This window comes from Planktothricoides sp. SR001 (assembly GCF_001276715.1).
In the GTDB taxonomy this organism is placed as follows: domain Bacteria; phylum Cyanobacteriota; class Cyanobacteriia; order Cyanobacteriales; family Laspinemataceae; genus Planktothricoides; species Planktothricoides raciborskii.
This window is the reverse complement of the sequence record NZ_LIUQ01000020.1, coordinates 1-57,671: the sequence shown is the minus strand read 5'-3', so window position 1 is coordinate 57,671 and position 57,671 is coordinate 1. Positions and strand designations below refer to the sequence as shown.

General features: G+C 42.7%; 47 protein-coding genes (1 of these 47 running past the window's edge). 25 read left to right on the top strand and 22 right to left on the bottom strand.

The features are described from left to right. Positions 1–141: the final stretch of a phytoene desaturase gene (locus AM228_RS13700; RefSeq protein ID WP_054466667.1), read on the top strand. The gene continues 1,359 nt to the left of window position 1, outside the view; the window shows 141 of its 1,500 coding nt (coding positions 1,360–1,500); the start codon falls outside the window, past its left edge; it ends in the stop codon at positions 139–141. A 547-nt stretch (positions 142–688) separates the two neighbouring features. Here AM228_RS13700 and AM228_RS13695 read toward each other — a convergent pair. Continuing rightward, the gene (locus tag AM228_RS13695) at positions 689–1,132 is read right to left on the bottom strand and encodes a hypothetical protein (protein ID WP_054466666.1); all 444 of its coding nucleotides are present in this window, start codon (positions 1,130–1,132) and stop codon (positions 689–691) included. Positions 1,133–1,431: 299 nt separating this feature from the next. Next, positions 1,432–1,590, bottom strand: a complete 159-nt coding sequence (locus AM228_RS32595; protein ID WP_156331764.1) for a hypothetical protein — start codon at positions 1,588–1,590, stop codon at positions 1,432–1,434. Between the two features lie 8 nt (positions 1,591–1,598). Between AM228_RS32595 and AM228_RS13690 the strand changes: the two genes are divergently transcribed. Further along, positions 1,599–2,627, top strand: a complete 1,029-nt coding sequence (locus AM228_RS13690) for an endonuclease/exonuclease/phosphatase family protein (RefSeq protein WP_054466665.1) — start codon at positions 1,599–1,601, stop codon at positions 2,625–2,627. A 162-nt stretch (positions 2,628–2,789) separates the two neighbouring features. On the opposite strand, the gene AM228_RS13685 is transcribed toward AM228_RS13690, so the two are convergent. Next, positions 2,790–3,542 (bottom strand): DUF928 domain-containing protein, encoded by a 753-nt coding sequence (locus tag AM228_RS13685; RefSeq protein ID WP_054466664.1) that lies wholly within the window; start codon positions 3,540–3,542, stop codon positions 2,790–2,792. A 589-nt stretch (positions 3,543–4,131) separates the two neighbouring features. On the opposite strand from AM228_RS13685, the gene AM228_RS13680 reads away from it, so the two are divergent. Beyond that, positions 4,132–5,826, top strand: a complete 1,695-nt coding sequence (locus AM228_RS13680) for a transglutaminase family protein (RefSeq protein WP_054466663.1) — start codon at positions 4,132–4,134, stop codon at positions 5,824–5,826. Between the two features lie 256 nt (positions 5,827–6,082). Then, complete coding sequence (locus tag AM228_RS35250) at positions 6,083–6,220, top strand: hypothetical protein (protein WP_190880523.1); 138 nt, start codon at positions 6,083–6,085, stop codon at positions 6,218–6,220. Positions 6,221–6,448: 228 nt separating this feature from the next. On the opposite strand, the gene AM228_RS13675 is transcribed toward AM228_RS35250, so the two are convergent. The 8 genes from AM228_RS13675 to AM228_RS13660 all read right to left on the bottom strand — a co-directional run bounded on the left by AM228_RS13675 (position 6,449) and on the right by AM228_RS13660 (position 14,197). After that, complete coding sequence (locus AM228_RS13675; RefSeq protein ID WP_054466662.1) at positions 6,449–7,084, bottom strand: hypothetical protein; 636 nt, start codon at positions 7,082–7,084, stop codon at positions 6,449–6,451. A gap of 222 nt (positions 7,085–7,306) precedes the next feature. Next, on the bottom strand, positions 7,307–7,447 hold the full coding sequence (locus AM228_RS32585; RefSeq protein WP_156331762.1) for a hypothetical protein: 141 nt from the start codon (positions 7,445–7,447) through the stop codon (positions 7,307–7,309). After that, a complete protein-coding gene (locus tag AM228_RS32580; RefSeq protein ID WP_156331761.1) occupies positions 7,435–7,590 on the bottom strand; it encodes a hypothetical protein in 156 nt (51 codons plus the stop codon). Before AM228_RS32580 ends, AM228_RS32585 begins: the two co-directional genes overlap by 13 nt. A gap of 939 nt (positions 7,591–8,529) precedes the next feature. Next, positions 8,530–8,673, bottom strand: coding sequence for a hypothetical protein (locus tag AM228_RS32575; RefSeq protein ID WP_197285302.1), 144 nt, complete (start codon positions 8,671–8,673; stop codon positions 8,530–8,532). A 27-nt stretch (positions 8,674–8,700) separates the two neighbouring features. Further along, positions 8,701–8,859 carry a hypothetical protein gene (locus AM228_RS32570; protein WP_156331759.1) on the bottom strand — a complete coding sequence of 53 codons (159 nt, stop codon included), beginning with the start codon at positions 8,857–8,859 and terminating at the stop codon, positions 8,701–8,703. Beyond that, complete coding sequence (locus AM228_RS13670; protein WP_054466661.1) at positions 8,834–9,250, bottom strand: GAF domain-containing protein; 417 nt, start codon at positions 9,248–9,250, stop codon at positions 8,834–8,836. Before AM228_RS13670 ends, AM228_RS32570 begins: the two co-directional genes overlap by 26 nt. A gap of 479 nt (positions 9,251–9,729) precedes the next feature. Then, the gene (locus AM228_RS13665) at positions 9,730–12,798 is read right to left on the bottom strand and encodes an AAA family ATPase (RefSeq protein WP_054466660.1); all 3,069 of its coding nucleotides are present in this window, start codon (positions 12,796–12,798) and stop codon (positions 9,730–9,732) included. Between the two features lie 208 nt (positions 12,799–13,006). After that, on the bottom strand, positions 13,007–14,197 hold the full coding sequence (locus AM228_RS13660) for an exonuclease SbcCD subunit D (RefSeq protein ID WP_054466659.1): 1,191 nt from the start codon (positions 14,195–14,197) through the stop codon (positions 13,007–13,009). 203 nt (positions 14,198–14,400) lie between these two features. Between AM228_RS13660 and AM228_RS13655 the strand changes: the two genes are divergently transcribed. Beyond that, on the top strand, positions 14,401–14,706 hold the full coding sequence (locus AM228_RS13655; RefSeq protein WP_054466658.1) for a hypothetical protein: 306 nt from the start codon (positions 14,401–14,403) through the stop codon (positions 14,704–14,706). Between the two features lie 104 nt (positions 14,707–14,810). On the opposite strand, the gene AM228_RS13650 is transcribed toward AM228_RS13655, so the two are convergent. Further along, the gene (locus tag AM228_RS13650) at positions 14,811–15,266 is read right to left on the bottom strand and encodes a hypothetical protein (RefSeq protein ID WP_054466657.1); all 456 of its coding nucleotides are present in this window, start codon (positions 15,264–15,266) and stop codon (positions 14,811–14,813) included. A 141-nt stretch (positions 15,267–15,407) separates the two neighbouring features. Further along, on the bottom strand, positions 15,408–15,812 hold the full coding sequence (locus AM228_RS13645; RefSeq protein ID WP_054466656.1) for an NIL domain-containing protein: 405 nt from the start codon (positions 15,810–15,812) through the stop codon (positions 15,408–15,410). A 158-nt stretch (positions 15,813–15,970) separates the two neighbouring features. Here AM228_RS13645 and AM228_RS13640 point away from each other — a divergent pair, with 158 nt between their 5' ends. The 6 genes from AM228_RS13640 to AM228_RS32565 all read left to right on the top strand — a co-directional run bounded on the left by AM228_RS13640 (position 15,971) and on the right by AM228_RS32565 (position 28,793). Continuing rightward, positions 15,971–16,588, top strand: a complete 618-nt coding sequence (locus AM228_RS13640; protein ID WP_082348877.1) for a thioredoxin family protein — start codon at positions 15,971–15,973, stop codon at positions 16,586–16,588. Positions 16,589–16,749: 161 nt separating this feature from the next. Beyond that, on the top strand, positions 16,750–20,082 hold the full coding sequence (locus tag AM228_RS13635; RefSeq protein WP_054466655.1) for an ATP-binding protein: 3,333 nt from the start codon (positions 16,750–16,752) through the stop codon (positions 20,080–20,082). Positions 20,083–20,978: 896 nt separating this feature from the next. After that, the gene (locus AM228_RS13625) at positions 20,979–21,404 is read left to right on the top strand and encodes a hypothetical protein (protein ID WP_054466653.1); all 426 of its coding nucleotides are present in this window, start codon (positions 20,979–20,981) and stop codon (positions 21,402–21,404) included. 321 nt (positions 21,405–21,725) lie between these two features. Next, positions 21,726–24,524, top strand: a complete 2,799-nt coding sequence (locus tag AM228_RS13620; protein ID WP_231636791.1) for a DUF1156 domain-containing protein — start codon at positions 21,726–21,728, stop codon at positions 24,522–24,524. A gap of 655 nt (positions 24,525–25,179) precedes the next feature. Then, positions 25,180–28,455, top strand: coding sequence for a helicase-related protein (locus AM228_RS13615; RefSeq protein WP_054466705.1), 3,276 nt, complete (start codon positions 25,180–25,182; stop codon positions 28,453–28,455). Further along, entirely contained in the window at positions 28,449–28,793 is a 345-nt protein-coding gene (locus AM228_RS32565) for a hypothetical protein (protein ID WP_156331757.1), read from the top strand. Before AM228_RS13615 ends, AM228_RS32565 begins: the two co-directional genes overlap by 7 nt. Here AM228_RS32565 and AM228_RS13610 read toward each other — a convergent pair. Next, positions 28,731–30,707 carry a DICT sensory domain-containing protein gene (locus AM228_RS13610; protein ID WP_054466652.1) on the bottom strand — a complete coding sequence of 659 codons (1,977 nt, stop codon included), beginning with the start codon at positions 30,705–30,707 and terminating at the stop codon, positions 28,731–28,733. The genes AM228_RS32565 and AM228_RS13610 overlap by 63 nt on opposite strands. 742 nt (positions 30,708–31,449) lie before the next feature. Here AM228_RS13610 and AM228_RS13605 point away from each other — a divergent pair. Further along, positions 31,450–33,714, top strand: coding sequence for an ATP-binding protein (locus AM228_RS13605; RefSeq protein ID WP_072160768.1), 2,265 nt, complete (start codon positions 31,450–31,452; stop codon positions 33,712–33,714). 262 nt (positions 33,715–33,976) lie between these two features. On the opposite strand, the gene AM228_RS13600 is transcribed toward AM228_RS13605, so the two are convergent. Beyond that, the gene (locus tag AM228_RS13600; RefSeq protein ID WP_054466650.1) at positions 33,977–34,354 is read right to left on the bottom strand and encodes a VOC family protein; all 378 of its coding nucleotides are present in this window, start codon (positions 34,352–34,354) and stop codon (positions 33,977–33,979) included. 115 nt (positions 34,355–34,469) lie between these two features. On the opposite strand from AM228_RS13600, the gene AM228_RS13595 reads away from it, so the two are divergent. From AM228_RS13595 to AM228_RS13585, 3 genes are all read left to right on the top strand, one after another. Next, positions 34,470–36,407, top strand: coding sequence for an McrB family protein (locus AM228_RS13595; protein WP_054466649.1), 1,938 nt, complete (start codon positions 34,470–34,472; stop codon positions 36,405–36,407). Between the two features lie 98 nt (positions 36,408–36,505). After that, positions 36,506–37,084, top strand: coding sequence for a COP23 domain-containing protein (locus AM228_RS13590; protein WP_054466648.1), 579 nt, complete (start codon positions 36,506–36,508; stop codon positions 37,082–37,084). Between the two features lie 326 nt (positions 37,085–37,410). After that, positions 37,411–37,794: a DUF433 domain-containing protein gene (locus tag AM228_RS13585; protein ID WP_054466647.1), complete on the top strand. Its 384-nt coding sequence runs from the start codon at positions 37,411–37,413 to the stop codon at positions 37,792–37,794. Positions 37,795–37,896: 102 nt separating this feature from the next. Here AM228_RS13585 and pheS read toward each other — a convergent pair whose 3' ends face one another. Further along, on the bottom strand, positions 37,897–38,895 hold the full coding sequence (gene pheS / locus AM228_RS13580; protein WP_199317365.1) for a phenylalanine--tRNA ligase subunit alpha: 999 nt from the start codon (positions 38,893–38,895) through the stop codon (positions 37,897–37,899). Between the two features lie 325 nt (positions 38,896–39,220). On the opposite strand from pheS, the gene AM228_RS13575 reads away from it, so the two are divergent. From AM228_RS13575 to AM228_RS13565, 3 genes are all read left to right on the top strand, one after another. Further along, positions 39,221–39,625 (top strand): hypothetical protein, encoded by a 405-nt coding sequence (locus AM228_RS13575; RefSeq protein ID WP_054466645.1) that lies wholly within the window; start codon positions 39,221–39,223, stop codon positions 39,623–39,625. 2 nt (positions 39,626–39,627) lie between these two features. Continuing rightward, positions 39,628–40,431 carry a 5'/3'-nucleotidase SurE gene (surE, locus tag AM228_RS13570; protein ID WP_054466704.1) on the top strand — a complete coding sequence of 268 codons (804 nt, stop codon included), beginning with the start codon at positions 39,628–39,630 and terminating at the stop codon, positions 40,429–40,431. Positions 40,432–41,164: 733 nt separating this feature from the next. After that, the gene (locus AM228_RS13565; protein WP_054466644.1) at positions 41,165–41,563 is read left to right on the top strand and encodes a hypothetical protein; all 399 of its coding nucleotides are present in this window, start codon (positions 41,165–41,167) and stop codon (positions 41,561–41,563) included. A gap of 111 nt (positions 41,564–41,674) precedes the next feature. On the opposite strand, the gene AM228_RS13560 is transcribed toward AM228_RS13565, so the two are convergent. Further along, positions 41,675–43,339 (bottom strand): glycosyltransferase family 39 protein, encoded by a 1,665-nt coding sequence (locus AM228_RS13560; protein ID WP_054466643.1) that lies wholly within the window; start codon positions 43,337–43,339, stop codon positions 41,675–41,677. Between the two features lie 464 nt (positions 43,340–43,803). Between AM228_RS13560 and AM228_RS13555 the strand changes: the two genes are divergently transcribed. Next, positions 43,804–45,327: a hypothetical protein gene (locus tag AM228_RS13555; RefSeq protein WP_054466642.1), complete on the top strand. Its 1,524-nt coding sequence runs from the start codon at positions 43,804–43,806 to the stop codon at positions 45,325–45,327. Positions 45,328–45,474: 147 nt separating this feature from the next. Beyond that, positions 45,475–46,503, top strand: a complete 1,029-nt coding sequence (locus tag AM228_RS13550; protein WP_231636790.1) for a sensor histidine kinase — start codon at positions 45,475–45,477, stop codon at positions 46,501–46,503. Between the two features lie 237 nt (positions 46,504–46,740). Here the strand turns inward: AM228_RS13550 and AM228_RS13545 are convergent, their stop codons facing one another. The 5 genes from AM228_RS13545 to AM228_RS13525 form a co-directional block, all read right to left on the bottom strand. Beyond that, on the bottom strand, positions 46,741–48,057 hold the full coding sequence (locus AM228_RS13545; RefSeq protein WP_054466641.1) for a recombinase family protein: 1,317 nt from the start codon (positions 48,055–48,057) through the stop codon (positions 46,741–46,743). 127 nt (positions 48,058–48,184) lie between these two features. After that, positions 48,185–49,597: a DNA cytosine methyltransferase gene (locus AM228_RS13540; RefSeq protein ID WP_054466640.1), complete on the bottom strand. Its 1,413-nt coding sequence runs from the start codon at positions 49,595–49,597 to the stop codon at positions 48,185–48,187. Between the two features lie 537 nt (positions 49,598–50,134). After that, a complete protein-coding gene (locus AM228_RS13535; protein WP_054466639.1) occupies positions 50,135–50,335 on the bottom strand; it encodes a hypothetical protein in 201 nt (66 codons plus the stop codon). 235 nt (positions 50,336–50,570) lie between these two features. Further along, a complete protein-coding gene (locus tag AM228_RS13530) occupies positions 50,571–51,227 on the bottom strand; it encodes a M23 family metallopeptidase (protein ID WP_369817728.1) in 657 nt (218 codons plus the stop codon). A gap of 467 nt (positions 51,228–51,694) precedes the next feature. Then, complete coding sequence (locus AM228_RS13525) at positions 51,695–51,880, bottom strand: hypothetical protein (protein ID WP_054466638.1); 186 nt, start codon at positions 51,878–51,880, stop codon at positions 51,695–51,697. Positions 51,881–51,939: 59 nt separating this feature from the next. On the opposite strand from AM228_RS13525, the gene AM228_RS13520 reads away from it, so the two are divergent. From AM228_RS13520 to AM228_RS13495, 5 genes are all read left to right on the top strand, one after another. Continuing rightward, on the top strand, positions 51,940–52,323 hold the full coding sequence (locus tag AM228_RS13520; protein WP_054466637.1) for a hypothetical protein: 384 nt from the start codon (positions 51,940–51,942) through the stop codon (positions 52,321–52,323). A gap of 352 nt (positions 52,324–52,675) precedes the next feature. Beyond that, on the top strand, positions 52,676–53,500 hold the full coding sequence (locus AM228_RS13515) for a DUF1838 domain-containing protein (protein ID WP_054466636.1): 825 nt from the start codon (positions 52,676–52,678) through the stop codon (positions 53,498–53,500). Positions 53,501–53,994: 494 nt separating this feature from the next. After that, positions 53,995–54,684 carry a dephospho-CoA kinase gene (gene coaE / locus AM228_RS13510; RefSeq protein WP_054466635.1) on the top strand — a complete coding sequence of 230 codons (690 nt, stop codon included), beginning with the start codon at positions 53,995–53,997 and terminating at the stop codon, positions 54,682–54,684. Positions 54,685–54,860: 176 nt separating this feature from the next. Further along, the gene (crtD, locus tag AM228_RS13505; protein WP_054466634.1) at positions 54,861–56,465 is read left to right on the top strand and encodes a C-3',4' desaturase CrtD; all 1,605 of its coding nucleotides are present in this window, start codon (positions 54,861–54,863) and stop codon (positions 56,463–56,465) included. A gap of 433 nt (positions 56,466–56,898) precedes the next feature. After that, positions 56,899–57,606, top strand: a complete 708-nt coding sequence (locus AM228_RS13495; RefSeq protein ID WP_054466632.1) for a carbonic anhydrase — start codon at positions 56,899–56,901, stop codon at positions 57,604–57,606. The last annotated feature ends 65 nt before the right edge of the window (positions 57,607–57,671 follow it).

The following is a 57,671-nucleotide window of genomic DNA, read 5'->3' as shown; positions in this document are numbered from 1 at the left end:
GAAGATGTGGAAAATCTTTACTTGGTGGGGGCTGGAACTCATCCAGGGGCAGGAATTCCCGGAACGATCTGTTCTGGCAAAATCGTCGCCGAAGCGATCGCCTCTCGGTCATCCTCACCCCCCTCAAACCCCTTTAATTAATCCCTTTAATTAATAATTTTCCCTTCTCCCCCCGGCTTTGACGTCGTTTCCCGTCGGTTTGGGATGTGACCCCCGATCCGTAAATCCTCGGAGAATAGCCGATTTTTCGGTAAGCAAAAAGTAGATCGACTATTGTTGACAAAATAGAAAAACTGGAGTTATAATCTATTCATGTAAAAAGTTTGTGGCGGTTTTATAGCATCCACAAATTATCTCCCCCTTATGGGCGATCGCACTTCTCAAATTTCTTTTCAAGACATAGTTGAGGCGATCGCCTTTTTATTTTGATTATTTTTATCCACAAACTGAATTTCTCCGGGTCTAATCATCATCGATTCACCCCGATCTAATCCGATATACCCTGGGCGTTGGTAATTTCATCACCTTTAACCCAGGAAAACGTGAAAGAACATGATAGTTAAGACAAGCGGTGGGCTGGTTTAACTATCATGCTGTGTTTTACCATAAAAACTAAAAAGCTGTCAAAATTTTTGTAGATCATCCCTGATGTTCTGAAAAAATTGGTTTTTAAGTGACCAATTATTGATTAATAAGTCGGTTCAGAAAAAATCAAATCACCGTTCTTATAAACATCCAAAGATGGCCCAACCATGTAAGTGTATTCATTCCCGGAATCATCGGTGGTATACGCTATGTAGTATCCACTATCTGTGGATTCGACTCCGTAGACGTTGACCGAACTTCCGTTGCCTTTGTGTTGGCCATAATAAAACCGCTCCCCATTGCGATCCTCACAAATTGAGGCATAGTAGGTATCGGTTTCATAAGCCTCGATGACCTTCGCTCTTGGGCACCCCCCTTGAGAGATCAGAAATTGCTCAGAATTTGTCACACTAGAATGCTCTACAGGGTTGATATTGTTGACTTCAGAAGTGACGGCTAAGGCAGGCAAAACCGGCATCAATAAGCCTAATCCAGCGCTAATTAAAGCCGAACAACTCAAGGGTGCAAGCAAAGATTGTGTTCTCATATACGGTCTTTTGATTGATACTGATTATTTACGCATCAAAGATTAACTTATGCTGGGTATTTATCACCAAAATCGCATATGCAGATATTTAATGTAAATCTAGAGCCTGCTTAAGTTATGATACTCTTCCTTTATAACTAATATTGAACAGAAGTGTCAAGGATTTTATTGATTTATTTTTTTAGTTATTAGCTGATATTTTTTTCTCGATCATCCAGTGATATTTGTTATTTCTTCTTGAGAATCTTCCCTTAATTATTAAGTTTTATTTATTATTGATTGTTTAATCAATCATCGATTTAAGGCGATCGCGTGAATGTAGGTAGTGCTTTCGGGGCTTTCGGGGCTTTCGGTCGGAGAAAAGTCGCCGGATCCGACCGGGGGCCACTCTGCCTATTCCGATGAGGCGATCGCCAGTTATAGTAAAAAGGATTAATTTTGCGATCTGCGAGAAACATCTTTGCTTATGACGGTTTTCCAAGGGCGATCGAATTCGGCGCTAAACCAATGGATTTTCTATGCTTTTGTGGCACTCATCCTGATGACGATGTGCTTATCCTTAGCGGGATACTTGGGCTTATACCATCAATATTTGGATGTTACCAACTCTTTTAAAGCCCAATACTTAGCGATCGGAATATCTGCTTTAGTTTACTTTTTCTTAACTCAGCGGCAACAATGGGTCGTGGTGAGTTTAGTGAGTATTTTTATCAATGGTATGGAAATTTTGCCTTGGTATATTCCCCAAGGAATTGCTGCCAGTAATCCCCCGCAAACTCTGCGAGTTTTGGCGTTTAATGTATTAGCTAGTAACTCTGAATACGATCAGGTAATTTCTTGGGTGAAAACCGAAAAACCTGATATTGCCATTTTTATGGAGGCGAGTAATCAATGGATCCAAGAACTGAAAAAATTAGATGATACTTTTAACTATCATGTGAGTGCAGAAAAGATTGATATCCAAATTTATAGCACTCTGCCCCTAGAAAATCCTAAGCTAAACATTCATGGTAAAAATCGTGGCTATGTGATTACTGATATTAATCAAGGGGCTGATTTTTCCCTGATTGCCAGTCATGCTTATCCGCCATTTGTATTTGGTCAGGATGGATTTAATTGGCGCAATGAACAGTTAAAAGAAATGGCTGAAACTGTTGCGGCACTAAAAAAACCTGTGGTGGTGGCGGGAGATTTAAACGTGACGATGTGGTCGCCATATTACGAAAATACCTTAAAAAATTCCCGGTTAATAAATACTCGTCAAGGTTTCGGCATCTTGCCCACTTATCAAGCAAAAAATTTCTTCAAAGCTATTCCCGTTGACCATTGCTTAGTTAGTGAGGAAATTCAAGTGGCGGATCTGCGCCTTGGGCCTAGTTTAGGTTCAGATCATGTGCCGATTATTGCCGATTTAGTGATGCCTAATTTGGTGAAAAATCAGCAATTCTTTAACCCAGAGGTTCAGCCAGAGTTGAAGCCAGCGATTAAATTGTAAGCAAGCAGAAGACCAAAAAAACCAGGTTTATTCAAGCAACTCAAAAAACCCGGTTTTTTAAAAAAACCGGGTTTCTACCCCCACCCCAGAGGACCCAAAAAACCAGGTTTCTACAGAAAACGCCTGTTTCTAGCGATCGCTTTTAGGCTTCAATTTACTTGTTTAATTTAACGGTTCAGTTGCCAAGTCATTTAGACCGACCTCATTTAGTAAATTTTCCCATCTATTTTCAAAGGTGGGATTGTTAGGTTCTGACTGACGCAGATCCGCTAAACTGGCCATTAAATCATACCAGAGGAGTTCTTTGGTGTATTCTGCTGGGCGATCGCCTGGAGGGGCGGATTGAATTTGTCTTTGAACCAATTGACTATCTTCGATCCGGTTAATCCAGCCACCCACCACAGAACTTGCCGCTAAGTCGGTTTCACTACAAATTAAGCTAAATGACCAAAGGTAACTTTTACCTTCTTGCAAAGGATTGACATAAGTGGGAATATCAATGCGGTAAATGCCATCTTGTCCGTTACCCAAGAACTCTTGCTTGTAAAGCAAATTTTCGTTTTCATCCCGAAGTTCAAACTCCATTTTGGTTTTTTCGGGAGTTGAAGGCACATATAAAAAAATACTGGGATATGGTGAGACAGTTCGACCGATTTCGGATTCAGGAATGATGGCGGTCAAAGGTTTTCGCCCGCTTGGGCAACTGCCTCTGGTTGCCCCACCGACTCTTCGACCGGGTGCATTTCCCGTGTTCTCTGTCTCAAAGGCATTCCAATCACTGCCTAATCCTTGACTGATTTCCCTGGACTGGATAGGGCTTTGGGCTTGGGTTCGGGCGATCGGGGTACTAAAGAGTCCCAGAAAGAGAAGCAGAGAAATTGACAATATATTTAGAGGATGCTTTTTCCCAGACATAATAAACCTGCTTGCTTGAAATTACCTACCGGGGATTTTACCCGGACAAATGATTAATTTACCAAATGTCTCAAAAGCACGATATTTATGATATTTTCTCATTTGGTAGATGGATTGTTCGGTAGATGCACGTCATTTAATCCGGGCCAGATTTAGGGGATGTGAAACGTTTACTAAATACCAGAGACTTTTAAAACCGATTGGTTCCCTAGATCACAGCCGGGTAATTGCATTGATCTCCGGTGGGTAAAGAAACGCTCTCTCTGAACAGATAGAATTCAGTACCCGTTGGTAGAGTACCCTGGTAGAGTAAAAGTTATCCTCTGGGGAAACGAGGCGATCGCCTTTATGCTGCTTCCTTGATGCTGTATTGTGCGTTTGGATCCTTGCGTTTAGAGCAGTTTAACCAGGAGCGAGCCTAGCAACCCAACAGAAAAACTTTTATTCTATGATAACTGCTAATTTCCGTTCCGCCTAGTGGCCAGGGTTAAAAATTTAAGCATAATTTAATCTTGGCTAGAGTCAGGAAAGGAAAAGGCAAGGGTATGATTCAGGCACCCGGTTTAATTTTAGCAATCTCACATTCCGTATGACTCTAGAAAAACTCATTGTTTCCGCTGAAACAAATCAATGGTTAAGAACAGTTAGACCTCATGGGGTCTATAAACTTCACGGCATGGCATTTATTGGCGATCGCTTAATAACTATTGACTCAATTCGAGGGTATTTACTTGAAATAGACTGCACTAATGATAATACTAAGGTTCTCAATCCTGAACAAGCTGAGGAATTTATTGATAGTACCGGGTTAGGGATTTGGGACAAGAGCTTATGGTTAACTCGTGATAACAGTGTGTATTTTTGTGAGAATGTCACCGATACCCTGGGAAGTAAACGGTTAAATCCTCAACATTTTGTCACCTTAGCGTATCCCGCCAATAGTGTGGCGGTTTGGCAATCGACGGTATATGTTAGCTGTCAAAGAACCGGCTTAATTTTCGTTTTTAATCGCTATAATGGTCAACAAATTACTCAGTTTTATGCTCCGGGCATTGGAGTGGAAAATATAACGGTTCGGGAAGAAGAATTATGGGTTTGTGATAGTACCGAACAAACGGTTTATTGCATGGATCGCGCCACAGGTGAGATTAAATTTAGCGTGTTAACTCCCTTTGCAAATCCGACGGGTTTGGCGTTTCACCGAGATCCCACCACCGGCAAAGATATTTTATATGTGGTTTATTCTAATGAGGAACCTTATATTAGAGATGACCCGAATTCCAGCGATCCTTATCAGTTAACTTTCCGCGATCGCGTGTTAATTCATCCCCTAGATTTTTATTATAACCCAGACCAGGGTTTTACCTTGTCTAATGGCTATTTAGTGGAAATGTCTTATGTGGAAGAGTTGGCTTGTCTTGATGAGGTTCATTTAGAAAATTTAGAATGGCGCATTGCTTTGCCAGCGGAAACCGATCGCCAGCATCTTAGGTCGGTGGAAGCGATCGGAATGCCTTTTACGGAAGAAATTGAAGAAGGACAACGCATTGCTCTGTTTAAATTCGATCACTTAAAAGGTCATCAATCGGGAATTTTTGGCTGGAAAGCTTTGATCGAAGTGCGGGGGATTAAGTATCAATTAAAACCACTAGATGTGGAAAATTTACCCCCACTGCCCCCAGAGTTTCAAGAGCGTTATTTAGTGGATAACGATCATCTGGCAATGGATACGGAAATTGTCCGCCAAGCTGCCCAAGAAGCGATCGGCACTGAAACTAATTTGCTGCGGAAAATTCTCAGCATTCGGGATTATGTCTATGACAAACTCTCTTACGGAATTCAACCGAAAATCGATCCCCCGGATCAAGTTTTGCAACGAGGGGTTGGGTCTTGTGGCGAATATGTTGGCGTCCTTTTAGCCTTGTTGCGTCTCAATGGGATTGCTTGTCGAACTGTGGGTCGCTATAAATGTCCGCCCCATCCTGACCGGCAAAATATTCCCCTGCACCCTGACTACAATCATGTCTGGTTGGAATTTTATATTCCCGGTGTCGGTTGGGTGCCAATGGAATCCAACCCCGATGATTTGATCGAACGTGGCACTTATCCCCTGCGATTTTTTATGGGTTTGGCTTGGTATCATGTGGAATTGGGCAAAGGCATCCGCTTTGAAAGTCTCAATCTGGATGGGGTGCGCGTCCATAAGCGGCAAATCCCCATTGGTGAATTGGCCTTGAATCATATTCAATTCAAAATTTTGGGCGAATTGCCCGCAATGCCCTAGAGGGTTTTTTTCAGAGGAGCCGCCATCGAGCGGGGGAGCGGGGGAGCCGCCATCGAGCGGGGGAAGAGGTGCAGGGGAGCCGCCATCGAGCGGGGGAACAGGGGAGAATTTTGTCCCTCATCTCCTCTGCCCCTCATCCCCTCATCCGACGGCGGGCTCCTCATCTCCTCTGCCCCTCTTGCCTCTTGCCTGTTGCCTGGATTTACAATGGAAAATCGACAATTATGATTCAACATTATGATCCAATGGAGGAGTAGTGGAAACTTCGACCTTGACTATACTGGCTTCGGTCGCTTTTCTGTTGCTAATTACAATTAGCGGTGGCGTAATCTATTTAACCCTAGCGGAGTGGCGCGATCGCCGTCGTCAAGACCAAGAAAAGCGATCGCGCTAATCGCCATTCTCTATTTTCAGAAACCGGGTTTCTGCTGCGGGTATCCCAGTTATCGGTGGTCAGCAAAACAGAAACCCGGTTTCTTTTGGCGAAATCAAAAAAATTGCTCTGGAAAAATACCCTGGAAAAAAATCACGTTAAAATCGTCTTGCATTAAACTGGAAAGTAACTCAGATAATTCCATTTGACTGGAAAGGGCTTGGGAAGCTTTGATCGCCGATGCCAAATCTAAAATTCCTGAGAAACTACTGGAATGAGAAGTGTGAGTAATAGCAGGCAAGTGAGCAATAGTTGCGGATAAATTAATCGGGTTTTTTCTCGGTTGAGAATCGGCGCCAGCATTTGGGGATAACGAGTTTCTAAATCGGCGATTTTCGCCTGTGTTCCCCAACGAGCATAAGCATAGTAAGCTTCTTGGAGATAGCCAGTCGCCACTTTTTCTTTTCCCCAGTCTAAATAAAATTTGGCGGCCAGTTCATTGGCTAATGCTTCTTCTTGGAGATACTGATTTTTTTGCGCCCCGGCGATCGCGCGATCGTAGATTTCAATGGCTTCTGCTTTATTCCCCAATACGCGATCGCGTTCCGCTGCCACTAAATCAAACTTATGGCGATAATTCATCGGCGCATTCTGGGCAAACAGTTGCATTTTTGTTTGATTATTCGTCACTTTTGTCAAAATTTGTTCCTGTTCTGCCGCTGTTTTTTGGGGATAAACAGCCAAGTTGACCAGAGAATCGTAGAAATAAAACAGTGGCACAATCACTAACCCAGTAGCGGTGGCTAAATATTGTTGAGTATTGCCTAAATGGGTTAAAGCCTGGGAAAAATCTTGAAATAGATAATTCAGGATGACTTTATTCATCTCATAATAATACCATTTATAATTAAAGATGCAACATTAAATTAACCTCAAAATCGTAGCAATAAGTTTGGAAATTGGTATAAAAAATTACCAAAAATCTGTGAGATTCGTCATGCAGTGGCACCGTCTCTGATTCGTTGTAATGGCTGCCAATTAGGTTACAGGGATAGGGCGATCGCACCATCAAATTGCTGACCACTTGTAGCAGCAACCGTTGATAACTTAACGTTTGTTTTTGATTAATTTGCTCAATAGCCGCTGCATAATAAGTTCTTCCTGTAAAATATCCAGCGGCATCCCACTAAAATAAGCATAGTAAGAATAAACTTGAACCGCTAAACCTGCAAATTCTAAATCTCCCATTTATAAGCCACTTTGATATCCCCGAAGAAACAGTAGCTTTCGCGAATCGGCTTTTGCCAATGTTCAATCAAACAAGCCACATTCACCAATACCTTGGCTTGAATTTCTTGGCTATCTCCTTGATGCAATAACTGTAAAGCCACCTGCCCTAACTGATAACCGGCATCTTTTCCAGTAGTCCACCAAGAATCAAACCATAATTTGCATAAGCTAATGGGGCTAAAGGACTATTGCCATAGGTCAAAAATAAACCAATGGGTCTGGCTAAAATAAAATTTTATCGCAATTTGTTTCATAGGCGAGTGACGCAATATTTAGCAAAATCCGCCTTGCCGCTTTTGACGACAAATCGGTCATTTCTGGCAAATTGACTAAATTTTCAATCCCGTAATTGCTTAAACTTAAAGTCGTCCTTTGTAACAACTCTTGATTATCCGGTTGAGTCGGCTGTTCAGGAAAAGTAATTCCTAGTTTTTATAAAAAAAGACAATCCCAAATTGACCGCGTTTAAGGGATGGCTTTGGAAAATATATTCTAAATATTTGGCTTCATATAATTTTACTTGATCTAGTAAATTTTTAGCGTGAGGCATCACGGCATCAACATAGTTAGCCATTCCCAATAAATCGCCAACTAAACAAGTAGCTTCAGCCGCCGATTCATATAAGGCTAAAGTCAGTAATCGGTTTCCTAACTATCTGCTGCCAGAATCATTGCCTGGGGAATGCCAGATTTTCCCGCAGTTTGTCTCGGTAAATATAGGGCTGAGATAGTACATGACAGCCATTAATTAAAATATTCATAAATAACTGATTAATCGCCGAAGCATAACAGGTGAATTTTGGCAGTTTAGCAGATTTTTTACCTAGCTGAATTTTCGGCTAATTTTTGATTTACTTTCCAAGGATATTTTAACATAATTAAGGTATTTTTTCAGCCCATAGCCACGGGCTTCATTTCCGCTTCATCCAAGAGAAATTTCTCAGAAATTGGACAGGCCGTTGCGCCACAATTTTCATGTAATTGAGGACTTTTTTTAAATATTTTTGGAAAAAATTTATATTTATCGCCTCTATGTTATATTAAATTTTTGGAGCAGGTTGGGGATATTTACCTTGATACAATTTCAGCAGATTAATTAAATCTTCCACATATTCCCCGGTGCGATCTATATTGCCGTAAATAAAAATGACCGGGTTATTAATTTCATGGGCAATCCCGGCCACAATCTGACCCTAGACATTTTTGCTGTTTTAGCCGGAGATTTTTTTCATTTCTTGGGTGCGTTCTTGGACTTGTTGCTCTAAGGAATTATAAAGCTTGACATTTTCCAAAGAAATCGCTGCTTGGGCTGTAAATAACTGGAGAATTTCCAGGCGATCGCGGCTAATAAAGTAACCCGACGATTTCACTTAGATTTCGGAATGGCATGCATAAAATACTTTTAGGTTTTTGCTCCATAATATATGGGTCAGCCGCAAAAGTCGGATCGAGGCTGGCATTCTCTAAAATCAAGGTTTCTTCGGTTCTTTGCACATAGCGAATTACCGTCGCGGGGATTTCCTGAGTTTCCCCTAAAGTAATCCAGTTTAATTGCGGTAGATTTGTCTGCTCCGTGGGCGAATCCAAAACGCTTAAAGTGGCGATCGCCCAATCATTTTCTTGAGGCAAAATAATCGCGCATTTCTGGGCACCGGCATTTTCCTGACAAATTTGCATTAACTTGGCTAACAACTGATTCAGATAAATTTCCCCAGATAATGCTTGAGAGGCTTTGATTGCCGATAACAAATCCAACACCACACTAGAATTGCCGGTACTACTTATAGACTTACTTATAGACAGATTGCTTTGACTGCTCCATAATTAAATTGATTCACAATATCAACAATTTCTGATACTTGTTTTTTAGCTGCTTAGATTTGCTCAATAATTTGATATCCTGGAAATTTGATATCCTGGAAGTGTAATCATAACTCTAATGTTGTAGTAGTTTGAACAATGAAATCCGATCCATGATAGCAATTTTCAACCCAGCCTCGATCCAGCCTCGATCGCATCTGCCCTGTTTGGGTGAAAAGTTGGAGAAATGCAGAGGCAATTGATCGATTACCTCTGCATTTCAGGAGCGATCGCATCGATAATCATCAGTTTTATCGTCGGGAATATCCCCCAGTAACGCCCCACATTACATCGGTTTTATTTGAGAAAATTGCTGTAACGATATTCGGATAATTTCAGGTAATTTAATTGAATAATTCCTCAGAATATTATATCATATATTATGACATTTCTACCTGAATCCGAGAACCGTTTGGAGATTTAGAAACTCGCACTTGAGTCGGTAATCTTTCCGCTAAATCCCGCACATGAGTAATCACCCCAATCATCCGCGATCGCTGGCGCAAAGTTTCCAGAATTTGAGTCACAGCTTCTAGGGTTTCTCCGTCTAAAGTTCCGAAACCTTCATCTAAGAATAAACTGCCTAAATCTGCCCCCTGGGAAAGACGTTCTGACAAAGCCAAAGCCATCGACAAAGAAGCCGCAAAAGTCTCTCCCCCAGAAAGAGTTCTAACTTTCCGCATTTCCCCACCATTCCAATTATCTTCCACCCAATATTCGCCATTGTCAATAGTTAACTTATATCGAGCATCAGACAATTCTTGTAAAAGCACCGTTGCCCGGGCTAATAGTTCCGCTTCTAAATGTTCTAAAATATAAGCTTGAAACTCATTACTTTTCAGATTTTGGGCTAAAGTATGATAAGTTTCCCCTTGTTCGTTCAGCAATTTTTGCTGGCTTTCTAAAACATTTAATTGCTCAATTTTGCCTTGGGTCACTTGAATCCACGCCGTTAATTCCGTGCGGCGATCATTGGCTTGGTTCAGTTGTTCTTGGGCATGGGTTAGGGATACCTGGCAATTCTTTAAAACCTCCTCATCAGTGGTGCGATCGCCAACTTCTGCCCTTAAATCTTTGAACCGAGTTTCTAACTTGACTCTGGTCTCCCGATACTCTCTAATTTGCTTTTGCCATGCCGCTTGTTCGGTGACAGAAGTTTGCGCGGCCAGAAACTCAGCTTCGCTAAAATTGGCTTTTTTGAGCTTCTCTAACCAGTCAGTATTTAATTGTTGTTCTTGAACGATCGCCCTTTGCTCGATCTCCTTAGCTTGGCGATCTTCGGTTTCCGCAGCGATCGCCGCCCCCTGAATTTTTTGATAAGTCTGTTCCGCTTGCTCAACCTGCATTTGTAACTGCTGCTGTTCCCGATTTAAATTTTGCCGCAGTTGTTCATAAGAAAGTCCCCCGGTAATTTCTTCCAGGGTCGCCCTTAAATGTTGACGCGCTTTTAGCTGGCGATCGACTTCGCTACGAGACCTTTGTTCTTCTTGTTGTGCTTGTTTAAGGGTTTTTGCCTTAAATTCTAAAGCTTGACGAATCTGGTTTAAATTAGCCACAGCCGCTTGATGCTTTTGCTGCACTTGTTTTGACCGTTGATCCGTCACTTGTAATTCTTGATATTCTTGTTGTAACTGCTGCACCGTTTGCTCAAAGTTGCGGGACATCTCTTCAGGATTTTCAGGGATTAAATATGTGCTAATCCCCGCATATTTCGTGGCTAATCGATTTTGCACCACGGACAATTCTTGCTCACAAGCAATCATTTGCTGAGTTTGTTGTTCCAGGGTAGTTTCTGCTTGAGTTAGTTGACGTTCCGCTTGGTGAAATTGTCGTTCATGGGTCTGGAGGCGATCGCGCAAAGGTGACACATCAACCCACTCCACAATTTCCAAATCCGGCAACGGGTGATCGCCATGATAAACTTCCCCACAAACCGGGCAAATTGTCCCAGATACCAGGGATTCACGCAATACTGCCGCTTGGTTCATGCGAGTGGCTTCCGCATTAATGGCTTCCGCTTCCATTAACGCCCCACGAGCCGCTTCCATTTCCTTCTGGGCAAATTGATAATTAAACTGGGCTTCCTTGACCGTAAAGCGGGAAATTTCTAATTGTTCCTGGAGAGCTATTTGCTGTTTTTCTTGTTTTTTTACCTGCTGCTGAATTAACTGCCATTCCATCAGTAACGGCGCAATTTGTCTCAAGGTTTCTAAGCGATCGCTCATTGGAGGATATTGCTCTAACTCAGCAGTAATTTTTTTCACCTGTTGCGAGGCCGCGATGTTTTGTGCTTGGATCTCTTGCCATTCTTTTTGGGCAACGGAGAGTTCCGTGGTTTTCGTCAAGAGAATTTTCTGAACTCTGACCAGTTCTTGAGCAATTTGTTTTTGTTGTTGTTCGTAAACTTGAACTGTAGCTAACGCTTCGCTTCTGGTTTTAAATTGAGGCAGCATTTCCGCTTCTTCGGCTTTCACCCGATCCAGTCTTTCTTTTTCCTTTTTGAACTGAGCTTGAATTTTTTGTAATTTTTTCCCAGCAGCGATCGCCTGGGCTTCCGCTTGTCTTGCTTGCTGTCGAACCCTTTGCACCAACGTCCAATCCCCTTGTAAGGATGCCGCAGTTTGCGATCGCACTAAACGTTGTTCTAACCGCTCGATTTCACCCGTATTTACATTCAAGTCTGCCAAATCTTGATGCAGTTTCAGCAACCGTTCCAACCGTTCAAATAGCTGCTGTTGTTCATCTAATTTCTTTTGTGCTTGCCAAACCGCCTCATTCAGCCTGGGTAAATCATTTTCTAGGGTAAGTAATTGACTCACTTTTTGTTCAAGTTCCCAGTCTGGAGGAGCGTCTAATTCATTAATTTGCCGTTCAACCGCTTCTAGTTCTTTCTTTAACAACCCGGCCAAATTATTCGCTTCTTTCCGCATCAGTTCAAAAATCTCAAATCCTGCCAATTGCCGGAGAATTTCTCGGCGTTTGGTCGTATTCCCTTTCAGGAATTCATCAAATTGACCTTGGGGCAAAAGAATCACTCGCGTAAATGTATCAAAATCCATCCCTAAGATTTCCTCGATCGCTTGATTCGTCAAACGTTCTTTCGTTTCCAAGGTTTCCCATTTTTTACCTTGGTACTTTTCTAGGAGTACCGAAGTCACCGTAGTTTTACCGCGATCGCGCCACAGTCTAGTCACCCGATATTCACCTTGGGACATCTCAAACCTAAATTGCACTTTCAACAAAGATGAACCTTGACTCACCATTTCTTGAATTTGACTGCCAGTGCGAGCCGTTTTCCCATAAAGTGCATAAGTAATCGCATCCAGTAACGAAGATTTCCCCGCCCCTGTTGGGCCGGTAATCGCAAACAAATCTAGCTGGGAAAAATCTAAATGTTGTTCATCCCGAAAACTGGTAAAACCCGATAAAGATAATTCAATAGGTCGCATAATTTTCTAACTTAGATAACTTGGTGAACACAAGCCGCCGATATTTCATAATTCTTCAGGTACAAATAGCTATGATTTTTTTAATGATTAGCTAGTGATTAGCTAGTGATTAATTTATCAAAAAATTAGCTAATTTTTTTCATTATTTGACTCCACAAAAAAACTTTATAAATACCTAGCTAATCTAATCTCTAATTTACTATTTACTCTAATGACTTGAGGTTTTCGAGATATTTTTTTCTTTCATGGTTTTATACAGCGTCTCAAAAGCTTCAACCACCAGATCCGACGGATTTCGTTCTAGCCTTTCTTGATAAAAATGATAAAACTCTTCAACGGGATCAAACGGATCCGTATCTGAAGTTACCGGGCGCTGAATTCTCGTAAAGCTTTCTGGATAAACCGCTTCAATTTGTAACGTTTGCGGGCAGATTTGTCTCACTTCATCAGCCAATCCCAACCGGGGACTTTCTAACTCTACAATCACCTTTAAAAATCCTGAATAATACTGATGTTCCGCTAAAGTATCTTCAAGATTTTCTCCCTGACAGCGAATTACTTTCAACGGACGTTGACAGATTAAAGGATGGAATTCTACTTCGGCGAGTTTGCCCGGTTCCACTGTCACCAAACAAAAACCTTTTTCCTGTTGGGCTTCCCCAAAATCTAGTTGAATTAACGACCCTGGATAATAAGTAGGAATTGGATTAGGAATTGACTGATAAGCGTGAATATGTCCCAAGGCAATATATTGTGCCGTGGCGGGTAAAATATCCGCAGCTAAGGCATAAGTAGAACGAGTATAATAAGGTGCCTCTGAATAAGCCAATCGCGCTCCATCAATGGTTAAATGTGCCATCAGAATATTCAAAGAATCTTCTCGGAAAAATTGACTTAAATCTTGTAAAAGATAGCTGACAATTTCCCGATAAATTCGCTGATATTCGCCATCATCATTTTTCCACAAAGTCGCCGCATCTAACAGACGACGTTCGGAAGCAAACGGCATCGCGCCAACACAGAGTTTGCCATTGGCTGTATTCAAGATTGTCGCCCCACCCTCGTCTCCCCGGCGCGGTTTGCCCAAGGCGCGAACCCCCGCCAATGATAACAGGTTGGCAATGCTGTCAATCCGATAGGCCGAATCATGGTTGCCCGCGATCGCTACCGCCGGAATATTCGCTTTTTCCAGGCCACAGAAAAACTCATAAGCCACTCGTTCTGCCGCCGCTGTTGGGTTAGGAACATCAAAAATATCTCCCGCAATCAACACTGCATCCACTTCTAAACTTTTTGCATGGTGCAGGAGTTGTTCTAAGGCTGCCGCAATTTCTGGAGTGCGATCTACTCCTTTGAGACGGCGTCCGAGATGCCAGTCAGCGGTATGAATCAAACGCATAAGCCAGTAGGAATAATTTGTTACTCTTTATTTTAAAGGAAAGAGGCTTTTGGGGCGAAAAAAAACATGGGGCGGGGAAAAGATAGGGAACAGAAAAAAACTCAGATCGATTGGCTACCTGGTTCTGGTAGCTACGAGGATTTTAACCCGTGGCGATCTAATAGCTAGAATCAGATAAGTTGATCGATCAGGACTATTTGCCGATGAATATTGATGGAATTATCGAAACCGCGATCGCCGTAGGCAAAAGCTACACAGACGGTTTAAATAATCAAAAAAAAGATGAGGCCGAACCAATTCGCTTAGAATTAAGATGTATTGGCTCTCGGTTACATTGGGATAATGTTATGTTTGCGGTTTTTTACCAAAACAAGCAAGGCAGCTATTACTATTTTCAGTGCGCTCGCACGGAAAACCCTACTCTAGAGACAAATTGGAGTTTTGTTTTTCAGCGGAGTAGCTTTAATCAAAGTGAATTTGATGAAATTGTTTGGAGTCAGCCCAACTAATTCCCACTAATTAGCAATAAAAAACCGTTTTTTCCCCGAAAACGGTTTTTTTACCAGTAAAGCCGAGCCAGCCGATCGCTATCGCTCGATTAGCTGAAATTAAATTAATGCGGGAAATTAAACAAATAAGATAACCCTAATCCTAGGAATAAACTGCCCAAACCAATCGAAGTTAAACAGAAAAAGTTTTGCCGGGAAGTTAATCGACTATTTTGGATATCCAACCTAACCAAACCACTGGTAATTACAATTAATAAACCATAGCTAAACACATCAAATACTGATAAAATAACAATCATGGTAAATGAGAGTACCATAGCGGTTAAGAAAGAACCCGCATCGGATTTTAACCAGCGATAGACAATGGTCTTGATGACTAACCAAGGAGACGAAAATATTTCCGCCACAATTAAAATAAAACTGATAGTGATTGCCCATTGCCACCAGGGGGCTGCTGTTTGAGATAAAATTAACCCTAAGTTGATGTGGGCAATTGACATTAAGGCAATGGAAATGTAAGAAGTTTTTTTAAGTAACTCAACAAGTTTTTTCGCTGCCATATTAGTTACTTTTTATTTGGTGGTTGGTGGTTGTTGGCTGGCTAGATTTTTTTAGTTATGGGTTACTTGTTCTTTGTTTTTATGCTAGAATAATTTATCATAAACCATAAAAATGAAGCACAAATAAATCAGTAAATCCTCCTATAAATTTGTAGAAATCGCATCCACCGGACAGGTGGGAATACATTGCTCGCAGACAATGCAGCGCGATCGCACAAAAGTTAGTTTAAAGGTCTTCTTTTCCAGAGTCAGTGCTTCCGTGGGACACACTCCCGTACATAACCCGCAATGGACACAACTTTCTTCTGAAATCAAGATTTCTCCACTAATCGTTGACACTTCAATATCTAACGATCGCATCCAATCAATTGCCGCATCCAAAGCATCAATATCCCCGGATAATTCTAAAAGCAATTTACCAATTTGATTGGGGGCTACTTGCGCCCGAATAATATTGGCGGCGACATTAAAATCTTTCGCCAATCGATAAGTCAGCGGCATCCCCAGAGAACTTCTGGGAAAGGTTAAAGTTACTCGTTTTTTCACGGCCTTCTCCTGATTTCTTCACTGCGATTCTCGCCCCTAAGCGCGTTCGCGATAGCGTTGCGGAGCAATCTCGCGATGGCTTTACGCCGTTTTTGGCATAATTCGGTTAAACTGGGAAAAATTGTAACAATACTTAACAAATCCATCCCATGAACGATATGTCACCTAACTCAGCCAGATCCGCTGTTGAAGCCAACGATTCCGCGCAGCGGACGAATGGCGCGATTAGCGCTATTGCCCCGCAACTGAGAAATTTTCTAATTGTGTTGGTGGCGATCGCTCTGAGTGTATCCTTATTTATCGGCTTACGCACAGAAACCACCACCGCGTCTCTCAGCGAAATTGCCGAAAATTCCATCCCCTTAGACGTAGCCTTAAGCAACGGCAAACCTACCCTGATGGAATTTTATGCCAATTGGTGCACAAGTTGTCAGACAATGGCTCCCACCCTAGAAGAACTGAGGGCCGACTACCAAGATCGGCTTAATTTTGTCATGCTCAACGTGGACAATAGTAAATGGTTGCCAGAGATGCTGAAATACCGAGTAGATGGCATTCCTCACTTTGTCTTTTTAGGCGCTGACGGTGAAGCGATCGCCAGTGCGATCGGAGAAATTCCGCGATCGGTGATGGCCGAGAATTTAACCGCCTTAGTCGCTGGCAACTCCTTACCTTACGCCCAAGCCACAGGTCAGGTTTCTCGCGTCAAATCCCCCATTCAAAAAGCCAGCCAAAGCAGCGATCCTCGAAGTCATGGGACTCAGGTGGTAAATTAGTTACTCCTGGCAGGGGAAGAGGAGAAAAAGAAGAGAGATGCATAGAATAAGCATACTACGCACATCTTTTCTCTATGCCCATCCGTCCCTGAAGTGGTTCAAATCCTCTCTTTCCTCTTTCCTAAGAACCTCTACCCTAAGAATCTCTATCCTAACCAACTATGCCTTTATCCTCAATTCTTGATACCTGTATTCCTCGAAAAGAAATTCTATCCGGCTCGTTGAAAGAGGAAATATTTGCCGCCAAAATTCGGCCAGTGGTGGAAGGAAAAGCCCCGCAAGTTTATCAGGATTCTCATGTTTTTTTCGCGAACACTTTTCCCACTGATGGGATTAAAACCCTGATTCAAGAAGTTTTTAGCCGTCTGACTCAACAAGGGGCTGGTTCTCCGGTGATTCGCTTAGAAACCAGTTTTGGTGGCGGTAAAACTCACGACCAGATTGCCCTTTGGCATATTTGTAAACAAGGGAGAAAAATTCAAGGTTTAGACCGTTTTGTGGATTTGAATTTAATCCCAGAATCGGCGGTAAAAGTAGCAGCAATTGATGGCCGAGATTTAGATCCACAAAATGGAATTTATTATCAAGATATTGGCCTGACTACTTATACTATTTGGGGAGAAATTGCTTACCAAATTGGCGGTGTGGCCGGTTATGAATTGCTCAAAGGTTCCGATACCAGCGGGATTAGTCCGGGAACTTCTATTTTAGAACGGTTGATTAATGGGCAATCTACTGTTATTATTATAGACGAAATTGCTCGCTATTTGCGATCAGCTAAAGCTAAACTAATTGGGAATAGCGATTTGGCAGCACAAGTGGTAGCTTTTCTGTTTTCTTTGATGGATTTAGCGGCAGCTTGTGACTGTTTGGTTTTGGTTTATTCTCTGGCTTCAAAGTCTGATACTTTTGCGGCAGAAACTGCCTATTTGAATGATGAACTGAATGAGTTGATTCAGGCTTCTTCCCGTCAGGAACGGGTGATTAGTCCATCGACGGATATCGAGATTTATAATATTGTTAAACAGCGCATTTTTGAACGGGTAAGTGATGAGGCAGCTAAGGCAGCAGCGGCAGAATATGTGGATCTTTATCGCTTGACTCGCGTTGATTTACCGGATGCTTGTAAGGATGCTTCTTATGCTGAGGCGATCGCACAATCTTATCCTTTTCACCCGGAACTGTTTAAGCTGTTAACCCAAAAAATTGCCGCGATTCCTGAGTTTCAACGGACGCGAGGAGCGTTGCGTTTATTTGCTTTGGTGGTGCAGCATCTTTGGCAAAAAAATCAGGAAAGTCCAGGGGCAGAAATGACCGGGTTGCTGTCAGCTTGGATACCGATTATTCATTCCCATCATATTCCCGTTGGGGTGAATAGTCAGGTGACTAATGAGTTGACTTCTCGGTTACAACGTCCGTTTATGCGAAATCCAATTCAGGCGGATATTTATAATTTAGATGGGCGAAAAGCTTATGCCCAAGTTCAAGATGAGGAATGGACTGTTGCCGGTAAACCTCCTTTTTCTACTTGGGTGGCAAGAACGATTTTTTTGCATTCTTTAACTCAAGGCATTTCTTCGGGGATTCGGGAAGCAGAATTAAGTTTGTCTTTGCTGACTCCAAATGTTAAAATGGGGGTGGTAGATGATATTCTACAAAAGTTGGTTAAGGAAGCTTGGTATTTGGATTACGATCCAATTACTTCCCTTGCCCGGTTTAAGGAAGAACCTTCTTTAAATAAGATTATTTCTGAGGAGAAAGAACAAGTTAAGCGAACTGATGCTAAGGAAGAATTAAGAAGGCGTCGGGATACTATTTTTGCGAAGCGATTTTTTACTCTGATTTCGGATCAGATAGACAGTCCCTCGGACGTGGACGATCGCCCTGATGATATTGCTTTATGTGTGATGGATTTTGATGATGTCACCGTGGATAGTCCTACGGATCCTGTACCGGAGTTAGTCGATCGCATTTTTCATCAAACCGGGGATTCTGGTAAGTTTAGAATTTTCCGCAATCGCTTGTTATTTTTATTGGCAAATAAGCCCGCTTTACAACAGGCGATCGAGAATGCTAGAGAATATCAAGCGATTAGAAATATTCTGCGTAGTCCTAATCGTTTAGATGATTTGTCAGACCGGCAGCAGCAACAATTGAAAGAACGAGAAGGGCAAAAAGATTTAGATGTGCGGGTATCTTTGACTAATGCTTATCGTCATTTATTTTATCCAGCAAATGACCTGGTAAAAGCCCCGAAAGGTTTGATGCACTATACTCTTAGCGCCCAAGATGCTAGTATGGTTAAAGGCAAAAACCATCAGCAGGATGTGATTCTTAAGGCGTTAAAAGATTGTGATAAAATTCGCCCAGACGATGCGAAACCTTTTGCCCCGGCTTATATTTTGCAAAAAGTTTGGCCTGCGGGGATTGATTCTTGGACTACTAAAGAACTTTGCAATGCTTTTGCTAAGGATTTATCCCTGAATATGCTGTTAGAAAAAGAAGTTTTGATGTTACGGGAGACGATCCAGAAAGGTTTGACTGAGGGACATTGGGATTTGAAGGTTTCTGATAAGCCCGAACGCTTTTATATTAAAACTCAGAATCAGCCGTTGGTTTTGCCAGATGCTTTGGAATTTAGCGATCGCTTTGTTCTCTATCGTCGGGGAATATTGGAACCCCCTAAACCGAGAACTTTAGAATTGACTTATCAGTTAATGTCTAGTTCTTCTGGGGAAAAACCCGTTTATGTCCGGTGGAAAGCTGACGCGGCCCTAAAAGTCACCTTATTTAAAAATGAAATAGCGATTTCCACCGAGTTCAAACCCAAGGACGAATATGAAACGGAAATTAGCAGTTCTACTCTATTTAAAATAGTGGCAGACTATGGCAACGGAGAAACTGCGACAAGGGAAGTTACGGTTGACCCGGTAAATGCGGGGCCGGGAGTGGGTTCCCTGCGGGAAGTTTCTGCTATTTATCGTCCGACTAATTCTTCGACTAATTCTGGTACATATAATATAGATGCGAATCAGCCGAATATTTGGGATAGTCAGCCCCCTACGGTGGAAGTTGATGGTAGTCTTAATTCGGTTTTCAATCAGTTGGGCGATCGCTTTCAGGACCATCGGGTTAAGGCGATCGCAGCTATAGAAATGACCGTCAGCGACTTGATGGACTATCGGAAACTGGGAACAGCGATCGCCTTACTCCAGCGTTTTAGTCCAAAAATCGATCAAGACGTGACTATTCAAACTGGGGCAGAATTTATTCGCTTGGAATATCAAGGGGATGCCCGTGGATTTCAGAGTCTTTTCTCAAGTTTGAGTAATTGGTTAGTCAAGTCGGAACAAGGCAACGTATCCTTAAAAGTCGCCCTGGAATTCAGCCCATCCATATCACCTACGGGGCCAGAATTGGAACAAATTAAACAAACCCTTAACCGTAATCCCGTGGAACGGATTCATTTAAGGGCACAGGTGTTGTATTCGTAATATTTGTAGGGGCTTTCGCATGAGATCCGCCGGGGAATAAATTCCCCGTCTCATGGCGAAAGTCGGTTAAAACCGACTAAAATTATATGGTTAATTATATGATTTGAAAATTAATCCGCCCGATATCCGCCCGCCGGGGAATAAATTCCCTAAAATTATATGATTTCAAAATATAAATTTCAGATATCCGCCGGGGAATAAATTCCCCGTCTCATAGGGAAAGTCGGTTAAGTAGGTGGGCAGAAATAAATGCACTACAGACCCCACGAGAAGAAAGGCTGTCATTCCCGCGAAGGCGGGAATCCAAAGCCTATTGGCGGAAAACGAAAAGTGCAATTAATTATGTTCACCTACTTAAAACCGACTAAAATTATATGGTTAATTATATGATGTGAAAATTAATCCGCCCGATATCCGCCCGCCGGGGAATAAATTCCCTAAAATTATATGATTTCAAAATATAAATTTCAGATATCCGCCCGCCGGGGAATAAATTCCCCGTCTCATAGGGAAAGTCGGTTAAGTAGGTGGGCAGAAATAAATGCACTACAGACCCCACGAGAAGAAAGGCTGTCATTCCCGCGAAGGCGGGAATCCAAAGCCTATTGGCGGAAAACGAAAAGTGCAATTAATTATGTTCACCTACTTAAAACCGACTAAAATTATATGGTTAATTATATGATTTGAAAATTAATCCGCCCGATATCCGCCCGCCGGGGAATAAATTCCCTAAAATTATATGATTTCAAAATATAAATTTCAGTCGGTTTTAACCGACTTGTGCTATGAGACAGCCATCGTTTTAACCCCCGGCGGTGTTTGCAGGCGGTGTTTGCAGGCGGTGTTTGCCCCTATATATCCTATATATAATTTGTAAGTCCTATTGATGATAAAATATGCAAGAATTCCAATTAAGAGTTATTCCCCTAAAAGATAACAATTTTTCCCTGGAACTTTATCAATGTGCTTACAAACAAGCCGGACAGAAAAAACGACCAGCAGCAAAGCGGATTGGCCAATTAAAAGGAGAAAAATTATTGTTAGCCCGCCAAAGCATTTATGCGGCTTTAAAAGCCAATAGTTACGATCCGAAAACTTTGTCGAAACGACGGCAAGCCCCTTATAGTTTATCAGAGGATTCCGGGGTCAGATTGGCGATATTATGCCAAGCCTTGCAGCCATTGTCAAAAAGTGAGAGAATTCAGGAAATTACCACGGGAATTATGGCTATGAGTGATGAAGAAGCCCATTATTGGTTTGGCAAGATTAATCATGGTAAACGCAATTCGGCATTAAAGGCGATTCGGGTATTATTAAGTTAGGGGTGTAGGGTGTAGGGTGTAGGGTGTAGGGGGAAGGGAGGGTGTAGGGTGTAGGGTGTAGGGTGTAGGGGAAGAAAGTGATGCATTCGTAGGGGCGAATGGCCATTCGCCCGTACAAGTTAAAAGTTATGCATAAATATCACTATTCACTCTTCACTCTTCCCCACACCCTACACCTCTTACCCTGAGCCTGCCGAAGGGCTACACCCTAAACCCTCTCCCCCCTACACCCTACACCTCTTACCCTGAGCCTGCCGAAGGGCTACACCCTACACCCTACACCCCAACCAACAAACAACAACCAACAACCAACAAACAACCATGAACAAAGATAGATTATTGATCGAGAGAATTATGCCAGTGAAACTGTTAAATCAACAGGTGGCTTATGAACATGGGGGCAATCCATTTAAAGGACTACACCGCTGGTATTCTCGGAAGCCGTTATCTTTCTCTCGCGCTTCGGTTTTGGCTTCTCTGTTGCCAGAGGATATTTCATTAGATGAGTTTGAATATTTACTGGGATTACATCCAGAATTGGAGGGGTTAAAACCTGATGCTAATTTGCGACTTTATAAAGTGCCTCCAGGATATTTTCGAGTAGGGAAAGTCCATGATTATTGTGAGAGAGTTTGGGGCAACCGAACCCCTACAGTTTTAGATGCTTTTGCTGGTGGGGGGAGTATTCCTTTTGAAGCGGCTAGATATGGGTTAAATGTGTTAGCTTCGGATTTGAATCCGGTGGCAGTTGTGACTATGAAAGCTGCAATGGAATATCCGGTAAAATTTGGCCCCGATTTACAAGTGGATATTGACCGTTGGGTGAAGTGGGTCGGGGATGAAGCGGAGAAAAGATTAGCGGATTTTTTCCCTTCAACCCCGGAAAGTGAGGAAGTTGTGCAAAATTATTTATGGGCACATACGGTAGTTTGTCCTAGTTGTCAGTCTGTGGTTCCCTTAAGTCCAAATTGGTGGTTAAGTAAAACAAGTAACTATGCTGGAAAAGGACAAGCTAGAAAAGTTACGAGTGATTGGTACGCGGTGAAACCAATTCCCAATCTGACAGAAAAGCGGGTTGATTTTGAGTTAATTAAGGGGAAAAAAGGGAAAGGAACAACGATTAAAACCGATGATGGTGAATACAATCCTGATGATTACATTACCGTTAGTCGTGGGGTGGGTAGATGTCCTACTTGTGGCAATATTATTGAGGATGAAGTGATTAAGTCTCAAGCCCAATCTGTCGGTTTAGGACATCAGTTATATGCAGTGGCTTATAAAAAAGGAAAAAGCAGTTTAGAGTTTAGACTTTCTAATGAGTTTGATATAGCGGGATGGAAGTTAAGCCAAGAATATTTGAAAAATCAAGATTATAAATGGCAAATTAATAACTTAATACCTAATGAGTATATTATAAACGATCATGGGCAAATTCTTGGTTATTGTAAACAATGGTTTCAAATATTTAACCCGCGTCAGCTTTTAACCCTGGTGACTTATGTAGAAATTATCAACGAAGCGAAGGAGTTAATCCGGGCTGAGTATGAACCGGAAAAAGTAGAGGCCATTTGCACTTATTTGGCTTTAGTATTAGATAGATGTGTTGATGCGAATTGTAGATTAGTTATTTATAACGCTGCTAGAGCTTGTATTCAAAAAGCATCAACACAACACGCATTAAATTTAATGTGGAATTATCCAGAAGTTAATGGGGCAACTGAACTTTGGAAAGCGTGTCAAGAAGAAGGAGCAAAAGACTACACACCTTTATGTAATTTATTCGGCACAAAACCTCAATCTCTCAGCTTACCGGGTATCCTAGAAACCGACCCCAAAAGCATAAAAATTGATGCGGCTTCGGCGGATAGCCTTTATCATATTGCCGATAAATCTGTGGATGCGGTTATTACTGACCCGCCCTATTATGGAACAATTCCTTATGCCGATCTTTCCGATTTTTTCTATGTTTGGATGAAACGGACATTAGGGGATATTTTCCCCGAATTATTCTGGTCAGAACTCACGGATAAACACCGAGAAGCGGTCGCGAACCCGTCTCGTTTTCGGGATATGGGTACTTCAGCCGATGAATTAGCCGCCCAAGATTATGAGGCAAAAATGGCCTTGGCTTTTGGCGAATATTATCGAGTTTTGCGGGATGATGGGGTGATGACCGTACAATTTAATCATAAAGATTCCGGCGCCTGGGATGTGCTGACTAAATCATTAATTGATGCGGGTTTTGAAATTACCGCTTCTTGGTCTGTGAGCACAGAAAATCCCCAAAATTTACATCAAGCCCAGAAAAATTCTGTTTCTAGTACGGTGTTGCTAGTTTGCCGCAAACGCAACCCGAACGCTGAAGCCGCTTGGTGGGATGATTTGCGCCCGGAAGTGGCTAATTTGGTGGAACAACGCGCCCCGGAATTTGAGGATAATGATATTACGGGAATCGATTTATATTTAAGTGCTTTTGGTCCGGCTTTAAATGTGTTTAGTCGGTCTTATCCCATTTATAATAGCAGTGGGGATGAAGTTCGCCCAGAGGTGGCTTTTGCGGAAGCCCGAAAAGCGATCGCAGCTTATCGTTTCCGCAAATTAGTCCAAACGGATACCCAGGGATTTGACTCTTTAACTCAATGGTATTTTTTGGCTTGGGATGCTTTTAAAGCCCGCGAATTTCCTTATGATGAAGCGCGACAATTAGCTTTAGCTATTGGCGGTTTTAATGTGTCCGACTTGGACAAAACTCATAAATTGCTAAGTGCTTCTGGAGGTACTTGTAAACTCTTAACTCCAACCCAACGATGGAAAAAACGGGCTTTTTCCACGGAAGCCAAAGATTTTTCTTGCCGTTATTTGGTGGATGGAATCCACGCGATCGTCGCTATTTATGAGGAGGAAAACGATATCCAAGCAGTCCGTAAGTTTATGCAAGATACTAATTTGGTGACTAATGATAATTTTATGAAGGCGATCGAGGTTGCTTTGAAGGCTATTCCCCGGATTGGGGATGAGAAAAAACGCATTTCCGAAGAACGGAATTTGCTGGATTTGTGGTCAGCAATGGATGAGATTAAGGCTAAGGTGGTTTATGAACAATTGACGATTAGTTATTAGTTGTTGGTTGGTTGTTGGTTGTTGGTGGTTGGTGGTTGGTGGTTGGTGGGTAGGGATTCTTTTGTTCAACAATCAAAAATCAAAAATCAAAAATCAACAATCAACAATCAACAATCAACAATCAACAATGGTAGGGCGAAGCATTCGGGTAATACATTGTTTGTTTTTTCCGATAAATTCTTTGCCCGAATGCTAGGGCGAAGCATTCGGGTAATACATTGTTTGTTTTTTCCGATAAATTCTTTGCCCGAATGCTAGGGCGAAGCATTCGGGTAATACATTGTTTGTTTTTTCCGATAAATTCTTTGCCCGAATGTTAGGGCGAAGCATTCGGGTAATACATTGTTGGGTTTTTCCGATAAATTCTTTGCCCGGTAAGCGAAGCTATGCCGTCAGGCTTTATGCTTCGCCCCTACAGATTGAATAAACAACAACCAACAACCAACAACAACCAACAACCAACAAACAATGTTAGGGCGAAGCATTCGGGTAATACATTGTTGGTTTTTTCCCATAAATTCTTTGCCCGGTAAGCGAAGCTATGCCGTCAGGCTTTATGCTTCGCCCCTACAGATTGAATAATGAACAACCAACAACCAACAACCAACAACCAACAAACAACAACCAACAATCAACAATCAACCAACAACAAAAAATGCTATTTAAAGAAAAAAGCTGGAAATTAAGTTATTCTAGTAATGAAGATAACCCGATTTTTGATTTCTACATTCCGGCATTGGAATGTTCCATAAACTACGATCGCAAATCGGGATTTTTTAATAGTGCAATTTTAAGTAAAGTTGCCGGGGGTCTGGGGGGATTGTTGCAGAATGAAGGGAAAATGCGCCTGATTTTAGGTTGCCAATTTCAACCCCAAGATTTAGAGGCGATTAAAAAAGGCTATGAGTTGCGGGAGGCGATGATTTCTCGGTTGGATGCAGATTTAACTCCGCCGGAAACTTTTGCCCAGTTGAAACATTTTGAAATTTTGGCTTGGTTGATTCAATATGGTTATTTAGAGATAAAAATTGCCATTCCTCTGCAAAAAGATGGGACGCCAGAAAGCCCGGAACAACAACTCGATCGCCATCATATTTTCCATGAGAAAGTGGGAATTTTTACCGATGCAGAATATAATCAGTTAGTTTGCTTTGGGTCAAATAATGAATCCCTCAGTGGTTGGGAACAAAATATCGAGTCGTTTCATGTTTATTGCAGTTGGGAAGGCGATCGAGATATGCAGCGTGTCACCGAAGAAGTTTATCGGTTTGAGACGCTTTGGCATGATTTAGCCCCGAATGTGAAGTTATTTGCAGTTCCCGAAGCGATTCGCCAAAAGTTATTACGATATAGCCCTGGGGAAAGACCTAGTTGGGATGAAGGGAGTGTGGGGAGTGTGGGGGGAGAAGTGAAAAGTCGTAGGGGCGAATGGCCATTCGCCCCTACAAAAGAAATATCCCTCTTCCCTACACCCTACACCCTACACCCTACACGACGGCGGCTTACCCCTCTTCCCCCTCTTCCCCCTACACCCCACCAAACAGACCTATTAAATGCCCTGTTAAAAATACACGAACATCCGGGGTGTTTGGATTTTTGCTTAAAGTCAATTCCGATTAAACCTTGGTTACATCAAATAAAAATATTGCGCCGCGTTGCCGCAAGTTTCCCGAATAATTTTTTGATTGCTGATGAGGTGGGGTTGGGGAAAACTATTGAAACCGGGCTGATTTTGCGCTATTTGTTGGTTAGCCAAAAGGTGAAACGAGTGTTGATTCTTGTCCCGGCAACGGTACAACCCCAATGGCAAGAGGAACTTAGGGAAAAGTTTAATTTGGATTTTTGGAGTTATCGCCAAGGTAGCTTTAAGTCGGCGGATAAAATAACGGAAATTTCGGCTAATTCTGGGAATCCCTGGAATCAGTGCGATCGCATTTTAGCTTCTTCTCATTTAGTCCGCCGCAAGGAGAGACAAGGGGAATTGTTAGGGGCAGAACCTTGGGATTTAGTTATTTTAGATGAGGCCCATCATGCCCGCCGCAAAAATCCCCAAGCCCGTCAGGAAACTCCCAATAGTTTATTGCAACTGATGCAGCAGTTAAAAACCCAGACCAAGGCTTTAATTTTATTGTCCGCTACGCCGATGCAAATTGACCCTATTGAGGTATTTGATTTACTAGATTTGTTGGGCTTAAATGGTCATTGGCGTTATGGGGATAACTTCTGTAATTATTTTAGCACATTATCTAGCACATTATCTACTACCTTGTCAAGTAAACCGGACGAGCAATTGCTAAAATTTTGGCAAGAAATGTCTCGCGATTATTTCCAGTTTGGGGGAAAACCTTGCCCCCGGTTCCAAGCATATCTGGAAAAAAATAACCGTGTGTTAGCCTATCAAATCCAAGATACCTGGAACCGGGGCAAGCCTTTGGTGCATGGGAAAAAGTTACTGGAAAATGCGGATTTTATGCAGTTATCCCGCCAATATTTGACGGTGAATACTCCCCTGAAAGATTTGATGTTTCGCCATACTCGCGATACTTTGCGGGAATATTATAAGCGGGGAATGTTAACCCAAGATATTCCCCAACGGGTTGTCCAAGATAATGCGATCGCCCTGGAAAGCGATCGGGAAATTCCTCTATATCAAGCGGTAAGCGATTATGTGAGAAATTTCTATAAGTTAGCGGAAAAACAGAACCGGAAAGCCCTAGGTTTTTTAATGACTTTATATCGGAAACGGTTAACCAGTTCTTTTTATGCGATTAGAGAATCTTTACAACGACGGTTAGAAGGGATTAGTATTACTCCTGATGATTTGGCGGATTTAGATGATGCGGATGATGCGGTGATTCAAGGGTTGGAACAGTATTTTAATCCTGGATTAAACCCTGGATTAAACCCGGTAGATCCGAAAGAGATAGAGTATTTAGAAGATTTATTACGCCAATTTGAAAATACGGGTGACGATAGTAAGTTATCTTTTTTGCTGGAAACTTTACGGCAGGAATTGTTAGAACGAGAAAGCGCGATTATTTTTACCCAATATACGGATACAATGGATTATCTCCGGGAGCAAATTCGCCAATTATACGGCGATCGCGTGGCTTGTTATTCGGGACGAGGTGGGGAGTTACTAGAGGGGGTAAATTCGCCGAATAACCTGGTTAAGAATAACCAGGTTAAGTATATGTGGCGATTGGTGCCAAAAGAACAAATTAAACGAATGTTTAGAGATGGAGAAATTCAAGTTTTAATCTGTACAGAATCCGCCAGCGAGGGTTTAAATTTACAAACTTGTGGGGTTTTAATTAATTATGATTTGCCGTGGAATCCGATGCGGGTAGAACAAAGAATTGGCCGCTTAGATCGCATAGGTCAGCGCTATCCTACGGTAAAAGTGCATAATTTTTATTATGATGGTACGGTTGAGGCCAAAGTATATAAAAAATTGCGCGATCGCATCAATTTATTTACCAATGTGGTGGGACATTTGCAGCCAATTTTAGCCCAAGTTCCCACCTTTATTGAAAAAGTGGTGATGAGTGCAGACCCGGAAGAAGAAGATGTATTAATGGCAGAATTTGACCGAGAATGCGATCGCCCCTTTTTACGTCCAGATTTAGATGAAATGGTGGGCATGGATGTGGAGGCAGATTTAGCCGAAATCCGCCAAACTTTGCCCGTTTCTCCGATTACTCCAGCAGAAATTGAGCAACTTTTTACCCAATCGGAAATAATGGCAGAACTTTTGCGATCGCGGGGAATTGTGTTCACCCCAATAGGCGATAAAATTTGGCAGTTAACCTATCAAAATCAAGAAATATCAGTCACCTTTTATCCCGAAGTTTTTGACGAACATCCTTCCCTGAGACTAATGACCTTGGGCGATCAATTGTTTGAGGAATTGTTAGTTATTGGTTGTTAGTTGTTGGTTGGTTGTTGGTTGGGGGTTGGTTGGTTGTTGTTGGTTGGGGGTTGGTTGGTTGTTGTTGGGTAGGGATTCTTTGGGTAGGGATTCTTTGGGTAGGGATTCTTTGGTTGGTTGTTGAAGAAAGAACCAAGAACAATCAACAAACAACAATCAACAAACAACAAACAACAATCAACAAACAACAAACAACAATCAACAAACAACAAACAACAAACAACAAACAACAAACAACAAACAACAATCAACATTCACTATTCACTATTCACTATTCACTCTCTCCCCTGTTTCCTGTTCCCTGTTCCCTGTTTGGCGGCTTTGATTGGCCGATCTAACTTGCCAGTAAATAGGGGAATAGTGAAATGAAACTCACTGCCTCGATCCAGTCCCGAAGACGTGGCCCAAATTTTTCCCTGCCACCCGGTGACAATTTGCCGACAAATGGCTAACCCTAAACCAGTGCCCCCAGCAGTACGACGCAGGGCGCCTTCTTCTTGATAAAAGCGATCGAATACGGCTTCGAGGCGATCGCGGGCAATACCGCGTCCGGTATCACTGACGATCACTTCCAGGGTTTGATCGTCAAGCTGCTGGGCGCCGACGGTGATTTTGCCATTCGGGGGCGTAAACTTACAAGCGTTATCCATTAATTTCGTCAGCACTTCTACCAACCATTCACCGTCTGCCCGAACTAAGGGCAAATCTGGCGGTACGGCCAAAATAATCTCTGGTCGTTTATTTTGGGGATAGCGGGTCGTGATACTACTGAGGGATAAATAGACGCATTCTTCCAGGGGCATGGGTTCTGGATGCCATTCTACCCGACCACTTTCTAAGCGGGATAAGGTTAAAAAGTCTTGGACTAATTTTCGCATTCGATCCGCATCATCCAAGGCGGTACTCAGCATGACTTGCCTGAGTTCAGGGGGCATATCCGGGTCGCTGGCTAAACTTTCCAGGCAAACTTGAATGGTGGAAAGGGGGGTGCGGAGCTCGTGTCCGGTAATGGCAATCAGGTTGCTGCGAGTCCGGTCTAAGGCTTCTAGCTGTTCGTTCAAACTTTCCAAGTGGGCGAAAGCTTCCCCTTGAATCAAAGCCACCCCAATTTGGGTGGTGATGCCCTCGACTAAGGCTAATTCGTGCGGACTCCAGTCTCTGGAGCATTGTCCGCAGTGATGTAACTCCACCATGCCTACTAGCTGATTTTGATATAAGACCGGCACCAATAGCCAAGAACCAATATTAGCTCGACGGATAAAGCCTTGTGTCTTTTCTGCGGCCAGCCTGGGGTCAGTGGCAGCATTTTCTATATAAATATGTTCAGCGGTGGCGGCAACTTCCTGAAATAAGGGATTTTCGGTCAGAGGCCAAATTTGCCCCGCGAGAGACTCTACTCCTGGGCTTAAAAATTCATGGCTAATGGTGGCGGTGCGATCGCTGGCTTTGCAGCGGTAAATTAAACAACGGCAAACCCCCAAGGCTTTGCCAATTTCTTCGGCAGCCACTTGGAAGATTTCATCGGGATTAAGCGATCGCCGAATTGCGGTAGTAATCAGGTTAATCGATCTTTCCCGCTGTTCTTGTTCGGCTAACGATCGATAGGTTTTGATTAATTTATACTGAGAGGCTTGCAAATAAGTGACAAGGCGATCGGCAAATGGGTCAGGATTCACATAAGAGACTAGAGTTTTTGTCGTTGATAAGAGCGATCGCCCTTGCTCAATTTTTTCGGCTAACTCCGGTCGATACTCCAAAATCCGCTGCAACAAAACTTTTGCGGCTTCACAAGCCACCCGGCGATCGAAAGTCCAAATCCCCTCAAACCGACGGGCTTGATCTATTTCGGCAATGTCCGGCAGATTTGCCACCGCCTCCCGTTCCCGACAGACCAAGCAAGTAGCATAAGTTTGTGCCACCACCACTAAATGCCACTCGTGAGATAGACCATCGTTGGGGTCAAAAGCAACTGTTTCGTGAATACCCGAAGCATTTTTAAAATTAGTATCTGGTGCTGCGAGGACATAGACTTGATTACTTTTAAGTCCAATGCGCCGATATCGCTGGGCTTCCTGACGATAAAAGCGTTCGCGTTGAAAGCAAGCAATCACCAAAGGCTTCTCTGTCCCTGCCAAAACCTGATCTTCCATCGCATGGGACAAGGCCGTTAGAGAAGTTTTAAAGTAAATTTGTGGACGTAGCTGAGGTAAGACTTTTAGCACCTCTGTCAGAACAGAATTGGGATTGCTCATTGATTTTCTGCTTTGTCGAATTTTGTCGAATATAGAAAAGATCAACGGGATTCCACGGACAAATACGATTGTTATTTGTTATTTGTTGCTTGTTATTTGTTATTTGCTATTTGTTGTTTGTTATTTGTTATTTGTTGTTTGTTCTTGGACTAAGGACTAAGGACTAAGGACTAAGGACAACCAACAACCAACAACTAACAACCCACAGCCCACAACCAACAGTGAACAGCCAACAGTCAACAGTCAATAATCTAAGAATTATATTACGTTGTTGTTCGGTACAAGACGAATCCTCGATGTTTACAGATTGCCAACATTGTAAAATCCGGTTAAAATTAGCTCAGGGCGAAGCGTTCGGACGTGACCCTAATAAGTTTGGCGATGACTCGGTGTCTATCCCCACAAGGAATCGAGTAAACATCAAGTAAATGCTGATTTCTGATCATACCCGATCGGGAAAAATCTAATTTTTACCAAGGATAAGATTTGTTAAAATAAATCAAATCATGGTCGGGAAACAAAAGATCAATTCAGTCCATCAGCTAGTTGCAAGCTTCCAGATATGAAGCCATGCCACTAAACAGTCCAGAAAAATCAGCTTAAATCTCGGTGAATATGGTTTAAGAGTCCCTGGGTTACGCCCAAATCCCCAGGGGGATTTAAAAAAATTACCGATCGCCGCCAATGAATTAAGTTAAATTGATGCAATTTGGGGATTTAATTTATCAAAAGTACCTAAGCGATGCTTTACCATTCTTCTCATCTATCAACGATGCACTTATTGATTGTGCAGCCGGAGATGTCAGATATACAGTTAATTGTTGATGTTTTAAGAAATGCCCAAAAAGATTTTACTTATGATTTTGCTAATAACCCAGAAACTTGTCGGATTCTTTTAGCGACGGTTCAGTACGACGCGGTGTTATCGGCTTATCAAATGTCAAATTTTACCGGGTTAGATATCTGTAAATGGCAAGAAGAACTGAATCAAGTGATTCCGATGATTTTGATCGCTGGTTCTATCGGAGAAAGCACTGTTGCCCATTGTATAAAATCAGGATTTTCTGATTATATCAATCGCCAGCAGATAGAAAAATTACCAGAAGTTTTGCAGCGATCTCTAGTGGAGTTTGCTTTGCGACGACAGGATAAAATTGCCCTGGAGCATATGCGTTATTCTGCTAAAAGAGAAGCGATTATTAACCAAATTGTCTATGAAATGCGCGGCACTTTAGTCCTGGAAGAAGTGCTGCAAACTACGGTGGATTTATTACATCAAGCATTGAATGTGAGCCGCTGTCTGGTATTTTTGTTGGATCCGCAACATAAACCCCAAGTCCGTTATGCCAGTCACGCTACACCAGACCGAGAGCAAGTGATTGGTAAACATTGCTATTTGCTTGAATATTACCATACAACTCTGAGCCGAGGAAATCCTGTCTTTGTTAGCAATATCGATCAAGCTGATTTACCCCCCAATATTCTCTCGAAAGCCAACGAAGACGGGATTCGAGGTTTTTTGATTGCTCCGTTGTTGAATCAAGAAGTTTATTGGGGAAATATTTGTTTACATCAATGCGATCGCCACCGCGAATGGACTGGAGACGATCTGATTTTGATGAGTACGATTTCTAACCAATGTGCGATCGCGATTCAGCAGGCGAAACTCTTTGAAAAAATTCAACAACAAGCCCAGCAAGAGCAACTTTTGAATGAAATCATTCGAGAAATTAACTCTCAGCTAGATCCCAATTATATTTTATCCCAAATTGTCAGACAAACCGGAGAATATTTTCAAGGCAATCGCGTGGTAATTTTTTCGATGAAAAATCAACGAGTGCAAGTGGTGCATGAATGGCGATCGAGCGAAAACGTTTCGTCTTTATTGGGTTTCCATGCGCCTTTATCAGAATGGAAAGAACCCCTGGGGTATTTTGCGTCACAATCTGGCTATTTTTTGGCGGATTTGAATCAAGAACGAGTGGGCTATGGGTCGAGTTGGGAGCAGCAACTTGATCGAGGAAATATTGTGTCACTCTTGCGAGTACCAATTTATATTCGGGAGGAATTTTTTGGGGCGATTTCCATCCATAGCACCACGAAAAATCGATTTTTTGAACCCGATGAAATTCATCTATTAGAACGGATTGCCGATCAAACCGCGATCGCCCTGTACAATGCCCAAAGCTACGAACGCTTAGAACAACTGGTTAAAAAACGTACCCTAGAACTGGAACAAGAGAAAATTCTTTCAGAGGCTGCCAATCGAACAAAAACTGAATTTCTCAACAATATGAGTCACGAACTCCGCACCCCACTCACGGGTATTTTGGGATTTTCTAATGTTCTCATTCAAGAGTTTTTTGGCCCTCTGAATGAAAAACAAAAACAGTATATTTCTAGCATCACGGAATGTGGAGAACAATTATTAAATTTAATTAATGATTTACTGGATATTTCTAAGCTCGAAGCCAAGGAAGAAAATTTACATCCGCAAGCACTGCTAGTGGAAGAAATTTGTGGGGCTTGTTTATCCTTAATACAAGAACGAGTCAAAAATGAAGGCTTAGAATTACGCAAAGAAATTGCGCCTGATGCTAGGTTTTGTGTGGGAGACAGTCGGAGGATTAAGCAAATTCTGTTTAATCTGTTATCTAATGCCATTAAATTTACCCATGCTGGGTCAGTCACCCTGAAAGTTTGGCAAAATGAAGATAAGATTTGTTTTTCCGTAATTGATACCGGAATTGGCATTCCTGAAGCGGAACAAGCTTTAATATTTGAGCCATTTCACCAACTAGATCAAGGACTTTCTCGGAAATATGAAGGGACGGGTCTGGGATTGGCTTTATCCCAAAAGCTGGCCCAAATGCACGGGGGCGATATCACTTTAGAATCAGAAGTGGGTCGGGGTAGTTGTTTTACGTTTTGGCTGCCTTTAAATCACGATCTGATGCAAACAGAATGCCCAATTAAAGCTTGGGAAAACATCAAATCTGGGGGGTAGGGCCGCCATCGGTGTAGGGCCGCCATCGGTGTAGGGGGAAGAGGAAAGAGGGTGTAGGGCCGCCATCGGTGTAGGGAAGAGTGAATAGTGAATAGTGAATAGTGAATAGTGAATAGTGAATAGTGATATTTATGCATAACTTTTCACTTGTACGGGCGAATGGCCATTCGCCCCTACCACTTTTCACTTCTCCCCCGATGGCGGCCGATGGCGGCCGATGGCGGCCGATGGCGGCCCCAAACAACCACCAACCACCAACCAACTAAAGCTGACTTAATTCAATCACATTGCCATCGGGGTCTTGGACAAATAATGCGGGGCGACCGGATGAACTCATTTGGACGGGATAGTGATGGGCTTCTAGTTGGGTTTTCGCGGCTTGAATATCGGTGACAGCAAAGGCAATATGGCGGTTGCGTCCCCACTGTGTTTTTGTTTCTTGGGAGTTATGGATGGTTCCTTGGTGGGCTTGGGAATCAACCATGAGGTGAATTTGATAGTCGCCAATTTGATACCAGATGCCCGGAAATTTGAGCGATCGCGCCACTTTTTCTAGTCCGAGAATTTCTCCATAAAATTGGGCTGATTTTTCTAAGTCAGTGACTAAAATCGCGGTATGAAGACATTGAGTGATTTGCATATTGGTGAGGAAAGAGGAAAGAGGATAGAGGAAAGAGGATAGAGGGAATTAGGAGCAAAAGTAAAATAATGCAGTATTATAACATAATTGTGTTAGCTTTGTTTCTCAGAAAAATATGAACTCACAAAATCGCACCATTGATTGGCTACTGGCAGGGTGTCCCACTTTTGCGGTGACAATTGTGATTGCTTTACTGTTAGGGCAGAATATGCTTAAATCAGGGGCGATCGCCTTGGCAACTTCGGCGACAAGTGTGGCATCTGCCGCCATTATCAATGGCAGACAAATGACGCGACTGGCTTTATTAGAACAGCAAATTACTGATAATAATAAAGCAGAACAGCTAAGGGCAGAATTGCCCAATTTACAAGCAGAATATCATAAATTATCTGGAAAAACTGAAAAAATTAACTTATTAATCAAAGAAAAGATTAAGGAATTAGAAATAAAACAAGCAAGTTTAGGTCGGGCTAAAGGGCAGTTGGCAGAACTGAATCAAAGAAGCCAAGATATGAAACAGGCGATCGCAGTTATCACAGCCCAAAAACAAGCAATTGAACAGCGGGTTGCTACCTTAGCAAAAAATTATCCCGATTTAGACAAGTTGGAACAATTGCAGGCCAAAATTGCTGAGTTACAATTACAAAAAGCTCAATTACAGGGAGAAATTCAGGGACTTGAAGATAAATTAGCCGCAATGGAATACCAGAAAGTATTGCTCCGTGAACTCGAAGCAAAAATCTTAGACCAGCGGGTAGAATTCGAGCGAGTCACCACCCAAATTCAGCAGTTAGAAGCGCGTAAAAAACAGCAAGAAACTGAGAATGAGAATTTAAGAAATAAGGGCGATCGCTTACGGCAACAGGCGATCGTATATCAAGCTAAACTGAATAAAGTTGAACCGGAAAACGACCCTCTGGAATCCCTGAAACATCCTTTGTGGGCAGAAAATAATTCAAAGTTGCCCGTTGATTTACCAAAAATTATCTCTGAAGAAAAATTTTTACATAATTTTATCCAAGATATTCAAGCCCAAGGTTTTTACTTTCCCGAAAGACTGGTGCGGGCTTTTCATACTTCATTAAAAGTGCAGGGAATTTCCGCCTTAGTTGTTTTATCCGGTATCAGTGGCACGGGTAAAAGTGAATTACCCCAACTCTATGCTAAATATATTGGGGCGCAATTTCTCCTATTAGCAGTACAGCCCCGTTGGGACTCTCCCCAAGACTTGCTGGGCTTTTACAACTATATGGAAAATCAATTTAAACCCACGCCATTAATTCAGGGAATTTATCAATATAATCGATCCCCTGAGTTACAGGATAAAATTGTCTTGGTGTTGCTCGATGAGATGAATTTGGCTAGAGTTGAATATTATTTTAGTGAGTTTTTATCTAAGCTGGAAACTCGCCGTCATCATCCAGCGGAGTTAGAAATTGACTTAGGTAACTGCTTTGGAAAACTGCGATCGGGTGATTTAAAGATTCCTAAACAATTTTTGTTTGTGGGAACCATGAACGAAGATGAAACCACCCAAACTTTATCCGACAAAGTGTTAGACCGTGCCAATGTGATTACCTTTGGGCAACCCCCGAAGTTAGCCTTAATTAATCCGCAAAAAAATATTAATGATTCTAGATTATCGGGATATTTGACTTATGAGCAATTTACTCGGTGGCTGCAAAAACCAGAGGAAAATTCCCCATTGGTTAAGCAGTTAGAAATTTGGCTGAATAAAACCAATCACGTTATGGCAGAGATGGGGCATCCTTTTGCTCATCGGGTGTATCAGTCGATTATTTATTATGTGGTCAACTATCCCGGAATGACGGATGTTAAATCAGATGCGTTTAAATGGGCATTAGCGGATCAGTTTGGTCAGAAGATTTTGCCAAAGTTGCGGGGGTTAGTGATTTCAGATGAGTCAATCCAAGAAAATTTGGATCGATTAGGGGGGATAATTGGTGCGATCGGCGATCCAAATTTAGAAACCGCATTTCAACGCGCTCGTCAAGGTTATCAATTTCAATGGAAGGGGCTGGCTTATCAATAAGCTGATAAGCTGATAATTAGGTTGGGCAAATGCCCAAAATTTGCCCACCAAAGCCGGTAATATAAATACAATCGAGGTCTTTCAGAAAAGATAAGTCTATGAACCGAAATCATTTTATTTCAGGGTTGACATTGGGATTATTGTTAACTGGCTGTCAAGGGGTGCAAGTGCAGAATAATCAAGCCTCGTTTAATGCCATAAATCCTATATCGGCTAAACCGAATGTTCGGTTTATGTGCAGTGAGGGAAAAGATCCAGAAACTCAGCAGAGTTTGCCGACGACTTATGCTTTGATTAATGATAGCAAAAAAGCGATTATTCGTTGGGAAAGCGATCGCTTTGCTAATGCCGGTTGGCAGAGATATAAGCGGTGTACAGAAGTGGCCTCTCGGCTGGAAAAAGTCTACAACAGTAATACATTAAATCTGATCACTACTGGGACGATTAATAGTCAACCTGTGATTTGCACGACTGCGGCGGCGGGGGGCGATTGTCAGGATTTACTGATTACTTTGAAACCAGAAGATGATGGGTTAGGCATTGTTAAAGAATTGGGTGAAATTCTCAATGGTCGCTTGTTAGAAACTGAGAGCAAACCGGATGGTCAAGGGCAAAAAATTTATATGCAGGTTGATGTCGATCGCTTTGCCCAAATTCCCACTTTTCAGGAGGATTGATTGTTTTTTATAGCCGTAGGGTGGGCAATATTTTGCTCACAAAAATGCTCACAAAAACGTTTGTGGATTCCCGCCTTCGCGGGAATGACATCTGGCGAATAGCCGTAGGGTGGGCAATATTTTGCCCACCCTACATTTTGCTCACAAAAACGTTTGTGGATTCCCGCATATAGCGCTGACGCGCATGCTTCGCTAACGCGGGAATGACATCTGGCGAATAGTCGTAGGGTGGGCAAGATTTTGCCCACCCTACATTTTGCTAATACTGGCGATCGCTCTTTATGATATTTGATTATAATATATAGTGAACTATCCAGGTTATTGTTATGGTGCTGTCATCAAATCAACAAACATCAATAATTAGAACAGAGCGAGGTTTGACAATTTCTGGCACTCGCATTACTTTATATGATGTGATGGATTATGTCATAGCCGAATATCCACCCAAGTTTATTCGTGCCATACTCAATCTGACAGATGAGCAAGTGAATGCCGCACTTTCTTATATTGAAAAACATCGCGCTGAGGTGGATGCTGAATATCAACTCGTTGTTAAAGAAACCGAAGAATTGCGCCAATATTATGAAGCACAAAATCGCGATCTGATGGCTAGAATTTCTGCCCAGCCACCGAAACCAGGAATGGAAATTGCTTGGGAAAAACTTCAAGCACAAAAAGCTAAACACCAAGCAGTATTAAACAAGTCGTAGGGTGGGCAAATTTTTGCCCACCCTACATTTTGCTCTATGCATCATCGCGTATTGGTGCGTTACGCTTCGCGCTTTCACACCCTACGAATAGCTACAAATAGCTTAAAATTGCCGCAAAAAGCGCAAATCGCTACTATAAAGTCGCCGAATATCGTCAATTTGGTGGAGAACCATCGCAAAGCGTTCTACCCCAAACCCGGCAGCAAATCCGGTGTAAACTTCTGGGTCATAACCCACGGCTTTAAGCACATTCGGATCCACGGTGCCGCAACCTAAAACCTCTAACCATTTTCCTTTCCACCGCACGTCAACTTCTGCGGAAGGTTCGGTGAAGGGAAAATAACTGGGACGAAACCGGATTTGGACTTCGCCAAAGATTTGATATAAGAATTCTTTTAAGGTGCCTTTGAGGTCTGTAAAGGTTAAGCCTTTGTCGATCGCTAAAATTTCGATTTGATGAAATACGGCGGAGTGGGTAGCATCCACTGTATCCCGACGATAAACCCGTCCGGGGGCGACAATTCGCAAGGGGGGTTGATGTTGTTCCATGTAGCGAATTTGCACCGAGGAGGTATGGGTTCTTAGCAGGTTGCCATCTGGGAGATAGAAAGTGTCCTGCATATCCCGCGCTGGGTGGTCTGGGGGGGTGTTCAGGGCTTCAAAGTTGTAGTAGTCACTTTCCATTTCTGGGCCGGTGGCGACGGTGTAACCTAGTCCGACAAAAATATCTAAAGCCCGGTCAATGACGCCATTCAAAGGATGGATCCGACCTTGGGGACGATACACCCCAGGCATGGTGACATCAAGGGCTTCCGCTGCTAGTTGCGCTTGAATTTGGGCGGTTTGCAGGGCTTGTCGCCGGTTGTCCAGTTGGGTTTGCAGGGCTTCTTTGACTTCGTTGGCTAAAGCGCCAATGCGGGGCCGATCGCCTGGGTCGAGTTTACCCATTGCCCGGAGAATTTGCGAGAGTTCGCCTTTTTTGCCTAGGTAGTTGACTCGCAGTTGTTCCAGTTGCTCCAAGCTTTCCGCAGAGGCGATCGCCCCGGTAGCATTTTGGTTAAGCCCCTGTAGTTGGCTTTCTATAGGATTAAGTTCAGTCATAATTCAGCTTTTTTCAGATTTTTCAGGGTAATGGGTATGCTTTTAGTTTAACAATTCTTGATGAGTAATTTGTGATAGGATTCATCACTTCAAAGAAATGAAGCATCTCATCAGTAGATGTGGCACAATGAGATTGGCCTGATTCAAGACTCCTGTGAGTTGCCCGCAGAATGATATCATTTCTGCTCTCAGAAAATCTAGCCTAATTTTTCCGGTGATTCAACTGATTCAACGTGATTGCTTCAAGAAAGTTTTTTTGAGCGAAAAACTTTCTGGGGCAAAATCCTGTATTTCCTGTTTTAATTTGGCGTTTTCTTCTTTTTAAATGACAATTGTATTAAGTTTTCAAGAAATTGCTCAATGGCGTTCTCAGCTATTTGCTTATACAGACGCCTTGCAAGCCCTGGATGAGATTGAAAATTGCGATGGGGATTTGGAAGATGCGGCCATTGGTTTGGCGATTCGCGTTGGCCAAGAACCTACGACTTCGGAAGGCTGGTTAGAAGGATTGGCCAAAAGATATCGATCCGTGATTTGTGCCAAAGGGGTCAAAAATAACCTACTGACTGATAATTGGGCAGAGGGTCTGGGGGAATTATTAAAAGCAAATATTTGTCCGCCGATTTTGGTGACTCCAGTGCTGATTTATGTCTGGAAAACTGGGGTGGAAAATTTTTGTGAACCCTTGGCATATCAAATTAATCGAGACGATTCATCGCAAATGAACTGATGATGAAAATTTTAATTAGTAATGATGATGGGATTTTTGCCCCCGGAGTTCGGTCGCTGACTCAGGCGATCGCCCACGCGGGTCATCAAGTCACCGTGGTTTGCCCCGACCAAGAGCGATCGGCTACGGGACATGGCATCACCATGAATCACCCGATTCGCGCTGAAGAGATTCACTCCGTATTCGATCCGGGGGTGAATGCTTGGGCTTGTTCCGGGACTCCCGCTGATTGCGTCAAGTTGGCAATCTGGGCATTGTTGGACAGTCCCCCAGATTTAGTAATCTCTGGGATTAACCAAGGGCAGAATTTAGGTACGGATTTACTCTATTCCGGGACAGTTTCGGCGGCGATGGAAGGACTCCTAGAAGGCATTCCCAGTATTGCCATTTCTTTGGCTAGTTATACGTCGAAAAACTTTGCGCCCGCTGCGGAGTTTGCTACCCAGTTGGTGCAGCAATTAGCAGATCAGCCTTTGCCGTCGCCGATGCTGTTGAATGTGAATGTGCCGGATCTGCCCCTAGAGGCGATCGCTGGGGTAATTTTCACCCGACAGGGGGTGCGGCGATATGAAGATATCTTTCAAAAGCGCGTCGATCCGCGAGGAAGAACTTATTATTGGTTAGCAGGGGAAGAAATCAAAGATGTGGAACAAACCCCGGATCCTCAACTTGGGTCAGAGATTCTGACAGATGTGCAGGGAATTCGGCAAAACTATATTACGATCACCCCTTTGCAATATAACTTAACTTTTCGAGAGGGATTACTTAGTCCTCCTGCATGGAATTTCCCTGTAGGAATCTTGTAGAAACCTGATGGCTTACAGAAAAAGATTGATTTGATCCGGGAAATTCGGGTGAAAAACCCGGTTTCTTACCGGAGATCGGTCAATCGAGTTCTATGAATGTCTCCTGACAGCTAGCTACAGGGAAAAAATCAAAATAAACCAAAATCTTGACCTAAAATTATATTGTCAATTAACAATTGATTATTTATAATAGATTTAGCGGTCAATAGATAGATAAATTGCTTGAGGCTTAGGACATAAGGATGACTGATTTTAGGTTGGGAGCGGTTGTATGCCACCTAGTCCTAGCGATCGCGTCTAGATAGCATCTAAGTTTTCTAAATTTTAGATGGGCATTTAGATGGGAGGAAATCCTGAAACTACACAAGCATAAAAACAATAGTTCACCCAACGCTCTTATGGCAGTACAATAAAAGTAACCATAGAAAATTATCTTAAATACCGGCACTTTATTTCGGCAATTGGACTTTTACGCTTGGCCAATTCATCAGGGATTGCTGACAAAAGGAAACGCTCCTAGGGATAAAAAATTGCCCCAGAGGAGAATGCTGCTAAAAAGTAACAATATGGTGCTGGCTCAGTTAAAAAAATACTGGTCAACGCAATAGTAAACCAATAGTAAACCCAATAGTAAACATTTAGTGGCGCTGCCGGATTCGGCAAAATTATGCCAGGAATAAGTGACAAAAACGCATCCGTTCATTGAGAGGAAAGGGAAATCGGGAAAGTAAGTATGAACGCTCATACCTTTGATAGTCATTCTGTTGTTTGCCCCATTTGCCATCGGACAGGCCCAATCCATCCAGGTCAGATGCTTGGCGGACTCTACACTTGTCCCCACTGTCAGGCCCGTTTAGTGATTAGTTTGAGTGGTCATTATGTCCGAGATCCGTTTACCTTCCGACAGGCGCCCGTTGAACAACTGCTGCGGCGCCAGAGTCGTCCTTGGGCAAGAATTTTACGGGATGTGGGCTTGACCAAACCCGTGTCGTTGATGGCTTTGTTGGTATCGGCAGTGGTCGCTGGGGTGACTTTGGCAGTGATTCAAGGCTGGAGTTTTGAGCGTGACCCGGTGCCTGATGCCTTGGAAGCGCCCCATGAGACGATTTCGTCCGTGGAGGATTCTTTGTAATCGGCATATCGCCAAATATCGCCAAGTATCGCCTGATATCGCCTGATATCGCCTGATATGGCCAAATATCGCCTGATCGGGAGTTACGGATGATTTCCAGAAGATTTCGGGCTAATTTTTCTTGACTATAGGCGATCGCGTCACTAGGTGCCAGTTGTTAAAGGTATCCAGTGATTTTATTTGTTTGAGTTTCAAACGCTTCAGGCTGTCTGAATCGATTAAAAAATAAGCCGATGGATCTTGTTTCCAATGTTTTCTCAGTTGTTCAAAGGTCGCGGGGATGACTTGGCGATCGCTGTAGAAATTTAGGGAAGGTCGATGGTTCGGGTGTGAGGTAAAGATCGCGGTTTCCGAGGGCGTGTGTTGTCGAATCATTTCGGCGACAGGTTTCACGGGGTAGTCTTCGCCTAGTTCCCACAGCCAGTAAGGAGTGACAAAGAATAAGCATAAGGAAACATACATTCCCCAAAATAAGATAATCACGAATTGTCGATCTTGGCGGCTGAGTAATATGGCGCTGGTGGTCATGGTTAAGCCAACTGCAATCAGAGTTAAGGCTAAGATTCGTTCTTCTGCGGTAGCCCAGAAGCCATAGTACAGACTCGCCCCCCAAGCAGCGATCGCCAACAGGGATAAGAGAATCACATAAATTCGGCAAGAACGAGTCAACCATCCTTCAGAACTAACTGAAGACCCAAGCGACCAGGTACAACCGAGTAATTTTTGCCAAATTTCAAACAGTTGTGCCCCACACGCGAGGGCGATCGCTGGGTAAAGGGGCAAGACATACCAGGGTAATTTGGTGCTCATTATGGAGATGGACAATAAATAACCCGCAGTCCAAACTAGGATTAATTTTGCCCAACCCATTCCGGGATTTTTCCAGGCTAATCCTAGTCCTCCCGGCCAAAACATCACCCAAGGCCAACTATATTTCACTATTTCTAGGAAGTAATACCAGAATGGTCCGCTGTTTTCTTCCACAGGTTGCACAATTCTCTGGAAAGATTGGCCGAAAAAATGACTCTGAATAAATGTTTCGCCATAATACAGTCCTTGAGCAATGTACCAACCTACTGCCGGGGCTATGCCCAAGACTATGCCAGTCCAGAGATAGCCAGAACTGAGTAAGCGCGGGGTATCCCAAATCAGAAAGACGCCGGCGATCGCCCCTAGGAGAATGCCTAAGATGCCCTTGGTTAAGCAAATCAGTCCTAAGCCAATGCCCACCCCCAAGCCCCAACGCAAATCTCGGCGCGATCGCAGCAAACACCACACCATCAATAAGAAAAAACATAACACTGCCCCATCCAACATGGCCAAGCGGCCATAACGGACTACGGGCAACAAGGTCAGATAAGCAAATGCCGCGAAAATGGCCGGCCCGCGCCAAATAAAAATCTCCCGGCCAATTCCATATAATAGGGGGACGGACAAAGCCGAAAGCATCGCCCCCGGAAGCCTGGTACTCCATTCACTCACCCCAAACCAGTGATAGCTGAGGGCAATCAGCAAATGCACCAAGGGCGGTTTATTATAATAGGGCTGGGAATGCAGGGTGGGATGCAGCCAATTAAAATCACCCCGATACATTTCTCTGGCTACGGTGGCAACAATCCCTTCATCCCAATCCCGCAAGGCCACATCCCCTAAATTCATCTGATAAAGTAAGATGGCACTCACAAGTAGCCCCAAGACCCAAAGCTGTTCGATCCAATGGTCGGCCAGACGACCCTTGTCACCGGAGTCATCTAACCGAAAAATTTCTCTGTACATTATTTTGATGTTTTAGTTGTTTGAGTAACTTTGAAGTCACCGGGAAAAATCAACTATCAGATACTATCTCTAGGATAAGAGGGCGATCGTCGATCTCCTCCGCGTCAGGGATCAAACCCTGTATCATCATTGTAAATTCCCCGTTTCCTCTTACGGACGTTTGGGCAGAAAATCCGATCCCTGATTTCATGCCCCAGACCTCTCGGTTCACCCTCCCTTGCGTCTTGGTCAGGACTTACGCATGAACGCTATCCGTAGGGTGTTGTTCCGAGGCGGTGACACACCAATACCCCGTATATAGATTATTTGCGTAAGTCCTATTGGTGTCTGATTTGAAGATGAAAATTTCTGGTAAAGATGACATCATCTCTTCAAGAATGGCTTATAGTGGCTGATATTTACGCAAAACCAATCAAGAAGCGTCTCAAGAAGCATCTGTCAACCCTAGAATTGGAGTTTGTTCTATGAGTCTACCGTTTATTTTAGATGTTGCCATTGGCTTAATTTTTATTTACCTGATTCTCAGCTTGTTGGCTTCAGAAATTCAGGGACTTCTTTCTACATTACTTCAGTGGCGGGCAGAACATGTCAAGCAATCAATTGAAGTGCTGCTTTCCGGCAGTCAAGAAACAACCAAAGCCTCAGAAACTCGTGCGATCGCCGATACCCTATATTCTCATCCCTTAATCAGAAACCTCAACCAAGAAGCCAAAAGCGGATGGGCTAAAGCTGTTCGTCAATTTAGTAACCTGCTGATTACTAAAATGCAAACCCTGACTAAATCAAGCAATGTTTTTGGTAAAGATATCATTACTCAAGAAGAAAGAAAAAGTGGTCCATCTTACATCCCCCCGGAAACTTTTGCCACTTCCATCATGGAAACATTAAAAATTCCCGAATTAAATCGGATGTTAATCGTGAAAAAAGTGGAAGAATTTGAGAAAAAAATCTTAGATGAGATTATTAAAGAAAACTTACTGAATTATTCTCGTTTAAGTGAACAAAATAAGCAGCTAGTCGAAACAGAACTAGAAAATTTATGGCAAGAGTGGAATCACGCAATTGATGATTTAAAAGCGGAAAAATTAAGCTTGCAAATGTGCATTTACAGGTTCGCGACCAAAATCGGATCCTTTGCGGAAGAATGTCAAGAACGATTATCCCTCCAAGAACCAGGAGTTCACGAATTTATCGGCCAACTTTCCAAACTCAGAAAAGACTATTTTGGCAGTGATATTCGCCGTCAGTTATTGATGACTGAACTCAAACCAAAAATGACGGATGTGATTGCGGAAGTTCGCCAAGGGGGAGAAATGTATGCGAAAATTCAAGAATATATTGGAGATCAAAATAGTCCCGCGTATAAAACCGTTCATGCGGTCTATAGTAATTTACCAGATTCAGTCAAAGAAAGTTTAACTTCACTGGCTAAAAAAATTGACGAAAAAGGCAGTCAAACTGAGAATGAATTACGTCAACTAGAAAAAGAAATTGAACAGTGGTTTGATCGCTCCATGCAACGGGCATCGGGAGTTTACAAGCGAAATTCTAAAGGGGTAGCGATTTTAATTGGTTTCCTGGTAGCGGTTGGGGCTAATGCGGATACTTTATATATGGTGAATAGCTTATCGAGTAATTCAGTCTTACGCAGTACCATTAGTCTGAGTGCTGAACGATTAGTGGAAAACTCTTTTCCGACTACGATGACATCTCCCCCAGAAGATAAATTTGACCAGGTGAAAAATGAGGTTAGAGATGCTTTGGAAGATGTTTCGCTACCAGTAGGTTGGAATCAATATAATCTAGCCGGTCAAGCCAAACAAGAATTGAGTTTTGGCCCGGTAAAATTGCCCTTTATTCATCGAGTTATCGGTTGGTTGATTAGTGGAATCGCCATTTCAATGGGGTCATCTTTTTGGTTTGATTTACTGGGCAAAGTGATCGATCTGAAAAATATGGGTGGCAAGAAGTCTTCGGACTCAAGGTGATATAGATTAATCGCCTTTGCTCTTTTGGGTGGGCTTTTGCCCACCCAACGGCCACCCAACGGCCACCCAACAGCCACCCAACGGCCACCCAACGGCCACCCAACATATAAAGTGGTTGGGTAAGTTTTCATTAAGTAAAGCAATCTAATGAATCGAGCAGTTAATATGGAACGTTCTTGTTTAGATGAACTGTCGGAGGTTTTAACTGGAGAAAACCGGGCAGTGTTAGAAAAAGTGATTAAGTTGGTTGAAGATTTGGAACAGTCGAAGGCGGCATTAATGCAAAAATGCCAGCAAAATGAGTCAGAGTTAGAACGGCTGAAATCCAATATGTTGCAGATGGAAAAAATGGCTATGTTAGGGCAGATGGTTTCTGGGATTGCCCATGAAATTAATAATCCGATTAACTTTATTTACGGCAACTTACCTTATGTAGAAGAGCACGTTGGGGATTTGTTTGAGGTATTAGAAACCTACGAAGAAGCTTATCCAGATAAAGTCGAAGATGTGGAAAATATTTTAGAGGATATCGACCTAGAATATATTCAGGAAGATTTACCCCGGATTGTCAAGTCGCTGAAAACGGGTTCGGAAAGAATTCGTGATTTGGTGATTAATCTCCGCAATTTCTATCGCCGGGATGAAGCGACGATGAAACCTGGGAATTTACATGAAGGGATTGAGAGTACCTTGGTTCTTTTAAATAACCGTTATAAACAAGATATTGAGGTGATTAAAGATTTTGGCAAGATTCCAGAGGTGGAATGCCATATTAATCAGATGAATCAGGTGTTTATGAATCTGATTAGTAATGCTATTGACTGTCTTTTAGCCCAGAAAGAGGCGGAAAAAGAAGCAGAATCAGAGTCAGAAGCAAAGGAAGTCATAAAGCCTTCTGGGAAGAAAAGAAAAATTGCGATCGCGACTAAATGTTTGAACTCTAACCGCGTGGCTATTTCTATTACTGATAATGGCCCAGGAATGCCTGATGAAATTAAAAATCGGGTGTTTGAGCCTTTTTTTACTACTAAAGCGATTGGGGTGGGGACAGGTTTGGGCTTATCAATTTCTCGCGAAATTGTGGAAAAGACTCATCATGGTTCTCTTTCTTGTGTTTCCACTTTTGGCGAAGGGTCTACTTTTACCATCGAGTTGCCGATCGCCCAACCCAAGTAAGCATAGTTTAGTTGTCATTCTTGTATGGTGGGCAAAATTGCTTTGGTTCATTCGATAAAGTCAAAAATTTATTTTTGCCCACCCTACGAAATAATGGTGGGCAAAATTGCTTTGGTTCATTCGATCAATTCAAAAGTTGACTTTTGCCCACCCTACGAAATACTAAGATGGATTCCCGCATTCGCGGGAATGACAGAGTTTTGTAGATAATCAGCGAATACACGGATTTGATATAACTTACTCAAAAATAAAGCAGATTCGCAGTTGCCAGGAGGTATCTTGACGGTCTATTTGAATTTGGCGAATGAATTCCCGGAAGTAAAATCGCCGTTCTGATTCGGTGAGGTCTAACCAAAATTGCGGGATGGAAACCGCTTGGGCTGTTTCTCGGAGATTGACGGGGGGTAATTCAGCGAGTTGGCGTTGCAGTTGGGAGATTTCTGTGCGGAGTTTGTAAGCCCGCAGTTGCCTGGTTTCTTCGTCTAGAATATGCCGATCGCATAGGTCTTGAAGCTGGTCGAGAATTTGTGTTTTTTCGGCGATCGCAGCGGTAATATTTTGTTTGATATTTTGTTTAATGGCACTGTCAGGGGTTTGCAGTTGGGCGACGGCAACGGGTAAGTCCTGGCAAATTCGGTCAATGGTTTTTTGCAAGACTTCGCTATAGGCGATCGCTTTACATTTTGGTTTTTGGGGACAATGAGGGGAACGTAAATATAGATATTCGCGATCGCGACGATAAGTGCTAACACGGGTGACAGTCATGGTGGCTTGACATTGCCCACAGACCACTAAACCGGATAAAGACCGAGAACAACTAGCGGTTCTGGGGGGCAGTTGTTGGTTGCGACGCAAGAGGCGATCGATTTGGGCTGCTTCTTGACGGGAAATAATCGGAATGTGAGTGTTGGTAATCACTTCACCATTTTTATAGGCTAAATCCCCTCGGTAAACCGGATTAGTCAGCCAGCGTCGTCCCGTGGTGACGGAAATTTTTTTGTTATATTTTTGCGCGAGATAGCGCACCGCCCCGCGCAAAGATCCGTAAAGCAGGAAATGTTCAAAAAATTCTTTGATCACTGGGGCCGCCGCGCGATCGAGGGCGTAGCGGTCTTTGCCTCGACGATACCCAAATGGGGCTTTACCCGGAGGAGGTAGGGCGTTGATGCGATTACGCGCATGACCTTTGCGAATTTGCCGACTATGCTGGGTGGTTTGAATTTGCGCCAGCAGTTGAATTAAGTCTGCACGTTGGGTGAGAGACTGGGAGAATTCTTGGATCGATCCAGGGGTTTCGATCGCGACAATTTCTGTCCCCAAGGTTTCTAGTTGATGGATGCGATCGCTTATTTCCGCGATCGAATCTCCTAATTCTTCTAAGCGGTGAATTAATAAATAATCAGCGGGTTCCTCGGTACAGTCGGTAAACAGTTGTTCTAATTGAGTGCGATCGCTTAAATCTTGATACACGCGATCGACTTCCCAGCCCCAGCTTGTCGGATCTGGCATTGGTTCTAACAGCGGATCGCTGTACAAATAGGCGATAATTTTCATATAAAAATTTTCTTTAGTATGAGATATATCAAAAAATTGTCATTCCCGCGAATGCGGGAATCCAATCAGAGTATGATCGACGCGATAAACACTATATATTAATATTCTAGTATTCCCATCTAATTTACTATGGTAAACTAAAATCCGTTAAACAATCTTGACTAAAAAAAATTTTTTCCACTAAATTTTTGGCAATATAATAGACAGCCGGAACGGAAACAGCATTGCCGAATTGTTTTTTCGCAATATTGGGGTTTTCATGGCATTGAAACCAATCGGGAAATCCTTGCAGTCGGCAAGCGTCTTGGGCGGTAATCAACCTAAAATTTTTCGGTTTATAGATTTTTTGTAAAAATAGACGCTTATATTCTTCGGGATTTTCGGCATGAATAGCCACTGTAGCAATATAGTCTTTTGTCCCCGTAGCAGTCAAAGTAGGAATCATCGCTGAACTGGGCAAAAATACCCGATAAACCCCACCAATTCCTGCACTATTTTTGGAATTCACAAATTCATACTTGGATACTGCACCGTCTCTCACTAGACGTAAGATTTTTTTCTCCACCAGTCGATCCAGTTCTGCTTCTTTAAGGCCATCAATTAACTCGCTTAAATCCTGAAAAGATAAAGGATTTCCATCCTTTAATCCATATTTCTTGCGGCGGCGATTTTTCAGAATTGTAACACAAATTAACTTTTCTCTTTCGCTGGTTTTAATTAAATCCCAAGAGTGAATCGTGGTATGACCATTCCGCAAATCGGAAAACACAAAAAAATCATTCATTTCATCATCTTTTTGAAACCGATTGCGCGACGGCGGAATTTGCTCCCCAAAGAGTAAATCAGGAGAAACTTTGACTTTTTCGATAATTTCGCAGTCTTTAATCTCATCGATAATATCAACCAGCTTGGGCTGACAATCAATCGGTTCAGGAAAAGAGTAGGCTTGAGCATTTTCTAAATCATTTCTGATGCCCACGATAAATACTCTTTCTCGACTTTGGGGAACGCCAAAATCATAAGAATTAATGATTTTCCAGCGAACGGAATAGTCGATCGCTTCAAACTGTTGTAATAAATAATCAAAGCTTTGGCGGTTTTTCGGACTGGCTAAACCTCGGACATTTTCAAAAATAAAAGATTTTGGTTGATATTTTGCTAATAAACGCATTACGTCAAACCAAAGCTGTCCTCTGGGGTCATCAAATCCTTTTAATTTTCCGGCGATCGACCAAGGCTGACAGGGAACACCGCCCACAATTAAGTCAAGATTTGCGGGAATTTCTTGGATATTTCTGATATCCCCTAAATCAATTTCATCGGAATTCACATAGCCGATAAAATTTTGCCGATAGACTTTCTGGGCTTCTGGATCTATTTCCGAGTAGCCTACACATTTACCGCCTAATTTTTCTAAAGGAATGCGGAAACCGCCAATTCCCGAAAATAAGTCAATAAACTTAAATTTAACCCCACCCGTCAAAAGTTGTAAGAGGTTGGGGTTAAATAGTTCTAATTGTGATTGATTTTGAGTAACCATCGTTGATTTTTGGCGTCGATCTGAATGTAATTGCCGGGACTTTAGCTGAAGGCAAAACCGCTGTTTAGCTAATGCTAATTATAACATAATTTATTTAGTTAATCAATTCAGGTATCGGCGAGAGGATTTTGAGGAATGCGATCGCACATTTTATCCCCTCCAGATTGCCCTAATTATTCTCAGGATCGAATTAATAAATAATCAGGGTTTTTATTTGATGTAGTCGGTAATGGTTATAATTGCGATTTATACGTTTTGCCTACGTTTTTAATCGGATATATATAAACAGCATCAATCTAGCTTTGATTGTCTAATATCAAAGCCGTGAAAATATTTAGGATTTTTTATTTATTTTAGGATAAAAAGCTAAAGGAAGCGAGAGTTGATGAATATGGTTTTTCATTTTTTTGATGATGTTAGCCAGATTTTATCGTTATCAAGTGATGATTTGAGTATTATAGCTCAAATAGGTATGAAAATCATGGCGATCGCGTCATCAATTTCTCCTCAAAACCAGAGAATGTTGAAAAACACTGTTTAATCTGTCACCTGAAGCCATCCTTGACGGACATTGTAGAGTAGGCGATCGATAATCAGCATTTCTGAGTGACTCAAAGATTCCCCTAACAAGAGATTTTTGATTTTTTGACGGTCAGAAGAAGTTAAGATGGTAGAAAACATCGCTTGACCGTAAAGTTCTTCAAGGGATAGCTTGGACCGATTTTTGGTAAGTGACATAATCTCACGAAGTAATATGGAATTGGGTTGTTTATTACAATGCAAGATTTTCTCAAATTTTACAGTGATCTGATTACTCTGGGATTGTGATCTTGATCCGGCTAAGTGAAGCCAAAAAAACCGAGGTTCTACGCAAGATCCTCAGCGTTTTTACTGAGGTATCTCCGTATAAACTCGGTTGTTTGGTCAGTTTTTTTTGATTTGCAATTTTTTGGCTCGGTTGTCTCGATTCGTCTTAGGGTTGCCGAGATATTTGTTGATCTTGATACATTTGGCGAATGACTAGGGCTGGGTCATACCATTGACCCGCATATTTTAGCCCCCAGTGTAAATGGGGGCCGGTGGTGCGACCTGTCATACCCACTCGACCAATGCGTGCTCCGGCAGGGATCTGTTGGCCTTCACCGATAAAAATGCCGCCAGATCGGTCGATTAAATACGGAACTCCGTTAGATGTTTCTACGGATCCGTCCATGTGGCAATAGATGTGATCCCAATTGCCGGATGAAATCACCAGACCAATGCCACAACGACCATCATCAATCACTTCTACCACCGTACCCGCCCACCAATTACGGACGTAGCTACCCATTGGTGCCGCAATGTCTAATCCTGAGTGAAATTCTTCGGTGTATCCTCCGGTGGGCGATCGCCGATAGCCAAATGGGGAAGTATATTCTTGAAAATTTTCTACTGGAAACGAGGCATTTTGCCACGCGCTGCCCCGGGCAACCTGATAAGTTTCATTCGCCGTAGCCGGTTGCATCATATCAATCCCATTTAAACCCAGGACTGTAAATAAACTGAGCATGGCGATTAACACAACTTGGGTGATGGGACTCCAGCATTTTTGCTTGAGTTGCTTGAGTATTGATCGTAACTTTTGCTTCACAGGTGGATACTCCTCAGATACCGTAATGATTTCCAGATTCGAGCATAGATTCAGATTAAATCAAGTTAAATATTCAGATTAAACATATTTTGATCCTTCAGTGCGTTCTTAAGGGTTTAGTTTAACTCTTTTTGAGTTAACTATCTCCACAGGTACTCTAAAGCTTTATATTTTTTCAGGTGTCTCCTAAACTATCAGGAATTATTCAGATATTTAAAAAAAGCTTTTTGGCGGGAAATTTTTTCTGGATTATAAATATTATAAATATTTAGGATTGATTCTTTTCGGGGTAAATTTCAATGTCTAATGATTTTTGATGTTTTAGCCCTGTCCGGATCGGGAACCTCCTGACTTTCTGTTGCCAGTCTGACAAGATTGGAAGCGATCGGCAGATAATGAACGGATAAATAACATAAAAGCTTCCCTAAGTCAATTTATTTGACAAGTTTTTTTTGTAAATTTTTTTATCAAGTTTGGGGAGTGCGATCGCACCTGTCATCACCTACCAGGTAAAACCCAAGAGTGTGAATCATTTTTGGTTTTAGTGCCAACCGGAATCTAGATTTTAGACCCATGATGGTGGGCAGGGTTTCCAGAACCTTAAAATTTTCGTTAAGATTACCATATTCTTTGGTGGATTTTTTGGTGGACATATCCTCCACTCAACCCCCTTGCTGAACCGATCCCATTAGCTGCAATATTTTTTTGACCTATGTTGACTGACATTTTTTTCTTCAGGTTTCCCTTTGATGCCACTACGGTAGCGGGCGCCAGCTTGTGGGCGCTGTCGTTGTATTTAGGGTTTTATCCCCTAAGTCAGTGGGTGACAGAACAACTCAACCGCTGGTTTAATTTTGCGGAGCGATCGCTCTACACCTCCGAGAAAGAGTTTGAAAGAACTCGCAAAGCCCGAGAGTCACAAAATGCATTCTATGCTTCAGTGTGCAGCATTCTCCCATTTTTTATCGTGGGAGTTTTATGTAATTACGGCATTGAACTCAGTCTGGGATCGAGTTGGGCGATCAGTGTGGGGATGATTAGCTGTATTGGGTCGGGAGTTTATGAACTGGGACGGCGCAATAGTAGCAGTAATTAAGACATTTAAACCTGGTAAATTGCTGGCTTTTAGTCGCAACGATTAATCGGTTAATTCAGAAACCGGGTTCTGCCCATTGTTCCAGAAATCCTGGTTCACCGGGTAACAAATTCGGTTTCTGATTTCCATATTATCTGATTAAATCTTTAGATTAACTACCCTTGAATAGTTATCCATAAAAAATGATAATAGGCAACAGTAAAACGGGCAAAAAAACTAAAATTAAGTAAATAATAGGGATGTAAAGCAAATTTTTGCTAACTAATTATCCCAAACTAATCTCAGGTAAAATCGACGGACGATTGATAGCAATAGCAAAAAATTAAAATCATTTAGTGTATTTATCTAATAAATGATGAATTTTATCAAAACAGATTTAAACCTAAAAGATTGGATAAAAGTTAGAGGAAGTGCAGATGGCAGCCAATCTTTTCTTACCTGGTCGGGTTCAATTTATGGGATAGTTCCCGGAGAACCGACAAAACATTTATTTCAGATATTAGGGATGAGTGTTGCCCGGTTTATTTCTAACCCCGATGAAACTTGGGATTTTACCTCGCGGGAAATCAGTTTATATTTAGACCCGATGACCGGAACCCGCTTAAATCATTGGCAAAACCCCTGGACAGGTGAAATTTTACCCGTGGTTCATGTGGCCAACAATCCAGTCCAGGCAAATTTTAATCTGACAAAACGGTTTCCGGGAATTGTGGCTGGGGATCTCACGACTTTTCTGATTAATTTATTTCCTCAATATCCGAATCCTCTGGCAAAAGATGCGAAATTTGCTCCCTATAGTCCCCAGGCAATTTATCAGTCAACGGAACTGTTTAAATTGACTGTCTCTACGGCTGATATGGAAAATACAGAACTTATTTCTATTCCCAATGTGATGTTAGCTTGGGATAGAATTGGGCCTTGGTTGCCGTGGATGAAAATGGGCGATCGCCCTGGTTATCTGATTTACAGTGCTTGGGGGAAAAAAGTGCCCATTTTTAATAATCTGCCCCAATTGCTGCAAGATGAAATTACCACCCGTGTGCCTTTATATCAAAATGCGCCGATGAAAAAACTGGCTCAAGATAATTGTACTTCTTGGAAGTATTTTTATCAACACTTTGATGCCTATCTGCGGCAAGAAATATTTCCCATTTTTGAACTTGATTCTCCAGAATAAGCAGATGATGACCAGCCGCCAGTAAACTTGGGTGATTGGCGGCTTGTTTAATTGGATTGCGCGATCGCGTGAAGCGGGAGAATTAAGCAATTTGCTTGAACAAATTATGGTTTTTTTAGGGGCTAATTGATTTATCAATAATTGCAGATAGATAACTGCAATTATCTAGAAAAAAATAGCAAAATTAGTCAATGCCTAGTTATTTGAAAAAATTTGAAAAAACTTGCAAAAATTGGGCGCGGGGTCGATCGCATTCTTCATTTATGGCGATTCATGGCGATCGCAGAACCATTCGGGCAATGAATTATCTAAATCATTGCGATCGCTTCCAGGGGTATCAAAAAAATTAATCAAATTGTATTTTTACCAACAGTTAACACTTAAAAATGGTAACATCCTATATCTAATTCAGAATTACCATGAATTCGGGCTGTTTCTTATCCCAACGACCAGCTATATTATTTGTGGTGATGTCACTGAAGCGGAGTTGACTAATGACCACAAGCGCCAATCCCAGACCCTTGCCTACATACACTAACATCCAACCCCGAATCATTGGTTTAACCGGCGGCATCAGCACCGGCAAAACGACCGTTTCTGACTATTTGGCAACCGTTCACCAATTGCCCGTATTTGATGCCGATATTTTTGCTCGCGACGCAGTGAAACTCGGTTCTCCGGTACTCAAGGCGATCTCCAACCGTTACGGCACAGGTATTCTCCTTGACGATGGTAATTTGAATCGAGGACAACTCGGCCATATTATCTTTAGCAACCCTGCGGAACGGCATTGGATTGAGCAACAAATTCATCCTTATGTTCGGCGTCGGTTGCGCGAAGGAATCCAAAAAATCCTCGCACCCAAGCAACCCCCAGCCAAAAATAATGGCAAAATTCAACCAACACCACAAACCCCAATTGTTTTGGTGGTGCCCTTGTTGTTTGAAGCCAAAATGACCGATTTAGTCACGGAAATTTGGGTGGTTTATGCGCCACGGGCTTTAGAAATCGAGCGGTTAATCAAACGAGATGGTCTGGCGGCAGAACAAGCGATCGCCCGCATTGATAGCCAAATGTCCATTGACGAAAAAGCGTCCCTAGCTGACGTGGTACTCGACAACTCATCAACAATGGATCATTTAGTTCAACAAATTGATGCGGCTTTGCTTAAGTCTTCTCGTTAACCCTTGTTAACCGTTGTTAACCCTTGATATTCCGCTATTCGCGAACTCATCTAGCCACGGATTGACATCCGTGGCGCACCTGCGGGGAATATTCATCCCCAGCCACTCATGCCACACTCATACCATGAGAAAATCAACTACAATCGACATTGTAAACAAATGTAAAGATTGATTTCATGGCCAACAGTCAACAGAATCATCCCCCAGAGAATCATCAAAAAACCGCGATCGTCATTGGGGCAGGAATTGGTGGGTTAACCGCAGGTGTACTGTTAGCCAAACGGGGTTATCAAGTGCGAATTTATGACCAGGCGATCGTTCCTGGGGGCTGTGCTTCTACATTCAAACGCCAAGGATTTACCTTTGATGTAGGGGCAACCCAAGTCGCAGGATTAGAACCGGGAGGCATTCATCACCGTATTTTCTCGGAGTTAGAAATTGACCTGCCCGAAGCTACCTACTGCGATCCAGCTTGTGCGGTATTTTTACCCGGAGAAACCGAACCAATTAATATTTGGCGTGACCCGAAAAAATGGCAGGAAGAACGCGATCGCCACTTTCCCGGAAGCCAACCTTTTTGGCAATTAATGGATACATTATTTCAAGCCAGTTGGCAATTTCAAGGCCGCGATCCGGTACTGCCGCCGCGCAATAGTTGGGATATATGGCAATTAGTCAAAGCCTTGCGACCAGACACATTAATTACCGTCCCTTTTACCTTAATGACGGTATTAGATGCCCTGCGATTATTTGGCTTAGAAAAGAATCACCGCTTAAAAACTTTTTTAGATTTACAACTGAAGTTATATTCTCAAGTTGATGCCAATGAAACCGCCTTATTATATGCCGCCACCGCCTTGGGAGTTTCTCAGTCTCCTCAAGGACTGTTTCACCTGAAAGGCAGTATGCAAGTGTTGAGCGATCGCCTAGTTGAAGGCTTAGAAAAATATGGCGGTCAGCTATTTATGCGCCATACAGTCAAAGAAATCAACATCGATCAACATGGGGCATCTAGTGTCGTAATTAGCAACCAGAAAAGCGGGAAAATTTGGACAGAAAAAGCCGATCATATTGTCGCAAATGTGCCGGTACAAAACTTAGTAAAAATGTTAACTTCCGTTGTCCCAGAACATAAAACCAATCCACAGCATCGCTTTTTCCAAAACCTGTATCAAAACCGAGTGGAAAACTTGCCCCCCGCTTCCGGTGCATTTGTGGTTTATTTAGGTGTCACCCAAGAAGCTATTCCCGAAAATTGTCCCCCCCATATGCAATTTCTCTATGAATATGCAGAAGATGGAAAAATCGGCGCAAGGCAAACTATTGGGGAAAATAATTCTCTATTTGTTTCTGTCAGTCACCCTGGGGATGGTCGCGCCCCCGACGGCAAATTTACCATTACCGCGTCTTCTTTTACGGATACAAAACTGTGGCAAAATTGCCATGATTATGCAGCATTAAAACAAGCCTATACGGAAAAAGCAATTCAGCGGTTAGGGCAATATTTTCACCTCAATTCTGACACAATCATTTACCAAGAAGCGGCGACACCGCGCACTTTTGCTCAATATACCGGGCGTTTACATGGAATTGTTGGGGGAGTGGGACAACGGATTCAAACTTTTGGGCCTTTTGGCATTGCCACTCGCACCCCAATTCAGCATTTATGGTTAGTGGGAGACTCTACTCACCCAGGAGAAGGAACTGCTGGGGTGAGTTATTCCGCATTGACCGCAGTGCGACAAATTCAAGAGGAAGATGCCGGGGAAAAAGGAAAATAGACTTCTTGAAAAATTCCAAAAAGCCGATGGCGGTGAATCCGCCATCGGTTGGGGGGATCGACACCTTATGAAAGCACTCTTGTCTAATAATCAGCTATCGGTAGGGTGTTGTTCCGACGGTGACACACCAATACCCCATATATATAGAGTCGTTGCGTAAGTCCTAGATAACATACAGCACCGAAGCGATTTTTTGAGGTATGTTAAGCCAGCCCCTGCGGGGTGGGGGCAATCAACGAAAGTCCCCCATTATCCAAGTGGCTTGGAGAATGGGGGATCGAGATGTATAGCAGAGGAAACTGCTGTCAGACAAAAGTTTTTTTAGCATCGATTTTACCACAAGTCCTTTGGTCAAAAAAAACTCCGCGATCGACGTCCATTGACTTTATATCTATTCATAGCATTTTTATATAGATCGAGGTTAATAGACGCAATGTCAAAACATCAACCAAGAATGTCCCGTCGCAATCTGTTACAATTTAGCTCTGGAATCATTGGTGCCGGAATTCTCAGCCAAACGTTTGGCTCCCAACTCCGAAATCCAGCCCCTGTCGTGGCTCAAAATGATGTGACCCCAGAGGCAGCCCTAGAAAAACTGATGCAGGGAAATGAACGATTTGTCCAAGATAAACGGGAAAACCCCAATCAATCTTTATTCCGACTAGCGGAAGTGGCCGCTAAACAAAAGCCGTTTGCGGCGATTCTTTCTTGTGCGGATTCTCGCGTGCCATCAGAACTTGTGTTTGACCAAGGATTAGGCGATTTATTTGTGGTTCGCGTGGCGGGAAATGTGGCGACTCCAGAAGAAATTGGCAGCTTAGAATTTGGCACGTTAGTCTTAGGCGCAAAAGTCCTATTGGTGATGGGACACGAACGCTGCGGTGCGGTGGATGCGGCGATCCAAGATGCCCAAGTTCCCGGTCAAATTGGCAGCATTTTAGATTCAATTCGCCCCGCTGTCGGTCGGGTGGCCGATAATGTGAGCGATCGCCTTACGGAAGTTTGTAAAGCCAATGTTTTGTTACAAATCGAACGGCTGAATGCTTCTCCAGTGTTGTCTCAGCTTGTTCAAGAAGGCAAACTAAAAATTGCCGGTGCTTATTATGACTTGGATACCGGAGAAGCGACTCTTCTCAGTTAATTCATCTAGCTTTCGGGGTGTGGGGGGTGTGGGGGGTGTGGGGGAAAGTGAAAAGTCGTAGGGGC

What these genes read in the sequence shown, in the direction of transcription:
- AM228_RS13690 (WP_054466665.1), top strand. Translation starts at nt 1,599, where the DNA reads ATGACGGTTTTCCAAGGGCGATCGAATTCGGCGCTAAACCAATGGATT.
- AM228_RS13540 (WP_054466640.1), bottom strand. Translation starts at nt 49,597, where the DNA reads ATGGTTACTCAAAATCAATCACAATTAGAACTATTTAACCCCAACCTC.
- surE (WP_054466704.1), top strand. Translation starts at nt 39,628, where the DNA reads ATGAAAATTTTAATTAGTAATGATGATGGGATTTTTGCCCCCGGAGTT.
- AM228_RS13655 (WP_054466658.1), top strand. Translation starts at nt 14,401, where the DNA reads ATGAATATTGATGGAATTATCGAAACCGCGATCGCCGTAGGCAAAAGC.
- AM228_RS32585 (WP_156331762.1), bottom strand. Translation starts at nt 7,447, where the DNA reads ATGGGAGATTTAGAATTTGCAGGTTTAGCGGTTCAAGTTTATTCTTAC.
- AM228_RS13695 (WP_054466666.1), bottom strand. Translation starts at nt 1,132, where the DNA reads ATGAGAACACAATCTTTGCTTGCACCCTTGAGTTGTTCGGCTTTAATT.
- AM228_RS13585 (WP_054466647.1), top strand. Translation starts at nt 37,411, where the DNA reads ATGGTGCTGTCATCAAATCAACAAACATCAATAATTAGAACAGAGCGA.
- AM228_RS13495 (WP_054466632.1), top strand. Translation starts at nt 56,899, where the DNA reads ATGTCAAAACATCAACCAAGAATGTCCCGTCGCAATCTGTTACAATTT.
- AM228_RS13635 (WP_054466655.1), top strand. Translation starts at nt 16,750, where the DNA reads ATGCCTTTATCCTCAATTCTTGATACCTGTATTCCTCGAAAAGAAATT.
- AM228_RS13610 (WP_054466652.1), bottom strand. Translation starts at nt 30,707, where the DNA reads ATGAGCAATCCCAATTCTGTTCTGACAGAGGTGCTAAAAGTCTTACCT.
- AM228_RS13555 (WP_054466642.1), top strand. Translation starts at nt 43,804, where the DNA reads ATGAGTCTACCGTTTATTTTAGATGTTGCCATTGGCTTAATTTTTATT.
- AM228_RS13615 (WP_054466705.1), top strand. Translation starts at nt 25,180, where the DNA reads ATGCTATTTAAAGAAAAAAGCTGGAAATTAAGTTATTCTAGTAATGAA.
- AM228_RS13525 (WP_054466638.1), bottom strand. Translation starts at nt 51,880, where the DNA reads ATGTCCACCAAAAAATCCACCAAAGAATATGGTAATCTTAACGAAAAT.
- AM228_RS13675 (WP_054466662.1), bottom strand. Translation starts at nt 7,084, where the DNA reads ATGAATAAAGTCATCCTGAATTATCTATTTCAAGATTTTTCCCAGGCT.
- AM228_RS13640 (WP_082348877.1), top strand. Translation starts at nt 15,971, where the DNA reads ATGTCACCTAACTCAGCCAGATCCGCTGTTGAAGCCAACGATTCCGCG.
- AM228_RS13665 (WP_054466660.1), bottom strand. Translation starts at nt 12,798, where the DNA reads ATGCGACCTATTGAATTATCTTTATCGGGTTTTACCAGTTTTCGGGAT.
- AM228_RS13520 (WP_054466637.1), top strand. Translation starts at nt 51,940, where the DNA reads ATGTTGACTGACATTTTTTTCTTCAGGTTTCCCTTTGATGCCACTACG.
- AM228_RS13560 (WP_054466643.1), bottom strand. Translation starts at nt 43,339, where the DNA reads ATGTACAGAGAAATTTTTCGGTTAGATGACTCCGGTGACAAGGGTCGT.
- AM228_RS13605 (WP_072160768.1), top strand. Translation starts at nt 31,450, where the DNA reads ATGCTTTACCATTCTTCTCATCTATCAACGATGCACTTATTGATTGTG.
- AM228_RS13575 (WP_054466645.1), top strand. Translation starts at nt 39,221, where the DNA reads ATGACAATTGTATTAAGTTTTCAAGAAATTGCTCAATGGCGTTCTCAG.
- AM228_RS13650 (WP_054466657.1), bottom strand. Translation starts at nt 15,266, where the DNA reads ATGGCAGCGAAAAAACTTGTTGAGTTACTTAAAAAAACTTCTTACATT.
- AM228_RS13685 (WP_054466664.1), bottom strand. Translation starts at nt 3,542, where the DNA reads ATGTCTGGGAAAAAGCATCCTCTAAATATATTGTCAATTTCTCTGCTT.
- coaE (WP_054466635.1), top strand. Translation starts at nt 53,995, where the DNA reads ATGACCACAAGCGCCAATCCCAGACCCTTGCCTACATACACTAACATC.
- AM228_RS13535 (WP_054466639.1), bottom strand. Translation starts at nt 50,335, where the DNA reads ATGTCACTTACCAAAAATCGGTCCAAGCTATCCCTTGAAGAACTTTAC.
- crtD (WP_054466634.1), top strand. Translation starts at nt 54,861, where the DNA reads ATGGCCAACAGTCAACAGAATCATCCCCCAGAGAATCATCAAAAAACC.
- AM228_RS13515 (WP_054466636.1), top strand. Translation starts at nt 52,676, where the DNA reads ATGATGAATTTTATCAAAACAGATTTAAACCTAAAAGATTGGATAAAA.
- AM228_RS13590 (WP_054466648.1), top strand. Translation starts at nt 36,506, where the DNA reads ATGAACCGAAATCATTTTATTTCAGGGTTGACATTGGGATTATTGTTA.
- AM228_RS13595 (WP_054466649.1), top strand. Translation starts at nt 34,470, where the DNA reads ATGAACTCACAAAATCGCACCATTGATTGGCTACTGGCAGGGTGTCCC.
- AM228_RS13680 (WP_054466663.1), top strand. Translation starts at nt 4,132, where the DNA reads ATGACTCTAGAAAAACTCATTGTTTCCGCTGAAACAAATCAATGGTTA.
- AM228_RS13600 (WP_054466650.1), bottom strand. Translation starts at nt 34,354, where the DNA reads ATGCAAATCACTCAATGTCTTCATACCGCGATTTTAGTCACTGACTTA.
- pheS (WP_199317365.1), bottom strand. Translation starts at nt 38,895, where the DNA reads ATGACTGAACTTAATCCTATAGAAAGCCAACTACAGGGGCTTAACCAA.
- AM228_RS13565 (WP_054466644.1), top strand. Translation starts at nt 41,165, where the DNA reads ATGAACGCTCATACCTTTGATAGTCATTCTGTTGTTTGCCCCATTTGC.
- AM228_RS13660 (WP_054466659.1), bottom strand. Translation starts at nt 14,197, where the DNA reads ATGCGTTTGATTCATACCGCTGACTGGCATCTCGGACGCCGTCTCAAA.
- AM228_RS32595 (WP_156331764.1), bottom strand. Translation starts at nt 1,590, where the DNA reads ATGTTTCTCGCAGATCGCAAAATTAATCCTTTTTACTATAACTGGCGA.
- AM228_RS13550 (WP_231636790.1), top strand. Translation starts at nt 45,475, where the DNA reads ATGAATCGAGCAGTTAATATGGAACGTTCTTGTTTAGATGAACTGTCG.
- AM228_RS13545 (WP_054466641.1), bottom strand. Translation starts at nt 48,057, where the DNA reads ATGAAAATTATCGCCTATTTGTACAGCGATCCGCTGTTAGAACCAATG.
- AM228_RS13620 (WP_231636791.1), top strand. Translation starts at nt 21,726, where the DNA reads ATGAACAAAGATAGATTATTGATCGAGAGAATTATGCCAGTGAAACTG.
- AM228_RS13625 (WP_054466653.1), top strand. Translation starts at nt 20,979, where the DNA reads ATGCAAGAATTCCAATTAAGAGTTATTCCCCTAAAAGATAACAATTTT.